General features: G+C 64.1%; 58 protein-coding genes, 1 tRNA gene and 1 pseudogene (2 of these 60 only partly in view). 22 read left to right on the forward strand and 38 right to left on the reverse strand.

Annotation, left to right across the window (positions count from 1 at the left end; genetic code table 11):
• From RFN30_RS10560 to xylF, 4 genes are all read right to left on the reverse strand, one after another.
• Nucleotides 1-7: the beginning of a CHASE domain-containing protein gene (locus tag RFN30_RS10560; RefSeq protein WP_320262015.1), read on the reverse strand. It extends 1637 nt beyond the left edge of the window; the window shows 7 of its 1644 coding nt (coding positions 1-7); it begins with the start codon at nucleotides 5-7; its stop codon lies beyond the left edge, outside the window.
• A gap of 130 nt (nucleotides 8-137) precedes the next feature.
• Nucleotides 138-938 carry an ATP-binding cassette domain-containing protein gene (locus RFN30_RS10565; protein ID WP_320262016.1) on the reverse strand — a complete coding sequence of 267 codons (801 nt, stop codon included), beginning with the start codon at nucleotides 936-938 and terminating at the stop codon, nucleotides 138-140.
• A 13-nt stretch (nucleotides 939-951) separates the two neighbouring features.
• Nucleotides 952-2316 (reverse strand): sugar ABC transporter permease, encoded by a 1365-nt coding sequence (locus RFN30_RS10570; protein WP_320262017.1) that lies wholly within the window; start codon nucleotides 2314-2316, stop codon nucleotides 952-954.
• 245 nt (nucleotides 2317-2561) lie between these two features.
• Complete coding sequence (gene xylF / locus RFN30_RS10575) at nucleotides 2562-3602, reverse strand: D-xylose ABC transporter substrate-binding protein (protein ID WP_320262018.1); 1041 nt, start codon at nucleotides 3600-3602, stop codon at nucleotides 2562-2564.
• A 356-nt stretch (nucleotides 3603-3958) separates the two neighbouring features.
• On the opposite strand from xylF, the gene RFN30_RS10580 reads away from it, so the two are divergent.
• On the forward strand, nucleotides 3959-5203 hold the full coding sequence (locus RFN30_RS10580; protein WP_320262019.1) for an ROK family transcriptional regulator: 1245 nt from the start codon (nucleotides 3959-3961) through the stop codon (nucleotides 5201-5203).
• 283 nt (nucleotides 5204-5486) lie between these two features.
• Here the strand turns inward: RFN30_RS10580 and phoB are convergent, their stop codons facing one another.
• The 8 genes from phoB to RFN30_RS10620 all read right to left on the reverse strand — a co-directional run bounded on the left by phoB (nucleotide 5487) and on the right by RFN30_RS10620 (nucleotide 16147).
• On the reverse strand, nucleotides 5487-6176 hold the full coding sequence (gene phoB / locus RFN30_RS10585) for a phosphate regulon transcriptional regulator PhoB (RefSeq protein WP_010911896.1): 690 nt from the start codon (nucleotides 6174-6176) through the stop codon (nucleotides 5487-5489).
• Between the two features lie 19 nt (nucleotides 6177-6195).
• Nucleotides 6196-6900: a phosphate signaling complex protein PhoU gene (gene phoU, locus RFN30_RS10590; RefSeq protein ID WP_059188051.1), complete on the reverse strand. Its 705-nt coding sequence runs from the start codon at nucleotides 6898-6900 to the stop codon at nucleotides 6196-6198.
• Between the two features lie 20 nt (nucleotides 6901-6920).
• A complete protein-coding gene (gene pstB / locus RFN30_RS10595) occupies nucleotides 6921-7724 on the reverse strand; it encodes a phosphate ABC transporter ATP-binding protein PstB (RefSeq protein ID WP_320262020.1) in 804 nt (267 codons plus the stop codon).
• A complete protein-coding gene (pstA, locus tag RFN30_RS10600) occupies nucleotides 7721-8572 on the reverse strand; it encodes a phosphate ABC transporter permease PstA (RefSeq protein ID WP_320262021.1) in 852 nt (283 codons plus the stop codon). The genes pstB and pstA overlap by 4 nt, the downstream gene beginning before the upstream one ends.
• A 3-nt stretch (nucleotides 8573-8575) precedes the next feature.
• Entirely contained in the window at nucleotides 8576-9562 is a 987-nt protein-coding gene (pstC, locus tag RFN30_RS10605) for a phosphate ABC transporter permease subunit PstC (protein ID WP_320262022.1), read from the reverse strand.
• Nucleotides 9563-9628: 66 nt separating this feature from the next.
• Nucleotides 9629-10687 carry a phosphate ABC transporter substrate-binding protein PstS gene (gene pstS, locus RFN30_RS10610; RefSeq protein ID WP_320262023.1) on the reverse strand — a complete coding sequence of 353 codons (1059 nt, stop codon included), beginning with the start codon at nucleotides 10685-10687 and terminating at the stop codon, nucleotides 9629-9631.
• Between the two features lie 515 nt (nucleotides 10688-11202).
• The gene (locus RFN30_RS10615) at nucleotides 11203-14574 is read right to left on the reverse strand and encodes a response regulator (protein WP_320262024.1); all 3372 of its coding nucleotides are present in this window, start codon (nucleotides 14572-14574) and stop codon (nucleotides 11203-11205) included.
• Between the two features lie 754 nt (nucleotides 14575-15328).
• Entirely contained in the window at nucleotides 15329-16147 is an 819-nt protein-coding gene (locus RFN30_RS10620; RefSeq protein ID WP_320262025.1) for a DUF2865 domain-containing protein, read from the reverse strand.
• 403 nt (nucleotides 16148-16550) lie between these two features.
• On the opposite strand from RFN30_RS10620, the gene RFN30_RS10625 reads away from it, so the two are divergent.
• A complete protein-coding gene (locus RFN30_RS10625) occupies nucleotides 16551-16772 on the forward strand; it encodes a hypothetical protein (protein WP_320262026.1) in 222 nt (73 codons plus the stop codon).
• Nucleotides 16773-16847: 75 nt separating this feature from the next.
• On the opposite strand, the gene tolA is transcribed toward RFN30_RS10625, so the two are convergent.
• The 7 genes from tolA to RFN30_RS10660 form a co-directional block, all read right to left on the reverse strand.
• The gene (tolA, locus tag RFN30_RS10630; RefSeq protein ID WP_430694641.1) at nucleotides 16848-17228 is read right to left on the reverse strand and encodes a cell envelope integrity protein TolA; all 381 of its coding nucleotides are present in this window, start codon (nucleotides 17226-17228) and stop codon (nucleotides 16848-16850) included.
• A 280-nt stretch (nucleotides 17229-17508) separates the two neighbouring features.
• Entirely contained in the window at nucleotides 17509-18435 is a 927-nt protein-coding gene (locus RFN30_RS10635) for a glutathione S-transferase family protein (protein ID WP_320262027.1), read from the reverse strand.
• 22 nt (nucleotides 18436-18457) lie between these two features.
• The gene (locus RFN30_RS10640; RefSeq protein WP_320262028.1) at nucleotides 18458-19039 is read right to left on the reverse strand and encodes a VOC family protein; all 582 of its coding nucleotides are present in this window, start codon (nucleotides 19037-19039) and stop codon (nucleotides 18458-18460) included.
• A gap of 349 nt (nucleotides 19040-19388) precedes the next feature.
• A complete protein-coding gene (locus RFN30_RS10645) occupies nucleotides 19389-19553 on the reverse strand; it encodes a hypothetical protein (protein ID WP_320262029.1) in 165 nt (54 codons plus the stop codon).
• Between the two features lie 124 nt (nucleotides 19554-19677).
• Nucleotides 19678-19752: transfer RNA gene (locus tag RFN30_RS10650), tRNA-Glu, on the reverse strand.
• Nucleotides 19753-19838: 86 nt separating this feature from the next.
• Nucleotides 19839-20252 carry a VOC family protein gene (locus RFN30_RS10655; RefSeq protein WP_320262030.1) on the reverse strand — a complete coding sequence of 138 codons (414 nt, stop codon included), beginning with the start codon at nucleotides 20250-20252 and terminating at the stop codon, nucleotides 19839-19841.
• A gap of 11 nt (nucleotides 20253-20263) precedes the next feature.
• Entirely contained in the window at nucleotides 20264-20647 is a 384-nt protein-coding gene (locus tag RFN30_RS10660) for a fimbrial protein (protein WP_320262031.1), read from the reverse strand.
• 26 nt (nucleotides 20648-20673) lie between these two features.
• Between RFN30_RS10660 and RFN30_RS10665 the strand changes: the two genes are divergently transcribed.
• Both RFN30_RS10665 and rpoH read left to right on the forward strand, forming a co-directional pair.
• Entirely contained in the window at nucleotides 20674-21729 is a 1056-nt protein-coding gene (locus tag RFN30_RS10665; RefSeq protein WP_320262032.1) for an RluA family pseudouridine synthase, read from the forward strand.
• 210 nt (nucleotides 21730-21939) lie between these two features.
• Complete coding sequence (gene rpoH, locus RFN30_RS10670) at nucleotides 21940-22851, forward strand: RNA polymerase sigma factor RpoH (RefSeq protein ID WP_126087214.1); 912 nt, start codon at nucleotides 21940-21942, stop codon at nucleotides 22849-22851.
• Between the two features lie 321 nt (nucleotides 22852-23172).
• On the opposite strand, the gene RFN30_RS10675 is transcribed toward rpoH, so the two are convergent.
• From RFN30_RS10675 to RFN30_RS10685, 3 genes are all read right to left on the reverse strand, one after another.
• The gene (locus RFN30_RS10675; protein WP_320262033.1) at nucleotides 23173-23832 is read right to left on the reverse strand and encodes a peroxiredoxin; all 660 of its coding nucleotides are present in this window, start codon (nucleotides 23830-23832) and stop codon (nucleotides 23173-23175) included.
• 201 nt (nucleotides 23833-24033) lie between these two features.
• Nucleotides 24034-24399: a cell division protein ZapA gene (locus RFN30_RS10680; protein WP_192251932.1), complete on the reverse strand. Its 366-nt coding sequence runs from the start codon at nucleotides 24397-24399 to the stop codon at nucleotides 24034-24036.
• Nucleotides 24400-24403: 4 nt separating this feature from the next.
• Nucleotides 24404-24676, reverse strand: coding sequence for a DUF4164 domain-containing protein (locus RFN30_RS10685; RefSeq protein ID WP_126087211.1), 273 nt, complete (start codon nucleotides 24674-24676; stop codon nucleotides 24404-24406).
• A gap of 275 nt (nucleotides 24677-24951) precedes the next feature.
• Between RFN30_RS10685 and tkt the strand changes: the two genes are divergently transcribed.
• From tkt to RFN30_RS10720, 7 genes are all read left to right on the forward strand, one after another.
• A complete protein-coding gene (tkt, locus tag RFN30_RS10690; RefSeq protein WP_320262034.1) occupies nucleotides 24952-26943 on the forward strand; it encodes a transketolase in 1992 nt (663 codons plus the stop codon).
• A 209-nt stretch (nucleotides 26944-27152) separates the two neighbouring features.
• Complete coding sequence (gene gap, locus RFN30_RS10695) at nucleotides 27153-28163, forward strand: type I glyceraldehyde-3-phosphate dehydrogenase (RefSeq protein ID WP_320262035.1); 1011 nt, start codon at nucleotides 27153-27155, stop codon at nucleotides 28161-28163.
• Nucleotides 28164-28420: 257 nt separating this feature from the next.
• Nucleotides 28421-30310: a potassium/proton antiporter gene (locus tag RFN30_RS10700; RefSeq protein WP_320262036.1), complete on the forward strand. Its 1890-nt coding sequence runs from the start codon at nucleotides 28421-28423 to the stop codon at nucleotides 30308-30310.
• Between the two features lie 104 nt (nucleotides 30311-30414).
• Nucleotides 30415-31611 (forward strand): phosphoglycerate kinase, encoded by a 1197-nt coding sequence (locus tag RFN30_RS10705; RefSeq protein ID WP_320262037.1) that lies wholly within the window; start codon nucleotides 30415-30417, stop codon nucleotides 31609-31611.
• A gap of 125 nt (nucleotides 31612-31736) precedes the next feature.
• Nucleotides 31737-32762: a class I fructose-bisphosphate aldolase gene (locus RFN30_RS10710; protein ID WP_320262038.1), complete on the forward strand. Its 1026-nt coding sequence runs from the start codon at nucleotides 31737-31739 to the stop codon at nucleotides 32760-32762.
• A gap of 258 nt (nucleotides 32763-33020) precedes the next feature.
• Entirely contained in the window at nucleotides 33021-33761 is a 741-nt protein-coding gene (locus tag RFN30_RS10715; RefSeq protein ID WP_320262039.1) for a DUF899 domain-containing protein, read from the forward strand.
• Between the two features lie 62 nt (nucleotides 33762-33823).
• Nucleotides 33824-34555 (forward strand): SGNH/GDSL hydrolase family protein, encoded by a 732-nt coding sequence (locus RFN30_RS10720; RefSeq protein ID WP_320262040.1) that lies wholly within the window; start codon nucleotides 33824-33826, stop codon nucleotides 34553-34555.
• A gap of 36 nt (nucleotides 34556-34591) precedes the next feature.
• Here the strand turns inward: RFN30_RS10720 and RFN30_RS10725 are convergent, their stop codons facing one another.
• Nucleotides 34592-34753, reverse strand: a complete 162-nt coding sequence (locus RFN30_RS10725) for a hypothetical protein (protein ID WP_320262041.1) — start codon at nucleotides 34751-34753, stop codon at nucleotides 34592-34594.
• A 202-nt stretch (nucleotides 34754-34955) separates the two neighbouring features.
• On the opposite strand from RFN30_RS10725, the gene RFN30_RS10730 reads away from it, so the two are divergent.
• Together RFN30_RS10730 and RFN30_RS10735 are read left to right on the forward strand one after the other, a co-directional pair.
• Entirely contained in the window at nucleotides 34956-35120 is a 165-nt protein-coding gene (locus RFN30_RS10730; protein WP_128089014.1) for a hypothetical protein, read from the forward strand.
• Between the two features lie 222 nt (nucleotides 35121-35342).
• Nucleotides 35343-36062 (forward strand): helix-turn-helix transcriptional regulator, encoded by a 720-nt coding sequence (locus RFN30_RS10735; protein WP_059189944.1) that lies wholly within the window; start codon nucleotides 35343-35345, stop codon nucleotides 36060-36062.
• Nucleotides 36063-36131: 69 nt separating this feature from the next.
• On the opposite strand, the gene RFN30_RS10740 is transcribed toward RFN30_RS10735, so the two are convergent.
• From RFN30_RS10740 to RFN30_RS10750, 3 genes are all read right to left on the reverse strand, one after another.
• Nucleotides 36132-36827 carry a DUF1013 domain-containing protein gene (locus RFN30_RS10740; RefSeq protein WP_320262042.1) on the reverse strand — a complete coding sequence of 232 codons (696 nt, stop codon included), beginning with the start codon at nucleotides 36825-36827 and terminating at the stop codon, nucleotides 36132-36134.
• Nucleotides 36828-37183: 356 nt separating this feature from the next.
• Nucleotides 37184-37324: a DUF1127 domain-containing protein gene (locus tag RFN30_RS10745; protein WP_082044546.1), complete on the reverse strand. Its 141-nt coding sequence runs from the start codon at nucleotides 37322-37324 to the stop codon at nucleotides 37184-37186.
• 203 nt (nucleotides 37325-37527) lie between these two features.
• A complete protein-coding gene (locus RFN30_RS10750) occupies nucleotides 37528-38538 on the reverse strand; it encodes an NAD(P)H-quinone oxidoreductase (protein WP_320262043.1) in 1011 nt (336 codons plus the stop codon).
• A gap of 113 nt (nucleotides 38539-38651) precedes the next feature.
• Here RFN30_RS10750 and RFN30_RS10755 point away from each other — a divergent pair, with 113 nt between their 5' ends.
• The 3 genes from RFN30_RS10755 (at nucleotide 38652) to RFN30_RS10765 (ending at nucleotide 40503) form a co-directional block, all read left to right on the forward strand.
• The gene (locus RFN30_RS10755) at nucleotides 38652-38846 is read left to right on the forward strand and encodes a DUF1192 domain-containing protein (RefSeq protein WP_320262044.1); all 195 of its coding nucleotides are present in this window, start codon (nucleotides 38652-38654) and stop codon (nucleotides 38844-38846) included.
• Nucleotides 38847-38948: 102 nt separating this feature from the next.
• Entirely contained in the window at nucleotides 38949-40196 is a 1248-nt protein-coding gene (locus tag RFN30_RS10760; protein WP_320262045.1) for an MFS transporter, read from the forward strand.
• A 31-nt stretch (nucleotides 40197-40227) separates the two neighbouring features.
• Nucleotides 40228-40503: an ArsR/SmtB family transcription factor gene (locus tag RFN30_RS10765; RefSeq protein ID WP_320262046.1), complete on the forward strand. Its 276-nt coding sequence runs from the start codon at nucleotides 40228-40230 to the stop codon at nucleotides 40501-40503.
• Nucleotides 40504-40554: 51 nt separating this feature from the next.
• On the opposite strand, the gene RFN30_RS10770 is transcribed toward RFN30_RS10765, so the two are convergent.
• From RFN30_RS10770 to RFN30_RS10785, 4 genes are all read right to left on the reverse strand, one after another.
• Nucleotides 40555-41019, reverse strand: a complete 465-nt coding sequence (locus RFN30_RS10770; RefSeq protein ID WP_320262047.1) for an SRPBCC family protein — start codon at nucleotides 41017-41019, stop codon at nucleotides 40555-40557.
• Between the two features lie 72 nt (nucleotides 41020-41091).
• Entirely contained in the window at nucleotides 41092-41427 is a 336-nt protein-coding gene (locus RFN30_RS10775; RefSeq protein ID WP_320262048.1) for an ArsR/SmtB family transcription factor, read from the reverse strand.
• A 6-nt stretch (nucleotides 41428-41433) separates the two neighbouring features.
• On the reverse strand, nucleotides 41434-42090 hold the full coding sequence (locus RFN30_RS10780) for a glutathione S-transferase family protein (protein WP_320262049.1): 657 nt from the start codon (nucleotides 42088-42090) through the stop codon (nucleotides 41434-41436).
• Between the two features lie 87 nt (nucleotides 42091-42177).
• Nucleotides 42178-43002 (reverse strand): alpha/beta fold hydrolase, encoded by an 825-nt coding sequence (locus RFN30_RS10785; protein WP_320262050.1) that lies wholly within the window; start codon nucleotides 43000-43002, stop codon nucleotides 42178-42180.
• Nucleotides 43003-43099: 97 nt separating this feature from the next.
• On the opposite strand from RFN30_RS10785, the gene RFN30_RS10790 reads away from it, so the two are divergent.
• Nucleotides 43100-43618, forward strand: coding sequence for a winged helix-turn-helix transcriptional regulator (locus RFN30_RS10790; protein ID WP_320262051.1), 519 nt, complete (start codon nucleotides 43100-43102; stop codon nucleotides 43616-43618).
• Nucleotides 43619-43775: 157 nt separating this feature from the next.
• Here the strand turns inward: RFN30_RS10790 and RFN30_RS10795 are convergent, their stop codons facing one another.
• The 4 genes from RFN30_RS10795 to RFN30_RS10810 form a co-directional block, all read right to left on the reverse strand.
• A complete protein-coding gene (locus tag RFN30_RS10795; protein ID WP_217573078.1) occupies nucleotides 43776-44177 on the reverse strand; it encodes a hypothetical protein in 402 nt (133 codons plus the stop codon).
• A 164-nt stretch (nucleotides 44178-44341) separates the two neighbouring features.
• Nucleotides 44342-45295, reverse strand: a complete 954-nt coding sequence (locus RFN30_RS10800; protein WP_320262052.1) for an agmatinase — start codon at nucleotides 45293-45295, stop codon at nucleotides 44342-44344.
• A 247-nt stretch (nucleotides 45296-45542) separates the two neighbouring features.
• Entirely contained in the window at nucleotides 45543-45725 is a 183-nt protein-coding gene (gene rpmF / locus RFN30_RS10805; protein ID WP_006203806.1) for a 50S ribosomal protein L32, read from the reverse strand.
• A 154-nt stretch (nucleotides 45726-45879) separates the two neighbouring features.
• The gene (locus RFN30_RS10810) at nucleotides 45880-46587 is read right to left on the reverse strand and encodes a transglycosylase domain-containing protein (RefSeq protein WP_320262086.1); all 708 of its coding nucleotides are present in this window, start codon (nucleotides 46585-46587) and stop codon (nucleotides 45880-45882) included.
• A gap of 129 nt (nucleotides 46588-46716) precedes the next feature.
• On the opposite strand from RFN30_RS10810, the gene RFN30_RS10815 reads away from it, so the two are divergent.
• Nucleotides 46717-47634, forward strand: a complete 918-nt coding sequence (locus RFN30_RS10815) for a polyprenyl synthetase family protein (RefSeq protein ID WP_320262053.1) — start codon at nucleotides 46717-46719, stop codon at nucleotides 47632-47634.
• 54 nt (nucleotides 47635-47688) lie between these two features.
• On the opposite strand, the gene RFN30_RS10820 is transcribed toward RFN30_RS10815, so the two are convergent.
• A complete protein-coding gene (locus RFN30_RS10820; protein WP_320262054.1) occupies nucleotides 47689-48582 on the reverse strand; it encodes a LysR family transcriptional regulator in 894 nt (297 codons plus the stop codon).
• Nucleotides 48583-48687: 105 nt separating this feature from the next.
• Here RFN30_RS10820 and RFN30_RS10825 point away from each other — a divergent pair, with 105 nt between their 5' ends.
• The 4 genes and pseudogenes from RFN30_RS10825 to RFN30_RS10840 all read left to right on the forward strand — a co-directional run.
• Nucleotides 48688-49422: an SDR family oxidoreductase gene (locus tag RFN30_RS10825; protein ID WP_320262055.1), complete on the forward strand. Its 735-nt coding sequence runs from the start codon at nucleotides 48688-48690 to the stop codon at nucleotides 49420-49422.
• Between the two features lie 66 nt (nucleotides 49423-49488).
• A complete protein-coding gene (locus RFN30_RS10830; RefSeq protein WP_430698881.1) occupies nucleotides 49489-50382 on the forward strand; it encodes an SDR family oxidoreductase in 894 nt (297 codons plus the stop codon).
• 25 nt (nucleotides 50383-50407) lie between these two features.
• Complete coding sequence (locus RFN30_RS10835; protein WP_320262056.1) at nucleotides 50408-50626, forward strand: tautomerase family protein; 219 nt, start codon at nucleotides 50408-50410, stop codon at nucleotides 50624-50626.
• Between the two features lie 57 nt (nucleotides 50627-50683).
• Nucleotides 50684-51394 (forward strand): annotated as a pseudogene (locus tag RFN30_RS10840) (polyprenyl synthetase family protein); the annotation flags it as partial.
• Nucleotides 51395-51559: 165 nt separating this feature from the next.
• Here RFN30_RS10840 and RFN30_RS10845 read toward each other — a convergent pair.
• The 3 genes in view from RFN30_RS10845 to RFN30_RS10855 are tightly spaced (at most 55 nt apart) and all read right to left on the reverse strand, a layout consistent with a single transcriptional unit that may run on beyond the window.
• A complete protein-coding gene (locus RFN30_RS10845) occupies nucleotides 51560-52720 on the reverse strand; it encodes an ABC transporter permease (protein ID WP_320262057.1) in 1161 nt (386 codons plus the stop codon).
• Between the two features lie 55 nt (nucleotides 52721-52775).
• The gene (locus tag RFN30_RS10850) at nucleotides 52776-53519 is read right to left on the reverse strand and encodes an ABC transporter ATP-binding protein (protein WP_320262058.1); all 744 of its coding nucleotides are present in this window, start codon (nucleotides 53517-53519) and stop codon (nucleotides 52776-52778) included.
• Between the two features lie 11 nt (nucleotides 53520-53530).
• Nucleotides 53531-54511, reverse strand: the 3' portion of a protein-coding gene (locus tag RFN30_RS10855) for an efflux RND transporter periplasmic adaptor subunit (protein ID WP_320262059.1). 489 nt of this gene lie beyond the right edge of the window; 981 of the gene's 1470 nt are visible here — the last part of the coding sequence; its start codon lies off the right edge, out of view; the stop codon is at nucleotides 53531-53533.

Consider the following 54511-nt stretch of genomic DNA (forward strand, 5'->3'; position numbering starts at 1 on the left):
TTTTCAACGCAGGATGCTGCCCATGGATGGTCAGCTCCCTTTATGCGCAAGTCTCCGCGTCAACACAATGGCGAGGCCAATCCATCACTGTGGCTGGCACATCAACCAATCGTAAATTAGCCAGCTAACTTATGACCTTACGCCGCTATTTTCAGCGCTCCGGGACCCGGAATGGCACCCGGCGGACACTTGCCCAAAATGATCATGCCGAGCACCTCGTCCTGGGTAACGTCGCCCGTGCGCGCCGTGCCGACGACCTGGCCGTTCTTCATCACGCAGACCCGGTCGGCCAGCTCGAATACGTCATGGATGTCGTGGCTGATCAGGAAGATGCCGATGCCGTCAGCCTTGAGCTGCCGCACCAGTTCGCCGACCTGCGCCGTCTCCTGCGGCCCGAGCGCGGCCGTCGGCTCGTCCATGATCAGGATGCGGGCGTTGAACAGGATCGCGCGGGCGATCGCCACCGATTGGCGCTGGCCGCCGGAGAGCTTGATCACCGGCTCCTTGAAGCGCTGGAAGCGCGGATTGAGCCGGCCCATCACATTGCGCGCCTCGGCCTCCATGGCGACGTCGTCGAGCGTGCCCCAGGCGGTCATCAGCTCGCGGCCGAGGAAAAGATTGGCGGCGGCGTCGACATTGTCGGCAAGCGCCAGCGTCTGATAGATCGTCTCGATACCGTATTTCTTGGCATCGCGCGGGTTGGAGATCGAAGCCTCCTCGCCATTGACGAAGATGTGCCCGGCATCGCGCTTATAAGCGCCGGACAGGATCTTGATCAGCGTCGACTTGCCCGCGCCGTTGTGGCCGAGCAGCGCCACCACTTCGCCGGGGAAGAGATCGATGGAGGCGTCGTCGACGGCGCGGATGCCGCCGAACGCGATCGAGATGTTGCGCATGTCGATCAGCGGGACGCCGGCGGAAGCGTTCTTGTCTGCCATGATGCTACCTCCCTCAGACCCGCTTGCGGTAGATGGTGTCGAGCCAGACCGCGACGACCAGCACGGCGCCGACGACGATGCTTTGCAGCGGCGAATCGACGCCGAGCAGCACCATGCCGGACTGCAGCGACTGCATCAGCAGCGCGCCAAGCATGGCGCCGAGCACGGTTCCCGAACCGCCGGCAAGCGAGGTGCCGCCGATCACCGCCGCGGCGATGACCAGGAGCTCGTCCAGCGTGCCGAGCGCATTGGTCGATGAATTCTGCCTGGCCGACGAGATGGCGGCTGCGATCGTCGCCAGCACGCCCATGATCATGAACACCTTCATGGTGATCCAGCGCGTGTTGATGCCGGCAAGGTTCGCCGCCTCCGGATTGCCGCCGATGGCGAACACATAGCGGCCGAAGCGGGTGCGCTTGGTGATGAAGGTCATGATGAGGCCGACCGCGACCGCCATCAGTACCGGAATGGCGATGCCGTGGGCGATGAACAACCCGCCCTCGGGAACGGTGATTTTGTTGGCGGCGGCGTAACGGTTCACGATGCCGACCGGCCAGGGATAGGAATTGGCCAGCCACACCGCGCCCATGATGACCGCGCAGGTGACCGCGCCGAGCAGCGTCTCGGCCCAGATCGGTCGCAGCGGAAAACGGAAGCGCTTGCGCTGCACCCGGCCGTGGAACAGCGCAAACACCACGGCAAGGCAGGCGACGATACCGACGACCCAGCTCCACATGGCGCCGATCGAGCCTGCCGGCCCGCCGCCCATGAGCTGGAAAGTGGCGTCGAGCGGCGCCACCGTCTGGCCGCTGGTGACCCACCAGGCGGCGCCGCGCCACACCAGAAGCCCGCCCAGCGTCACGATGAAGGCCGGCACCTCGAGATAGGCAATGACGAAGCCCTGGAAGGCACCGATCAGCAACCCGAGCGCCAGGCCGATCAACAGCGCCAGCACCCAGATCCACGGATTGCCGAGCTCGAGCCCGACCATGCGCACCAGGAAATGCACCTGGGCGAAGCCCATGACCATGCCGATCAGCCCCTCGGCCGAGCCGACGGAGAGGTCGATGTTACGCATCACGATGACCAGCACCATGCCGGACGCCATGATGGCCACGGCCGAGGTCTGCACCGACAGGTTCCACAGGTTGCGCGGCGTCAGGAACGTGCGGCTGTCGAAATCGAGCGGATTGACGCCGAGCCGCAGGCTCGAGATGACGTGCAGGCCGATCCAGATGATCAGCAGCGCGCCGACCATGCCGAGCATGCGCGTGTCGAGTTCGGTCGCCTTGAGGAACCGGCCGACGGCGCTGAGTTCGGAAGCACGCGCACGATCCGCGGCCGGATTGGCCGGCGTATCAGAGGTCGTATCGGTCATGATCTCCTCCCACCGGCTTGCCGTCTGGCGCGGATGCCGGACCACGATGCTAGGGCAATTCCAGGAAGCGCGTAACGGTCTTCCGCGGGGAATTGCGTGGAAACAAACGGTCGGGGCAGTTCGGCGATCTTGCCAGGCGGTGAACTGCTCCAGCGGTTTCCCGCTTCATCTGAGCGGGAAGCGCTTTTTGAGAAACGCCGCGGCCTTGGGCCGCGGCGTCAGGATTTGAACAGACGTCGGCCGGATCAGTTGCAGACCGCGACGCTGCCGGCGGCAACGCCGGCGCAGACCTCGTCCTTCTTGATCCAGCCGGCGTCGATGACGACGTTGAGATTGTCCTTGGTGATCGCGACCGGGGTCAGGAACAGCGACTTGACGGTGTTGCCGCCGGGCGTCGTGAAGTCCTTGGCGCCGGCGATGTCGGCCATCTTCTTGCCGTCGGCGAGCTGCGAGGCGATCTCGGCGGCGTTCTTGCCGAGCTCGCGCGCGTCCTTCCACACCGACACCGTCTGCGTGCCGAGCGCGATGCGGTTGAGCGCCGCGTGGTCGCCGTCCTGGCCGGAGACCGGAACGGTGCCGGCCAGGCCTTGCGCCGTCAGCGCCGCGACGACGCCGCCGGCGGTGCCGTCATTGGCCGCCACGACAGCGTCGACCTTGTTGTCGTTGGCGGTCAGGAACTGCTCCATGTTCTTCTGCGCGTTGGCAGGCAGCCAGCCGTCCGTATAGGCCTCGCCGACATTCTTGACCTTGCCGCTGTCGATGGCTTCCTTCAGCACTTCCATCGAGCCCGAGAACAGGAAATCGGCGTTCGGATCGGCGCCCGAGCCCTTGATGAAGACATAGTTGCCTTCGGGCTTGACCTTGAACACCTCGCGGGCCTGCATGCGGCCGACTTCCTTGTTGTCGAAGGTCAGGTAGAACACGTCCTTGTTCTCGATCAGGCGGTCGTAGCCGACCACCGGAATGCCTTCGTCGAGCGCCTTCTGCACCGCCGGGCCGATCGCCGAGGCGTCCTGCGCTAGGATGATCAGGGAGTTGGCGCCTTGCGAGATCAAGCTCTCGACGTCGGTCAGCTGCTTGCCCGGATTGGACTGCGCGTCGGCGGAGATGTATTTGTCGCCGGCAGCTTCGATGGCTTTCTTCATCGCCGCTTCGTCGGTCTTCCAGCGCTCTTCCTGGAAATTCGACCACGAAACGCCGATCACCTTGTCCTTCGCCTCTGCGACCGACGCCAGCGTCAACGACATAGCGACACCCGCCAGCATGGCGGCTGCGAATCTCTTCATGATTTCCTCCCTGCGCCGTTGCGGCGCGACCCAGACTGGCCCGAAGGCCGGCACAGAGGCTTTTTTTCGAGCCTCGAAAAAATACTGATCGAACGCCGAAGCGCTGTCAACTGCGATTCTGATGGTTTTGAGGTGTCTCGAACTTTTTTTCGAGTCCCGCAATAAATAATGACAGTCCCGGCCGCTTCTGCCACTATCCCGCAACAGCCTGGAGGAAGCGAAGAACCGCTTTCCGCTGAGTGGAATGAAACAAATCCAGGGCGGTTCGGTGGCTGTGTCCGCAACCGAACCGATCTGGCGCGTCGCCGACGGCCCATGCATTATCAAGAGGCCGCGCTGACCGGGAGGGAGAGAAGATGTCGGTCGGAATCCGCCACGACGACCTGCGCCGGCGCAATCGCGCCATGGTGCTCTCGGCCGTGCGCCGGGCCGGCCAGCCGTCGCGCACGGAGATCGCCGCGACCACCGGGCTCAGCCACTCGACCATTTCGGCGATCTCCTCGGACCTGATCCAGGAAGGCATCCTGGCCGAGAGCAAGCCGAGCGAGACCGCATCGCTGAAGCGCGGCCGACCGCAGGTCGGCCTCGCCCTCAACCCGGAGGCGGCGGCGGTGGTGACGGTGGTGCTGTCGCTCAATTTCCTCTCCGTCGCCGTCATCGACTATGCCGGCCAGGTCATCGCCGAGGAACAGCGGCGTCTCGATACGCTGACCATGCCGCGCGACGAGCTGATCGGCGAGTGCACAGCGATCGTCCGGCGCCGGCTGGAGGATCCGGACCTCGATGTCCGCAGCGTCGCCCGCATCGCCATGGGCATCCAGGGCATCACAGATTCCCATGCTCGCGCCATGCTGTGGTCGCCGATCACGCCGCTGACCGACATTCCCTTCGCCGACATACTGGAAAGAGAATTCGGCATTCCGGCCACCATGGAGAACGACTGCAACATGATGGCCGTAGCGCTGCAATGGCGCGACCCCGATCGCTATCGCGACAATTTCATCGCCATCCTGCTCTCGCACGGCATCGGCATGGGGCTGGTGCTGAAGGGCGAGCTGTTCACCGGCACGCATTCTTCCGGCGGCGAGTTCGGCCACATGATCCACCGTCCGGGCGGCGCACTCTGCCGCTGCGGGCGCCGCGGCTGCGTCGAGGCCTATGCCGGCAACTACGCTATCTGGCGCAGCGCCATGAAGATGAGCGAGGACGCCGAGCCGGTCGATGTCGGCGACGCCGACATGCGCGCGCTTGCCGCCAAGGCACGCGAGAAGGATGGCCCGGAGCGCGAGGCCTATCGCCGGGCGGGCGAGGCGCTGGGCTTCGGCCTCGGCAGCCTGTTCGCGCTGATCGACCCTGCGCCGGTCGCCATGGTCGGCGTCAGCGCCGCCGCCTTCGACCTGATCGAGCCATCGCTGCGCGAGGCGATCGCCCAGACCGCCGGCGGCCAGCACTCGCAGTCGATCTCCTTCGACACCGAGCCGAACGAATTGCCGCTGATCCGAGAAGGCTGCGCCATGCGCGCGCTGACCTTCGTCGATCAGGAGATCTTCGCGCCGGGCGTACAGGCGCGGGCGGGCGCTGCTGGAAAGAACGTAGCCTGATCTGGCGTTCGCTATCGTTTGGAGTGGCCCAAACTCCCATCGCTTCGTCATCCTAGGGCGAAGCAAGGAGCGAAGCGACGCGGCGAAGACCCTAGGATCCATGCCGTTACATACGAGCGTTGCGGCGGTGCAGAACGACCTCTGTCTTGCGCCGCCTTTACTCTTCGCGCGAGGTCACGGCATGGATCCCAGGGTCTCCGCGACGGAGCTTCGCTCCTGCTTCGCCCTGGGATGATGACGTTGAGGATGCCTCGGCCAATCCCGACGGTTGCGATGCGAGGACCTAGTCTTCCCTGATCGCGTACCCTGCCCCGCGGATGGTGCGGATCACATCGGGCATGCGGCCGTTGTTGACCGCCTTGCGCAGGCGCCCGACATGCACGTCCACGGTGCGCTCGTCGATATAGATCGTCTCGCCCCAGACATTGTCGAGCAGTTGGCTGCGCGAGAACACCCGGCCGGGATGCCGCATCATGAATTCGAGCAGCCGGAATTCGGTCGGCCCGAGCCTGATCTCGCTCTTCTTGCGGTAAACGCGGTGCGATTCGCGGTCGAGCACGATGTCGCCGACCTTGAGCACGCTGGACAGCACCTCCGGCTTGGCGCGGCGCAGCAGCGCCTTGACCCGGGCCATGAATTCCGGCGTCGAGAACGGCTTGACCAGGTAATCGTCGGCGCCCGTCGAGAGGCCGCGCACCCTGTCGCTTTCCTCGCCGCGCGCCGTTAGCATGATGATCGGCAGCCGTTCGGTCTCGGGCCGCATCCTCAGCCGGCGGCAAAGCTCGATGCCGGAAACCGCCGGCACCATCCAGTCGAGCACCAGAAGGTCGGGCACGTTCTCTTGCAGGCGGATTTCAGCCTCGTCGCCGCGGGTCACCACTTCTACCTGGTAGCCCTCGGATTCGAGATTGTAGCGGAGCAGCACCCCCAGCGGCTCCTCGTCCTCCACCACCATGATGCGTGGGGCGATCATATAGCAGGTACCTTCGCTGTCAGGCCGCCGGCGCCGACATCGCCGTCTCGTCCTGTTTCGGACGGTTCGCGGGCAATTGCGTGCCGGTCAGCACATAATAGGCGTTCTCGGCGATATTGGTCACGTGGTCGCCGATGCGCTCCAGATTCTTGGCGCAGAACAGGAGATGGGTGCAGGCCGTGATGTTGCGCGGATCCTCCATCATGTAGGTCAGGAGCTCGCGGAAGACGGAGGTGTATTTGACGTCGATGCGCTCGTCGTCGTTCCGGAGCTTGGCGAGCGCCGTGGCGTCGCCCGCCGTGTATTCCTCGATCACGCCCTGGACCTGGATCAGCACCAGTTGCGCCATGGAGTCGATGGAGTGCGACAGGTCGCGTGGCGCGGCGCTGACGCCGACGGAACCGACGCGCTTGGCGATGTTCTTGGCGAGGTCGCCGATGCGCTCGAGGTCGCCGGCCATGCGGATGGCGCCGACCACGCTGCGCAGGTCGTCGGCCATCGGCTGGCGTTTGGCGATCAGCGTGATGGCGCGATCGTCGAGCTCGCGCTGCCGCGCGTCCATGATGGCGTCGTCGGAAACCACGCGCTGCGCCAGCGCGTTGTCGGAGTTCAGCAGGGCCTTGGTCGATGCGCCGACCATCGAGCCGGCGAGATCGCCCATGTCACGGATGAGCTGGCTGATCTGCCTCAGATCCTCGTCGAAGGAAGCGACCGTATGCGCCATGGTTATGTCCTCGTATGAACTCAGCCGAAGCGGCCGGTGATGTAGTCCTGCGTGCGCTTCTCGCGGGGCGAGGTGAAGATCTTCTCGGTCCGGTCGAACTCGACCAGCTCGCCGAGATACATGAACGCCGTCTGCCGCGACACGCGCGCCGCCTGCTGCATGTTGTGGGTGACGATCACGATCGTGTAGTCGGCCTGCAATTCGTCGATCAGCTCCTCGATCTTGGCGGTCGACAGCGGATCGAGTGCCGATGCCGGCTCGTCGAGCAGGATGACCTCCGGCTTCACCGCCACCGTGCGGGCGATGCAGAGCCGCTGCTGCTGGCCGCCCGAAAGGCTCTGGCCGCTGGCGTTGAGCTTGTCCTTGACCTCGCTCCAAAGTGCGGCGCGCTTCAGTGCCGACTCGACCCGGTTGTCCATTTCGGCCTTGCTGATCTTCTCATACAGCCTGACGCCGAAGGCGATGTTCTCGTAGATCGACATCGGGAACGGCGTCGGCTTCTGGAACACCATGCCGATCTTCGTCCTGAGCAGGTTGAGGTCCTGCGAACGGTCGAGGATGTTCTTGCCGTCGAGCAGTACCTGACCCTCGGCGCTCTGCTTCGGGTAGAGCTCGTAGATGCGGTTCAGCACGCGCAGCAGCGTCGATTTCCCGCAGCCCGACGGTCCGATGAAAGCGGTGACGCTGCGCTCCGGCAGCGACAGGTTGATGTCCTTCAGCGCCTTCGACTGGCCATAGTAGAAGTTGAGGTTCTTGACCTCGATCTTGGCCTTCTCGACGGCCGTCTCGGCTACGTTAAGGTCGGTGGACAACATAGGTTTCATCTGTCCTCTCTGCGTCCGGTAAGGCTGCGGGCGAAAATGCTCAGCCCGAGAACCGTAAAGGTGATTATGAGTGCGCCCGTCCAGGCCAGTTGCTGCCATTCCTCGTAGGGACTTAGGGCGAACTGGAAGATGGTCACCGGCAGGCTGGCCATCGGCGCGTTGAGATTGCTCGACCAGAACTGATTGTTGAGCGCGGTGAAGAGCAGCGGCGCCGTTTCGCCCGAAATGCGGGCGATCGCCAGCAATATGCCGGTGACGATGCCGGAGAGTGCGGCGCGATAGGCGACGGAGCGGATCACCACCCAGCGCGGCGCGCCGATCGCGGTGCCGGCTTCGCGCAGTGCATTGGGCACTAGGTTCAGCATGTCCTCGGTGGTGCGCACCACGACCGGGATCACCAGGATCGACAGCGCGACCGCGCCGGCAATCGCCGAGAAATGCCCCATCGGCCGCACCAACAGCTCATAGACGAACAGGCCGACGATGATCGAGGGCGCCGACAACAGGATGTCGTTGATGAAGCGCACCACCGTGGTGAGACGCGAGAAGCGCCCGTACTCGGCCATATAGGTTCCGGCGAGCACGCCTATCGGCGTGCCGACGACGATGCCGATGATGGTCATCACGATGCTGCCGTAGATGGCGTTGAGCAGGCCGCCGGCGTCGCCGGGCGGCGGCGTCATCTCGGTAAAGACCGCCAGCGAAACGCCGGACAGGCCCTTGTAGATCAGCGCGCCGAGGATCAGCGCCAGCCAGGCAAGGCCGATGCCCGCCGCGATGACGCACAGCGCCATCATCACGGCATTCTTGCGCTTGCGGCGCTGGTGGAGCGACATAGCTACCGACATCGGTCATGCTCCCGTGCGGCTATCGATGCGCAACAGCATGTAGCGCGCGATGGCGAGGATGATGAAGGTGATGATGAACAGGATCAGGCCGAGCGCCACCAGCGAGGACGTATAGAGCTCGCCGTCGGCCTCGGTGAATTCGTTGGCGATGGTCGCCGAGATCGTCGTGCCCGGCGCAAACAGCGAGGCGCTGATGCGGTGCGCGTTGCCGATGACGAAGGTGACGGCCATAGTCTCGCCGAGCGCGCGGCCGAGACCGAGCATGACGCCGCCCATGATGCCGACGCGGGTGTAGGGGATGGTCACGCGCCGCGTCACTTCCCAGGTCGTGCAGCCGATGCCGTAGGCCGATTCCTTCAGCACCGCTGGCACCGTATCGAACACGTCCTTGGTGATCGAGGTGATGAACGGCAGCACCATGATGGCAAGGATGAGCGACGACGTCAGCAGGCCGATGCCGTAGGGCGGACCGGCAAACAGGCTGGAAAGGCCGGGTATGCCGTGGAAAAGGTTGATGATGAAGGGCTGCACCGTCGTCTGCAGGAAGGGCGCGAAGACGAACAGGCCCCAGATGCCGTAGATGATCGAAGGAATGCCGGCGAGCAGCTCGACCGCGATGCCGATCGGGCGTCGGAGCGGGCGCGGGCAGAGCTCGGTGAGGAAGACGGCGATGCCGATGCCGATCGGCACGGCAATGAGAATGGCGATGGCCGACGTGACGATGGTGCCGTAGATGGGCGCCAGGGCGCCGAAATTCTCGGTGACCGGGTTCCAGGATTCGGTGGTCAGGAAGGAGAAGCCGAACTTCGACAGCGCTTCCCATGAGCCGGCGATCAGCGAGATCGCCACACCGCCGAGCAGGACCAGCACGAGGATGGCGGAAGCGCGTGTGGCCGCCCGGAAGACCGTGTCGGTGAAGGCGAAGCGGCGCACCGTCGCTTCTCTGGTCCGCACGGCGGACGAAGTCACGGCTTCGGAAACGGCACTCATCGAGCCCTCTCGCATTTCGAAAGAAAGACAGGAGGGCGCCGCAGCGCCCTCCTCATTCCGGAAGAATTACATGCCGGAGTAGATCGGCTTGCCGTCCTTGTCGAGAATGTCCTTGCCCCACATTTCCTCGACGCTCTTCACGACCTTGTCGGGCATCGGAACGTAGTCGAGCTCAGCGGCCATCTTGTCGCCCTTTGCATAGGACCAGGCGAAGAACTTGAGCGCCTCGGCCGTGGCCGCAGCGTCGTCTGGCTTGTTGTAGACGAGAATCCACGTGGCGGAAGTCATCGGCCAGGACGCGGCACCTGCCTGGTTGGCCAGGATGACGCCGTAGCCCGGCTGCGAGCTCCAGTCGGCATTGGCCGCGGCAGCCGAGAACGCCTTGGCGGTCGGCTCGACCTTCTTGCCGTCCTTGTTCACCATGTCGGCATAGGTGAGCTTGTTCTGCTTGGCATAGGCGTATTCGACATAGCCGATCGCGCCGCCGGTCTGCGAGACGTTGTTGGCGACGCCTTCATTGCCCTTGGCGCCGATGCCCACCGGCCACTCGAGCGCCTTGTCGACGCCGACCTTCGACTTCCAGTCGGCGTTGACGTCGGCCAGATAGTAGCTGAAGTTGAACGTGGTGCCGGAGCCGTCCGAGCGATGGACGACCGCGATCGCCTGGTCGGGCAGCTTGACCTTGGGGTTGAGCTTCTTGATCGCCTCATCGTTCCAGTTGGTGATCTTGCCGAGGAAGATGTCGGCCAGCGTCGGGCCGTCGAGCACCAATTCGCCCGGCTTGATGCCTTCGAGGTTGACGACCGGAACGATGCCGCCCATCACCATCGGGAACTGCGCGAGGCCGCTTGACTTGAGATCGTCGCCCGTGAGCGGCGCATCGGAAGCGCCGAAGGTCACGGTCTTGGCCTTGATCTGCTTGATGCCGCCGCCGGAACCGATCGACTGATAGTTGAGGCCGATGCCGGTCTCCTTTTTGTAGGCGTCGGCCCATTTGGCGTAGATCGGATAGGGGAATGTGGCGCCGGCACCCGAGATATCCGCAGCCCAAGCGGCGGACAGGGTGAGCGTGGACGCCGTAGCCATTGCAATCGCAACGGCCGCTGAGCGGATGAAATGTCTCATGTGGCCTGCTCCTGTTCGGAATATGGTCTCTTGGCACCGCCTTTTGCCGGCGCCCAGTGTGGGCAATAGCCCTCGATTATTACAGTCGCATGACAGTTTCGTGTCAGCCCGGTAACGCCCGAACAGGGATGTCTGGAGGGGCCTGCGGCGGCCTTCGCGGACCAGCCTGAGTTTGCCGCGGGAATCAGTAACTTGTCTGACTTTTGAATCAAAAATTATCCCGGCGGCCGTGGTCACGGCCGCCGGGAAATAAAATCCGGACGAGAGCGCGTTGCCCGAAGCCAGAGCGGATCATGGCCTCGCCATCGCCGAAAACAGGTCCGTTGGGGTAGAGTCGACGCTGTTCCTTGCCGGCGGTCGCTGCTCCCGCCCGTAACCGAGGGGCGGAATCGACAGCAACCATTGTCCCGACTTGGCCTTCGCTTTGGTATGGTGCGATCACACCATACGCCCGCGTCAGGTCCTGCAGGCGATGCCCTTAGCCGATGCCATGAACGGCCGCGCGGAAAAGCTTGTTAGCCGGCGCTGCGCCGGACTTCCGCACCCGACCCAAGCCACCTTTCTAGCTTCTCGAGCAGTGCCTTCGGGCTGATCGGCTTCGGCAGGTAGTCGTCCATGCCGGCTTCCAGGCAGCGCTCGCGGTCGCCTTTCAGCGCATGCGCGGTGACACCGACGATCGGCACATGTGAGCCCATCTCCGCTTCGAGCTGCCGGATGGCGGCGGTCGCCTCCAGGCCGCTCATCTCGGGCATCGACACATCCATCAGGATCATGCGCGGATTGAGCTTGCCGAAGGCGTCCAGCGCCTTGCGGCCGTTACCGACGATTTCGAACTGATAGCCGGTCTCGCCCAGGATTTGCGTGAACACCAGCTGGTTCACCTCGTTGTCCTCGGCAACGAGGATGTCGAGCCCGCGCTCCGCGCCCGGCGGGCGCGGGCGGGCACGCGCCGGCGGCGGCTGCAAGAGGACGCGATCCGACGCCGTCGCCTGCGCCACGGACGCTCGCGATGCGCCGGGCCCGGTCTCGACGCTGCCGGCCAAAGGCGGATGAATGGCCCCAGTGCTGTGGCGGTGGCGCTGGATCGTGGCGACCAGCGTCTCCAGGAGGATGGAGGAGCGCGCCGGCTTGATCAGCTGCGCATCGATGCAGAGATCGCGGTAGGCGGCGCTGGCGAGCGACTGGTCGACCGAGGTCAGCATGATGATCGGCGTGTGCGCGAGGCCGGCGGTATTGCGTACGATGCGCGCCATTTCGGCGCCGGTCATGCCCGGCATCTGGTAGTCGAGCACGACGCAGTCGACGGGCACGCCGTAGGCGGCGGCGGCGATCAGCACCTTCAGTCCCTCGGCGCCGCTTTCGGCCGCGCAGGAATCGAAGGTCCACGAGGCCATCTGCTCGCTGAGGATCGAGCGGTTGACGGCATTGTCGTCGACGATCAGCACGCGCGCGCCGGTCACATCGACCGGCATGATCCGCTGCCCGCCCCGCTCCGCCCGCGGCAGCGTGACGGTGAACCAGAAGGTCGAGCCCTTGCCCTCGGCGCTGTCGACGCCGATCTCGCCGCCCATCAGCTCGACCAGTCGCGAGGTGATGGCAAGGCCGAGCCCGGTGCCCTCGTGCCGCCTTGTCGAGGAGGTGTCGACCTGGCTGAACTTCTCGAACACCAGCTTCAGCTTGTCCTCGGGAATGCCGATGCCCGTATCGGTGATCGAGATGGTGAGCCTGGTGCCGGCCGGGACCCGTTCGCCGGTGACGTCGACCAGCACATGGCCCTCGTCGGTGAATTTCACCGCATTGCCGAGCAGGTTGGTGACGATCTGCCTGAGGCGGCCGACATCGCCGACGAACTGCCCGTCGAGCCCGGGCTGGACGCGGACGATGAGCTCGAGGTCCTTCTCCTTGGCGCGCGTCGACACCAGGGTCGCCACATCCTCGATCGCCTCGGCGAGATTGAAGGGCGCCGGGTCGAGCACCAGCTGGCCGGCGTCGATCTTGGAGAAGTCGAGGATGTCGTTGATGATGGTGAGCAGCGCGTTGCCGGATTTGACGATGATGTCGGTGAACGTCTTCTGCTTCGGATCGAGGTCGGATTTGGCGAGCAGCTCGGCCATGCCGAGCACGCCGTTCATCGGCGTGCGGATCTCGTGGCTCATATTGGCGAGGAACTCCGACTTGGCGCGGTCGGCGAGCACGGCGCGCCGGCGCGCCTCGCTGAGTTCGGCTTCGCGCTGCTTCAGCTCCGTTATGTCCGTTGTCGATCCGATCAGATAGAGCGAGCCGTCGGACGCGATCATCGCGCCCTTGCGCGCGAACTGGTGACGCACGCTGCCGTCGGGCATCGTCACCTTTTCCTCGATCTCCTGCGTCTCGCCGGTGCGCAGCACTGCGAGATCGCCTGCCACGAAAGCCTCGCCGTCAGCGCCGAAGATCTCGACATCGGTCTTGCCGATCGCCTCTTCCTTGCTGAAGCCGGTGAGGTCGCACCAGCCCTTGTTGACGTAGAATTGCCTCAGGTCCGAACGCTTGGCGTAGATCGACACCGGCACGTTGTCGATCAGGCTGCGGAACACCTCGTTCTCGCTCATGCTTTCCTTGAGCGCCCGCTCGCGCGCCTTGACGTCGGTGATATCGGTGCTGGAGCCGACCAGATGCACCGACCCGTCGATGGCCACCAGCCGGCTCTTGCGCGTCATCAGCTGCCGCACCGTGCCGTCACGATGGGTGACGGGTTCCTCGACCTCGCGCCCCTTGCCGGTTGCAATGACCTCGGTGTCGTCATGACTGTAGCTTTCGGCGTCCTCGGTCCCGAACAGCTCGCAGTCGGTCCTGCCGAGGACATCCTCCTTGGCGATGCCGGTCAGCGCGCACCAGGCCTTGTTGACGAATTCGATGCTGAGATCCTCGGCCTTGATGAAGGCCGCCACCGGCAGCTCGTCCATGACATGCCGGTAGAGGTCGATCTGGCGCAGCGAGTCGCGCAGCGCCTTTTCGCGGGCCTTGATGTCGGAAATGTCGACGCGCACGCCGATGAAGGTGCCGTCGTCGGTCCTCATATCGTAGACCTGATACCAGCGACCGTCGGGATTGAGCCGCTCATAGGACGAATTGGGCAGGTGATAACGCTTCAGAATGGCGTCGAGCCAGCGTTCCTTGTCGATGCTGTAGAGCTTGTCGATCTCGGCGTCGCCGCTCGACCGGAAATAGCCGACGGAATGACCGAGCGCGAGCGCCTCGCGGAACGTGCGGCCCGGCTGCCAGGCAGGTTTCAGCGCCGGCAACGTGTCCTGCAGCTTGCGGTTGGCGAAGACGAATTTATCGTCGCGGTCATAGATGATGACGCCCGCCGGCAGCGATTCAAGCACGGTTGCGAGGTTCTTGCGCGCCTCGTCGGCTTCCGTCTCGCGATGCTTCATGTCGGTGATGTCGACATAGGAGACGAGCCGCTTGCCGCCGGCAAGCGGTGCCAGCGAGGCGATCAGCGTGCGGCCGTCATTGCGCGGCAACTGCCTGGAGCCGGCAAGGCCTGCCCGGATTTCAGCCTCGCGCTCGGCGATGTGGCGTTGCCAGGCCGCCTCGTCGGCGCCATAGGGATCGGCATCGCGGCTCGCCTCCATCAGCTCGCGGAAGCCGCAGCCGGCCGTGGCGCGGCGCGGATCGATCTTCCAGAAGTCGTAGAAGGCGCGGTTGATGATCTCAGCCTTGAGATCGGCGTCGAGGACGATGACGCCGATCGGCATCGAATCGACCATCAGGCGAAGATTGGCGAGCGCTTCCGAAATCCCTGCCGGGTGCTGCGGTCCGGCGAATATCCCGTGGCCGCCCATAACCGTGCTTTGGGAATCGCGCGCGTCGCCCGTCCCGAAAGTGCCGTCCGTATCCGCCATCCCTACCCCCAGGCCGAACCCTCGCCGGTTCGTCGGCGGAATGTGCCTGACAAGCATTAACGATCCGCTAACCTTAATGATTCGCAACCGGACACGCCCAATGCCGTTGACGCATGCCGGCTAAAAGAGTGCGCCGGTTTTGGGAAAACGGCATGCGCAGGAACAAACCCAAAGCGCGGCGCCTGAACCCGATCGGCGCGACGCGGGTTTGGTCAGACGCTGGTCCCACGCCGCTGCGGTAATCCGTCCGTTGGCGGACCCGCCGCTGCCGGGCTATAAAATCGTTGGGGGTATTGCTGATGCTTGGTCGAATGCTGACTTTTGTTCTCTGCCCGGCGCTGCTCGCGGCGAGCGGTTGCGCGCGCAGCGACGACGGAACCGTCATCATTCCAAGCCGGATGGACGTCAGGCGCATTTGGGACAAGGCCCCGCCGGGAACAACCGCCTCGAGGCAGATTGCATCGGACGTATTTCCTCAGCCGCCAAGCGCGCCTGCTGGTCCCTCCGGCCGAAGACATTTCAGGCCGGCTTCGACGACCCCCTCCTATCAGCCGGGTTTGCCCGATGCGTCCTCTCAGCCGGAGAAGGCGCTGGCCTGCAGGAATGTCAGCGAACCCGGCAAGCGCTATCGCGTCGTCTGCGACTAGCGCTGTTCCAGGAAGGTGCACAGAGGGTTTCCGCCCGAAATTGCGCAAGCCGAGAAGCCCCGGTTTGTGTAAACGGACCGCGCCGCCGCCGCCGAACTCGGCGATGATCAGTCGGCCGGGAAGAAGACTGGGCCGACCATCCGGATCTGCCGCGAGCTTGCCGGTCTGGTGGGCGTCTGCTGTGCCGCATCGTCGGCGGCTGCAGTTACATGGACCTCGGCCCCATCGGCTCCAGGCGCCGGAATATCCGAAACGGTTGTGAGATCCGGCTTTGCCGTCGGCAACGGGATGATGGCGTTTTGCATGTTGCCGGGCGTCACGGTGCGGGCCCTGAGCTCGGCCACGCGCTGATAGTAGCGCTTGAGATCGCAAGCCTTGAAGCTGGCATCGTCGCGATACCGGAAAGCGGTTGGAAGCTCGGTGTATGGCATGCGCGTCTCGACCGCGACCATCTGGTCGGTCTCGAGGTTCGGATCGCTGAGCGTATAGAGGTCGACGCCTGGATCGTCGCAGATATAGCGGCACTGATCGACTGTGTCCTTGAGGTCATTGCCGCGCGCGAATTGCGAGTTCGGCGCCGGGAAGAAGTAGCCGTCCGAAAGGCGCACACAAAACAGCATCGCATTGCTGCCGAACGTCGTGGCAGAGGGCTGTGACTTGGGCTCCCCTGGCTGCCGCCCGGTCGCGGACTGGCAGCCCAGCGCGATATATCGCGCCTGCAGGTCGTCGCGACCCTGATTGCCGACGCCGGCGATCCGGCGCGGCACCTCGGCCTTGCTCCTGGCAAGGTCGGCGCAGGCGTTGAAGAAGCCGCCCGTCGCACTGCTGGCGGTGCAGTGGCGCTGCCTCTCGATGCCCTGGATCGCGGCGAGCTGACGCCGCAGTTGGGCAAGTTGAGGGCTGGCCGCGCCGCGCCCGGCAAGCATCTGGTTTCTTAGCGCGCCGCAAGGGTCGGCGTAGGAAACCTTTGGAAATACCAGCAGCGCAGCAACAACCGCGAGAGAAGCCGTGAGAACCCGCAAGCATGTCATTTGACCGTCGCCTTGCTCTAACCCCATTGAAGCTCAGAACAAATACAAGCTTTATCTAAATGAGGCTATTGTAATATTCGTAAGGTAAAATGCTTCACTAACTTTACAATCTGATCGTAATGCTCAACCTTGTAAAATGAATATTACACTTTCATTTCAAGATTGAGGCAGTAGCCGAAATCCATCGGCACCGGTCGACGCCTGGCAACCTACGTTCCCGCGCCCCTTGATCGCGGGAAGCCGATGAAACCTTTGGCCGGCATCCGACGTTATCCGCGCAGCACGAGGGAGACTGAAGATGTCCATTCACTTCACCGTCTCTGGCCTGACCAGGAACCTGATCCATTCGCTTGGACTGGATCACGAGCGGGCGCCGAGGCATCTGACGCCGGAGCAAAATCTGCTGCTGGAATGCTATTTGGCCGGACAGATCCCGGAATCGGCCTGGAACGACTACGTCTTTGAGATGCCGGAGTTGGCAAAGCACGCAAACGCCCGGCGCCGGCGCAATGCGACGTAATGGGGTTCCTTACAAAAACAAAACGGTTTTCGGTTTGGAGACTGCCCAAAGGTAATTTTGAGCAGTCCGGCAGTTCTATTGCTGAACGGCTTTGGCGTTGTCTTTTGGCGAATTGAACTGAAGCGTAAAGACCTTTCCCGGAATTCCTTGCGCGAGCGTCGGCGAAAAGCTGAGCGGCAGGCAGTTGCGCAGGGCGGCGGTGGCAGCGTCGACATAGGCCTGGCGCGCCTTGTCATCGCCGCTGACCTTGATGGCCGTTGGCTTCGGCGGACCGATCAGCGTGCCGTCGCGCTTGAAGCTGAAACTCAAGGTGACTGAGGAATTTCCGGAATCGGCGGGCGGCGTCCAGCACGCCTGCAGGGCGACGCCGACCTCGTTCATGGTGTTGAGCGATGCGGCATTCGCCGGAACCGGCAGCGCCAGCAGCGCGCCGACAATCACCGAATAGCTTGACATGCCTTTCATCGCCAGTCCTCCTCGCTTTCGCCCGATCGCTTGGCGGCATGGTACGATCAACGAGAAGGATGACAATAGGATTTCACCCCGGCTGACCCCGGCAAAATCACCAAAATCATGTTGTCGTGATGCCGGCACGGCCGTCGCCGGAAAAGCAAAAGGCCGGCGCTGGCCGACCTTTCCTTCGCCTCGGCAATCGCGCCAGTACATCCGTGGTCGCGGCGAGGACCGGATCACTAGACAGCGCTTTGGTTAACGAACCCTTAGTCCCGCGACTTGCTTAAGCCGCGGCCTGCGCCTTCACATGGGCGATGTAGCCGCGCACGTCGCCGGCCGGCTCCGCATAGGCCTTGCCGAGCTTCTTCTCGATCGCGGCCATATAGTCCTTCGCCCATTTGGGCAGCTCATAGTCGATGACCGCCAGGAACTCGAGCGTCGCCGCCAGCCGGATGTCGGCGATTGACGGGTTGTTGCCGCCGATGAATGGCTTGCCGTCCCTGAAGAAGCTGTGAAACACCTCGAGAGGCTCGGCGATCGCGGCGGCGGCCGCCTTCTGCGCCTCCGATTTCTTGTCGGCATGAGCGTCGCTGTGGCCGACCTCGCCGGCATATTGCGGAAAGCCGAGCGCCGGATAGGTGGCTCTGGCCACATAGGGATAGAGCGTCCCGATCAGGTAGAACATGGCGCTGTCGACCATCGCCCGCTTGGCCGGCGCCTTCGGATAGAATTTATCCAGCCCATGCTTGTTGGCGAGGTACTGCATGATGGCGCAGCTCTCCCAAAGCACGCCCCTGGGAAGGCTTTTGTCCTCTATCATCGGCGTCAGATGGGCCGGGTTGCGCGCCAGGAATTCCGGCGTGCGTGTCAGACCCCAGGCGTCGGTCTCGGCATGGTCGAATCCTGCCGCTCGTGCGAACACCCGCACCGTCATGTTGTTGACGCTGGGCCGCAGCATGCTGAGCTTCAGCCCGGGCTTCTTGGCGGACTTCGCCTTTGCTTTGGGCGCGGCTCTTGCCGCCGCTTTGGGCGCGGCTTTAGCCGCCGCTTTAGGCGCGGCTTTAGCCGCCGCTTTAGGCGCGGCCTTTGCCGTCGCCTTCGCGGCAGGTTTGGCTGTCTTGGCCGACACCTTGGCGGCGGTTGTTGCCTTTGCCTTCGCGGCCGGCTTGGCCGCGGCCTTCTTCGTTCCCTTCATTGCAGCCTTTGCCATCTTGGTCCTCCCTCTGACCTGTTCAGTATGGATTCTTCGCCGCCCGATCCTCGGACAATGTCTCGCGCGATCGCTCGACCAGCGCCTGGATGGCATCGGCAAGATGCACTTCAGCGATATTGTAGTCGCCGCGCCCCACGCGGATCTTGTGCGCCTCCATCAGCACGTCGGCATGGCTGAACCCCGCCGGCGGCTCGAAGCGGTAGGAGGCAAGCTCGATCAGCAGGCCGAGCGGATCCTCGAAATAGATCGAATCCATGAAACCGCGATCCTTGACGCCGCTGTGCTTGATGCCACGCTCGTCGAGCCGGGCGACCGCCTGCAGGAAGGTCACGCGCGACACCGCGAACGCGATGTGGTGGACGCAGCCGATGTCGGTCGGCGTCCGCCGCTTGACCGGGCTGCGGCTCTCGTCGGTGAAGACCGTGATCAGTCGCCCATCGCCCGGGTCGAAATAGAGGTGGCTTTCGCTCGCCTTGTCGAGATTGGGCTGCTCGAAGATGAAGGGCATGCCGAGCACGCCTTCCCAGAAATCGATGGAGGTCTGGCGATCGGCGCCGACCAGCGTGATGTGATGGACGCCTTGCGATTGTAGTTTCTGCATCTGGCTCCTCCCCAGCCACGCCGCGCATTTGCCGCCGGACGGGATTCAGATGCACAGTCGCGCCAAGATCAGCGCTCGGCATGTGGCCGCCGCCCGGCCTCGCACTCCGCATTCCGCATCCTGCGGGATTGCGGTCGAGGCTTTGATGAACGGATGCTAATTCAATCCGAGGCGTTGCGCCAGAAGCGCCGTTCGAGGGCGCACGACGCAGAGCGGCGCTGGGATTGCCGACGCCTTCGCGGAGCTCGCCGAAACGATATGCCGCCGGCAGCTCTAGCCTGAGGGCCGCTCCAGGACCGCCTTTTCAGACGACAGCTTCCCCCACGGAACCCTCTCGCGGTCCGACCGTTTACGGGTCATGGCCCTGGCCGACGACATTCAAATGGCGGAACGGCACGTTCTGCAAGCCGAGCAGCACATCAAGCGCCAGCGCGCGCGCATCGCTGCGCTGAAGCGCCGTCGGTTGCCGCGAGGCAAGGCGGCCAATTTTCTGCAGCTGCTCGAAAATGCCCAATCGATGCACCTCCAGCACCTGTCGCGGTTGTTGGAGCAAGCATCCCGTGAAAGGCCCGAAGCCGGCGTATAGACTTGGACGCCTGGTTTCAGCGCCGGCAGCTAAGGAAGCAATATTTGAGAGATGGTACGCCCAAGGGGAATCGAACCCCTGTTACCGCCGTGAGAGGGCGGTGTCCTGACCGCTAGACGATGGGCGCGCTCAAGAACCGGCTACATAGGATGACGGCCGCGAAAAAGCAACTGGGGTTTCGGACTGTTCGCAGACTTTGCCGAATGCCCTCGGTCAGCCCTGCCGTTTCGGCTCGATCAGGTCCCAGAGATTGCCGTAAAGATCGGCAAACACCGCCACCGTGCCATAGGGCTCAAAGCGTGGTGCCTCGCGGAACTCGACGCCCTTGGCAAGCATCGCCTGATGGTCGCGCGCGAAGTCGTCCGTTTCGAGGAACAGAAACACCCGGCCGCCGGTCTGGTCGCCGATGCGGCTCGCCTGCGCCGCGCCGGAGGCTTCCGCCAGGAGCAGCCGCGCGCCTTGTCCATTCGCTGGCGTGACGGTCACCCAGCGCTTGCCGCCGCCGAGGTCGACATCGTCGGTCAGCGCAAAGCCCAGCCGCTCGACATACCAGGCGATCGCCTCGTCATAGTTCCTGACGACGAGCGCCACGGTCGCAACACTGCGGTTTTCGGCAAAGCCGCTCATTTGTTGCGGGCTCATTTGTTACGGATTGGGAACTGGCCGATCATGCGGCGCTCGGCAAGGTCATAGACGAAGATGGAACGGCTGCCGTCGGCAAGCTCGGCGTCGATCGACAGCCGGTTGCCGGACAGCGACTGGCTGACCACCCTGGCGCCGACCGGAAGCACGATGTCGCCGCTGAGCGGCGCCCCGGCCGGAGCCTGGACAACGCCGGCAGATGTCGTCCCGGCGCCGGGCGCGTTGCGGGCTTTGTAGACAAGCGCCCCGATCACCACCATAAGGGCGAGGAACAACAGGCCGAGATTGACGATCATGAAGCGGATAAGCTTCCTGCGCACCTTTTCGGCCGCGGGGTCGAGCGGCTTCTCCTCATCGTCTTCGGCGATAGGCCGGGTCATGGCTAAACAATCCGCAACGGGTTTCGATGAGCGCTCATAACGAAGCGGCTCCGAATTTGATAGGGGATGAATTGGCCGATAACGAAGCGGTCGTTCTGGAAGCCGGCGCCGATGCCGCCGGCCAGCGCCTCGACCAATGGCTGGCCGCGAAGCTCGGCCCGGAGATTTCGCGCAGCCGCGTGCAGGCCCTGATCCGGCAGGGCGCGGTCTCGATCGGCGGCAAGCCGGTCGAGGAGGCCAAGCGCAAGATGGCGGCCGGCGAACGCGTCTCGGTCGTCATGCCCGAACCGGAGCCGGCCGAGCCGCAGGGCGAGGCGATCCCGCTCGATATCCTCTACGAAGACGACGAGCTGATCGTCATCAACAAGCCTGCGGGTCTGGTCGTCCATCCCGGCGCCGGCAACTGGACCGGCACGTTGGTCAACGCGCTCATCCATCATTGCGGCGACAGCCTGTCCGGCATCGGTGGCGTCCGGCGGCCTGGCATCGTGCACCGTCTGGACAAGGAAACAAGCGGCGTCATGGTGGTGGCCAAGACCGACCGCGCCCACAAGGCGCTGTCGGAAGCCTTCGCCGATCATGGCCTGACCGGCGACCTGGAGCGCGCCTATCTGGCGCTGGTCTGGGGCATCCCGCAGCGGCCGACCGGCACCGTCGACGCCGCGCTCGGCCGCGCCGCCGACCGCGTCCGCCGCGCGGTGGTTCCCGAACACCGCGACGATGCCCGCCACGCCGTCACCCATTTCCGCGTGGTCGAGCGTTTCGGCGAAGGACAAAAGGAATTCACCACCGCCAGCCTGGTCGAATGCCGGCTCGAGACCGGCCGTACGCACCAGATCAGGGTCCACATGGCGCATATCGGCCATCCCGTGATCGGCGACCCCGACTATGGCCAGGCCTTCCGCACCAAGGCTAACCGGCTGCCGGAACCGCTGAAAAGCGAGGTCAATGCATTTTCCCGGCAGGCCCTGCATGCCTGGCTCCTTGAATTCCGGCACCCGACCACCCATCTAACGATGAGGTTCGAGGCGCCGATGCCAAGGGACATGGAGGAACTCGTCGGCGGCTTCCGCAAGCTCTGAGCCGCCTTCAAGACGCTTCAAACCAGCCATCAAAAAACCTGACTGGCGTTGTTCACTTCAGCGTGACACACTGTTTCGTGTTGAACAAATGCCTGTCCTTTCTGGTTTTGTTCCTATATACAGCAGTTGCCGCAGATGAGCCGATTGGCATTCGCGTCACATGCCCGCCGCGTTACGGGGGCATCACTCCAAGAGAGAGGGGGCGCTATCATGGCCCAGTCACTACCCAGTATCGTTTCCGGTGAAGGCGGTCTCGCCCGTTACCTGGAAGAAATCCGTCGCTTTCCGATGCTTCAGCCGCAGGAAGAGTACATGCTCGCCAAGCGTTATGCCGAGCATCAGGACACTTCCGCCGCGCACAAGCTCGTCACCAGCCATTTGCGGCTCGTCGCCAAGATCGCCATGGGCTATCGCGGCTACGGCCTGCCGATCGGCGAGGTGATCTCGGAAGGCAATGTCGGCCTCATGCAGGCCGTCAAGAAATTCGAACCGGAGCGCGGCTTCCGGCTCGCCACATATGCCATGTGGTGGATCAAGGCCTCGATCCAGGAATACATCCTGCGCTCGTGGAGCCTGGTCAAAATGGGCACCACCGCCAACCAGAAGCGCCTGTTCTTCAACCTGCGCAAGGTGAAGGGCAGAATCCAGGCGCTCGACGACGGCGACCTGAAGCCCGACCAGATCGCCGAGATCGCCACGCGCCTCAACGTTTCCGAGGCGGAAGTGGTGTCGATGAACCGCCGCCTGTCGGGCGACGCTTCGCTCAACGCCCCGATCCGGGCGAGCGAGGGTGAGTCCGGCGAATGGCAGGACTGGCTGGTCGACGACCACGAAAGCCAGGAAGAGATGCTGATCGAGCAGGACGAGCTGGAAAGCCGGCGCGCCATGCTGTCGGGCGCTCTGTCGGTGCTCAACGATCGTGAGCGGCGCATCTTCGAGGCGCGCCGTCTGGCGGAAGAGCCGCTGACGCTGGAAGAGCTGTCGGCCGAGTTCGACATCAGCCGCGAGCGTGTGCGCCAGATCGAAGTGCGCGCCTTCGAGAAGGTGCAGGACGCCGTCAAGGCCGCGGCCAAGCGCCAGAATCAGGCGCTGCGCACCATCGAAGCGCAGCCGGCGGCTTAAGGCTCAGGGCACTACGCGAAAACAAAACGGCGGCGCCAGCATCTGGCGCCGCCGTTTTTGTTTTGAACGCCCGCGATTGGCGAAGGCCGCGATGCCGGCCCTTTCTCCCCGTCCCTACACGCCCGGTTCACCGTAGCTGCAGCACAGCTGCTGCGAAGGATGGGCAGGGCAATGAGGGGCAGCGCCGTGGCTGCGAGATTGTCGTTCAGCGCGGACAATCGCACCCAAGAGAGGTGGCGCGCGGCGATCGTCGAACACCGCGCCGCCCCTCATCCGCCCTTCGGGCACCTTCTCCCCGTAAAACGGGGAGAAGGAAAAGGCTCAGGCCGAGGGCTGCTTGGTCTTCCTCAGATACGGCAGCACCGTTTCATAGGCGCCGAAGCGCTTGATCGCGTCCTCGTTGGAGACGGCGGCGGTGATGATCACATCCTCGCCCTGCTTCCAGTTCGCCGGCGTCGCCACCTGGTGCTTGGCCGTCAGCTGGATGGAATCGATGACGCGCAGGATCTCGTCGAAGTTGCGGCCCGTGGTCATCGGATAGGTCAGCACCAGCTTGATCTTCTTGTCCGGGCCGATGACATAGACCGAACGCACGGTGGCGTTGTCGGCCGGCGTGCGGCCCTCCGAGCTCTCGCCGGCGCCCGCCGGCAGCATCTCGTAGAGCTTGGCGACCTTGAGGTCCTTGTCGCCGATCAGCGGGTAGTTCACCGTCTGGCCGGTAGCGGTCTTGATGTCGGCCTGCCACTTGTCGTGGCTCGACACCGGATCGACGGAAATGCCGATAATCTTGACGTTGCGCTTTTTGAATTCGCCTTCCAGCCCGGCCATCGTGCCGAGCTCGGTCGTGCAGACGGGCGTGAAGTTCTTCGGATGGCTGAAAAGCACCGCCCAGCCGTCACCGATCCATTGATGGAAATTCACTGTCCCTTGAGTGGTCTCGGCCGTGAAGTCCGGCGCGGTATCGTTGATACGAAGGCTCATGACGTGCTCCCTACCCTGTGACATATCGCCGGCATGGGCCAACCCCATCCGGCGTGGCTCAGCCTTCTATACCGCCGGACGATCCGGTTCAAAAGGCTTGTGTCTGCAAGCGTGATCGAGAGAGCGGAAATTTTTGTCTTTTCCTGGAAAAGACAGCGCGAATTTTCCGCGACGGATGCCGGGGAGGCTGGATGAGGCGGCTTAAGCCTTCTTCATCGCCAGCGTCGCCGCCAAGTCTTCCATGCGCTGCGCGAGCGCAGCAAGCGCGGTGGTCAGCACGCTGTCGCTCTTATCGGCTTTGGTCAGCGCCTCGTCGCGCGTCTTGCGCAGCGTCTGCACCTCGCTTTCCATGCCCTTGACGCGCTTGTTCAGCTCCGAGAGCTCATCCATCACCATGATGCCGGCCATCACGGTCAGCCGCTGGTCGCCGATCTCGCCGAAGGAATCCTTCAAATGCATGACATAGCGGTCGAAGCGCTCGGCGAGGTCGATCAGATGTTCTTCCTGGCCCTCGTCGCAAGCCATCCGGTACTGCTTGCCGTCGATGGAAACCGTCACCTGTGCCATTGGCTTACCTGTCGAGAACCGCGCGGATGGTTTCCATGGCGGTCACCAGCCGGCGCGACACTTCCTTGTTGGCATCTTCCAGCCGTTCGGCGCGGGCCTCGGAATTGTCGAGCTCCTGCGCCAGCCGCGAGCGGTCGGCGTTCATGCGCTGCACCTCGGCCTCGGCTTCGGAATAATCGCGCTCATGCTCGAGCCGCGCCGCGACGGCGCTTTCCAGCCCCTCCATGGCTTTGCCGAGCCTGGCGATGACTTCCTTGAGGGTCGTTTCCCCGGTCATGGCCTTCGTCCTATGCCCTGCCCGTCACCGAATCGCTCGCGTTCAGAACGCGTTATTGCGGAAACATTAGGCGCCGGGTGAAGCGCGCGTCAATAAAGCTCTCGCGACTGTCCCCCGCTAACGCTAATGTAGCGGATGCGGCCCTATCACAAGCCCGGCAAAATCCGACCGGTTTGTTGACTAAAAGGCCGCGCCTGCTATGTGTCGCGGCATCCTTTCCAAGGGCTCCCCCCAAGGGCTCTCCCAAGGCTCCAACCCCTATTTCCGGAGGAAGCATGACCTCGCGTGAACAACATGACCGGATGGCCAATGCGATCCGTTTCCTTTCCATGGACGCCGTCGAGAAGGCGAATTCGGGCCACCCCGGGCTGCCCATGGGCTGCGCCGACGTCGCCACGGTGCTGTTCACCCGCTTCCTGAAATTCGACGCCAAGGCGCCGCACTGGGCCGACCGCGACCGTTTCATCCTGTCGGCCGGCCACGGCTCGATGCTGCTCTACTCGCTATTGTACCTCACCGGCTATGAGGACATGACGATCGACCAGCTCAAGAACTTCCGCCAGCTCGGATCGAGGACCGCGGGCCATCCCGAATACGGCCATGCCGCCGGCATCGAGACGACCACCGGCCCGCTCGGCCAGGGCCTCGCCAATTCGGTCGGCTTCGCGCTCGGCGAGCGCATCATGAACGCCGCCTTCGGTAACGACCTCGTCAACCACTACACCTACGTGCTGGCCGGCGACGGTTGCCTGATGGAAGGTGTTTCCCAGGAAGCCATCGCGCTGGCCGGCCACCTCAAGCTCAACAAGCTGATCGTCTTCTGGGACAACAACAACATCTCGATCGACGGCCCGGTCTCGCTCGCAGACAACACCGATCAGGTCGCCCGCTTCCAGGCCAGCGGCTGGAACGCCAGCCACATCGACGGCACCGATCCGGACGCGATCGCCTACGCCATCGAAGCCGCCCGCCATTCCGACAAGCCGACGATGATCGCCTGCAAGACGACGATCGGCTTCGGCGCCCCGACCAAGGCCGGCACCAACAAGGCGCATGGCTCGCCGCTCGGCGCCGAGGAAATCGCCGGCGCCCGCAAATTCTTCAACTGGGAGTCGCCGCCCTTCGAGATTCCGGCCGACATCCTCGACGCCTGGCGCGCCGTCGGCACCGCCGGCGCCAAGGCGCGCGACAACTGGGAAGGCCGCCTTGCCCAGGCCGACGCCAAGCTGACCAGCGAATTCCAGCGTCGCCTCGCCGGCAAGCTGCCCGGGAATTTCGACGCCGTCATAGCCGACTACAAGAAGAAGCTGTCGGCCGACAAGCCGAAGGTCGCCACCCGCAAGTCGTCGGAAATGGCGCTGGAAGTGATCAACGGCGCGGTTCCCGAAACCATCGGCGGCTCGGCCGACCTCACCGGCTCCAACAACACCAAGACCAGCCAGACCAAGAACATCACGCCGGACGATTACGGCCAGCGCTACGTTCATTACGGCATCCGCGAGCACGGCATGGCGGCGGCGATCAACGGGCTGACCCTGCATGGCGGGCTGATAGCCTATGGCGGCACTTTCTTGTGCTTCTCCGACTATGCCCGCCCCTCGATGCGGCTTGCCTCGCTGATGGGCATCCGCTCGATCTTCGTCATGACGCATGACTCGATCGGCCTCGGCGAGGACGGCCCGACCCACCAGCCGGTCGAGCATCTGGCCGCACTGCGCGCCATTCCGAACCACAACGTGTTCCGCCCGGCCGACGCCGTCGAGACCGCGGAATGCTGGCAGCTGGCGCTGAAATCGGAAAAGACGCCCTCGACGCTGGCGTTGACCCGTCAGAACCTGCCGACTGTGCGCACCGAATTCAGCGAGGAGAACCGCAGCGCCTCCGGCGCCTACGAGCTCGCCGCGGCAAGCGGCGAACCGGCGGTGACGATCTTCGCCACGGGATCGGAGGTGGAGGTTGCCCTCGGCACGCGCGAGCTGCTCGAGAAGCACGGCCATCCGACCCGCGTCGTTTCGGTGCCCTGCTTCGAGCTGTTCGACCGGCAGAGCGAGGACTACCGCAAGAAGACCATCGGCAACGCCAAGGTGAAGGTCGCCATCGAGGCCGGCATCCGCCAGGGCTGGGATCACCTCATCGGCACCGACGGCATCTTCGTCGGCATGACCGGCTTCGGCGCTTCCGGCTCGATCGAGCAGCTCTATCCGCATTTCGGCATCACCGCCGAGGCCGCGGCCAAGGCCGTGGAAGCGCGCCTGCACGGCAATTGAGACCGTATATGTCGCGCAAAAGCGCACAGCGGTTTTGTGCGACATGTATGAAGCAAGACGGTAGCGGTTCGGCGAGGTCACTCAGGTGGTTTTGCCGGACTGGACCAACCTAATCGATTTAAATTTGGGCTTCTGCGGCTGGATTCTTTGCCCGCCCGCCGTTATGAAGCTGCGGACCCACCCGCCTTCCAGCCCCTAGGGAGAGAAACATGACCGTCAGAGTTGCCATCAACGGATTTGGCCGCATCGGCCGCAACATCCTGCGCGCGATCCATGAATCCGGCCGCAAGGATATCGACGTCGTTGCCGTCAACGACCTCGGCCCGGTCGAGACCAACGCGCACCTGCTCCGCTATGACAGCGTGCACGGCCGCTTCCCGCATGAGGTGACGGTCGACGGCGACCAGATCTCCGTCGGCAAGGAGAAGTTCAAGGTCACCGCCATCAAGGATCCGACCCAGTTGCCCTGGAAGGAGCTCGGCATCGACATCGCGCTCGAATGTACCGGCATCTTCACCGCCCGCGACAAGGCCGCCGCGCATCTGGCCGCCGGCGCCAAGCGCGTCATCGTCTCGGCCCCGTCCGACGGCGCCGATCTCACCGTCGTCTACGGCATCAATCACGACAAGCTGACCAAGGACCACGTCGTCATCTCCAACGCGTCCTGCACCACCAACTGCCTGGCGCCGCTTGCCGCCGTGCTGCACGAGACCGTCGGCATCGAGAAGGGCATGATGACGACGATCCACTCCTACACCGGTGACCAGCCGACGCTGGACACCATGCACAAGGACCTCTACCGCGCCCGCGCGGCTGCCCTGTCGCAGATCCCGACCTCGACCGGTGCCGCCAAGGCGATCGGCCTCGTGCTGCCCGACCTCAAGGGCAAGCTCGACGGCATCTCGATCCGCGTGCCGACCCCGAACGTCTCGGTCGTCGACTTCAAGTTCATCGCCAAGCGCTCGACCACCGCGCAGGAGATCAACGAAGCGCTGGTCGCCGCCTCCAAGGGCAAGCTGAAGGACATCCTTTCGGTCACCCATCATCCGAACGTTTCGATCGACTTCAACCACGATCCGCATTCCTCGATCGCGGCGCTCGACCAGACCAAGGTCATGGACGGCAACTTCGTATCGGTGCTCTCCTGGTACGACAACGAGTGGGGCTTCTCGAATCGTATGGGCGACACTGCCGTCGCCTTCGGCAAGACCATCGCCTGATCGCAGGCTTCGATTTGCAGATTGAGACGCCCGGCTTCGGCCGGGCGTTTTTTATTGGCCGACTGGCCAAAAACCACGCTGCCGCCTTGCACTGGTCATGTCTTCGCCCCACTCTGCCGTAAAGCGGGAGGATTACAGCGCCGCGCGTCCATTCGGACGCGCAAAGGACGCTGTAACACTTTGATTTTTCGCATGATCCTTTCCGAAAATCGAACCGATTTTCGGGGACATGCGTGGGATTTGAGGGGCAATTCCGGATGGAGCATGCGATCTATCTTGTGACGCTGGTCGGCACCGCGCTTGTCGTTGCCGCCGCGTTTTCGAGCCTGATCGCCTTCCGCTTCGGCGCTCCCTTGCTGCTCCTCTTCCTCTGCATCGGGCTAGCCACCGGTGTCGACGGCCTCGGCATCGAGTTCGACAATGCGCGCCTGGCTTATTTTGCCGGCTCACTGGCTTTGGCCATCATCCTGTTCGATTCCGGCTTCGGCACGCCGCTCAACGCCTTGCGTCAGGCCGCCGGACCGGCGCTGTCGCTGGCCACCATCGGCGTCATCCTCACCACCGGCATTTTCGGCGCCGCCGCCTTCTATCTCCTCAACCTCAGCTGGCTGGAATCCTCGCTGCTCGGCGCAGCCGTCGCCTCGACCGACGCGGCCGCGGTGTTCTTCCTGCTCCGCGCCGGCGAGATCCATTTGCGCGAGCGCGTGCGTTCGACGCTAGAGGTCGAATCCGGCACCAACGACCCGATCGCCATTTTCCTCACCATCACTTTGGTCGAGATCATCGCCGCGCATGCCAATCCGGAAGCCAATGTGCTCGCCACCAATCTCCTGCTCGGCTTCCTCATCAACATGGGGCTCGGCGCCGTCATCGGCGTGCTCGGCGGCCTTGCCATCGTGCGCCTCGTCGAGCGGCTGAACCTCGACCACGGCCTGCTGCCGATCTTCGTGCTGACGCTATCGCTGATGGTGTTCGCCGCAGCCGGCGCCGTCGGCGGCTCCGGCTTCCTCGCCGTCTATCTCGCCGGCCTCGTCGCCGGCAATTCCGACATCCGCGCCGTCACCATCCTGAAACGCTTCCAGGACGGCATGTCGTGGCTGGCGCAGATCATCATGTTCCTGATCCTCGGCCTGTTCGCCACGCCCTCGCAATTCCCGGCGATCCTGGTGCCGGCAATACTGCTCGGCCTGTTCCTGATCTTCGTGGCGCGGCCGATCGCCGTCTGGCTCTGCCTGATCCCGTTCCGCCTGCCGCGTCCCGAGGTAGCTTTCGTCTCCTGGGTCGGCCTGCGCGGCGCCGTGTCGATCCTGCTTGCCATCACGCCTCTGCTCGGCGGGCTCGAACACGGGCGGCTGATCTTCAACGTCGCCTTCATCATCGTGCTTGTGTCGCTGGTGGTGCAGGGCTGGACCGTCGGTCCGCTGGCGCGTCGCCTCGGTCTCATCGTGCCGGCGCGGCTCGGGCCGCTCGACAAGGTCGAGCTCGAGCTGCCGGGCTCGGCGCATCACGAGCTCCTCGCCTACCGCGTCGCGCCCGGCAGCCCAGTGGCGCGCGGCGAGCGCATTCCACGCTGGGCGAGGCCCTCGCTGGTGCTGCGTGACGGCCGCTCCATGCGCTTCCAGGACATGGGCAGGCTGACCGCCGGCGATCAGGTCTACATCTTCGTGCCGGACCGCTATCCGCGCCTGCTCGACAAGCTCTTCGCCAGCCGCGCCGTGGTCGACCCCGAGGACGCCGATTTCTTCGGCGCCTTCGCCGTCGATCCGGCCCGCTCCGCTGCCGAGCTGGAAGCCGCCTACGCGCCCGGCCTTATCGAGGCCGAACAGAAGCTCACCGTCGCAGCACTCGTCACCGAGCGGCTCGGCGGCCACGCCGAATATGCCGACCGCGTGATGATCGGCCCGATCGAGCTGATCGTGCGCGATGTCGACGAGAAAGGCAGGATCACAGGGCTTGGCCTGTCCTTCGAACCGACCGCGCCGGTGGCGCGCGTGCCGGTTTTCCTCAGCGCCGGCGAGATCGCCGACCGCGTCGCCGCCTTCGTCCGCAACTGGCGCAAGCCAGCGGAGCCACCTACCACCACAGGTGAAGCGCGGGACGCCCCCGCACCGGAGCCTGAGGCGCAAAAAGCCACGACCGAAAGCTGATGTCACACGGCGACATCATTTTTGCGCGCGTGCCCTAACGCAGCCCTTGCATCGTCCCCGGTGCCGGGTAAGGTCGCCGCGTTTTTCGCTAAGAAGGAACGACCATGGCCGGCTTCAAGACACTCGACGATATCGGCGCCGTCAGCGGCAAGCGCGTCCTGGTGCGCGTCGACCTCAACGTGCCCGTCGCCGACGGCAAGGTGACCGACGCCACGCGCATCGAGCGCATCGCGCCGACCATTTCCGAGCTCTCCGGCAAGGGCGCCAAGGTGATCCTGCTCGCGCATTTCGGCCGTCCCAAGGACGGTCCGTCGGCCGAATTCTCGCTGGAGCCGATCGCCCGCGCCACTGCGGAAGTGCTCGGCCGCCCGGTCGGCTTTGCTTCCGACTGCATCGGCGACAAGGCAGCCGACGCGGTTGCCGCCATGAAGGATGGCGACGTCCTGCTTTTGGAGAACACCCGCTTCCACAAGGCCGAGGAGAAGAACGAGCCGGCCTTCACCGAAAAGCTCGCCGCCAATGGCGACATCTATGTCAACGACGCCTTTTCCGCCGCGCACCGCGCGCATGCGTCGACCGAAGGCGTGGCGCATCGGTTGCCCGCTTTTGCCGGCCGCACCATGCAGGCCGAGCTCGACGCCCTGGAAAAGGGTCTGGGCAACCCCGTTCGCCCGGTGGTGGCCATCGTCGGCGGCGCCAAGGTCTCGACCAAGATCGATCTCCTGATGAACCTGGTGAAGAAGGTCGACGCGCTGGTCATCGGCGGCGGCATGGCCAACACCTTCCTCGCCGCGCGCGGCACCGATGTCGGCAAGTCGCTCTGCGAACATGACCTGGCCTCCACCGCCAAGCAGATCATGATCGAGGCGGCGGAGGCCGGCTGCGCCATTATCCTGCCCGCCGACGGCGTCGTGGCGATGGAATTCAAGGCGGGCGCCGCGAGCGAAACCGTCGCCATCGAGGCCGTGCCGGCCGATGGCATGATCCTCGATGTCGGCGCAAAGACCGTGAAGAGCGTCACCGACTGGATCGACCGTGCCGCGACGCTTGTCTGGAACGGCCCGCTCGGCGCCTTCGAGATCGAGCCCTTCGACCACGCCACGGTGGCGGCGGCGAAACACGCGGCGGCCCGCACCAAGGAGGGCAAGCTGGTGTCGGTCGCCGGCGGCGGCGACACGGTGGCTGCCCTCAACCATGCCGGCGTCGCCGACGACTTCACCTATGTCTCGACCGCTGGCGGCGCCTTCCTGGAATGGATGGAAGGCAAGCCGCTGCCGGGCGTCGAGGTGCTCAAGCGCTGAGTCGATCGACAATACGCGAGCGGGTCCAGGTCTCGGAAAGTTTCAATCGATTCGAGCTTTCCGGTGTCATTCCTTTGGCGGTAGTGTTCTGCTAGGCGCGGAATACAACCGTCAAGGAGAGCACCATGAGCGAACGTCTCGAAGACATAGCCGCCGCGATCGTGGCCGATGGCAAGGGCCTTTTGGCCGCCGATGAGAGCTCCGGTACCATCAAGAAGCGTTTCGACGTCATCGGCGTCGAATCGACCGCCGACAGCCGGCGCGACTATCGCGAGATGATGTTCCGCGCCAAGGAGGCGATGACCAAGTACATCTCCGGCGTCATCCTCTATGACGAGACCATCCGCCAGAAGGCGGCCGACGGCACGCCGCTGGTCGACATCATCAAGGCTTCCGGCGCCATTCCCGGCATCAAGGTCGATCTCGGCGCCAAGCCTCTCGCCGGTTTTCCCGGCGACACCATCACCGAAGGCCTCGACGGCCTGCGCGAGCGGCTTGCGGACTATTACAAGCTCGGCGCCCGTTTCGCCAAATGGCGCGCGGTGATCGACATCGACACCGCCAAGGGCGTGCCGTCGGCCACCTCGATCGGCTCCAATGCGCATGCGCTGGCACGTTACGCCGCGCTTTGCCAGGAGGCCGGCATCGTGCCGATCGTCGAGCCGGAAGTGCTGATGGACGGCGCCCACTCGATCGACACCTGCTATGAAGTGAGCAAGGCGACCTTGCTGAAGCTCTACGGCGAGCTCTACGCGGCACGCGTCGTGCTGGAAGGCACCATCCTGAAGCCGAACATGGTCATCTCCGGCAAGAAATCGGGCAAGAAGGACAACCCGGAAGCGGTCGCCGAGAAGACGATCAAGCTGTTCCGCGAAACCGTGCCGGTGGCGGTACCTGGGATTGCCTTCCTCTCCGGTGGCCAGGACGACGAGGAAGCGACAGCCAACCTCAATGCCATCAACGCCATCGGCCCGCATCCGTGGAAGCTCTCCTTCTCCTACGGCCGCGCCCTGCAGGCGGCTGCGCAGAAGGCCTGGAGCGGCAAGGCGTCGAACGTCGCCGCCGGCCAGGCTGCCTTCATCCACCGCGCCCACATGAACCACCTGGCGGCGCTCGGCAAATGGCAGCCGGCGCTGGAAAAAGCCGCCTGATAGCTGGCTTCCTCAAAACCACCGAAAACCCGGGCCCTTTTCCCGGGTTTTTGTTTTTTGCCGGCCGCATCCCTACCTGATGCATCGCGACAGCACCGGCAGATGCATGTCGCCCAAAAGTGTGATCGGTTTTGGGAAAACGACATGCATAAAACAAGGACTTAAAGCGCGTCGCCTGAATCGATTTCAGCGCGACGCGCTTTATGTCGGATCGCGCCGATGTCGAACGTCCTTGGCAGGAGAGGACAGGAGATAGTCATGCATCGCAATGCCGTTGTTTCGCGGGAGGACTGGTTCGAGGCGCACAGAAGGCACCTCGAGCGCGAGAAGGAGCTGACGCGGTTTCGTGACTGCGTCGCCGCTGAGCGGCGGCAACTGCCCTGGCTCAAGCTGCGCAAGGATTACATCTTCGAAAGCGAGCAGGGACCGAAGCGCCTTGCCGAACTGTTCGCCGGCAAAAGCCAGCTCATCGTCTACCATTTCATGATGACGCCGGGCTCCGACCATCGCTGCGAAGGCTGCTCCTTCCTGGCCGACCACATCGATGCCGCCAACCAGCATTTGAAGCATCATGACGTGTCGCTGGTCGTCATCTCGCGGGCGCCGCTTGCCGAACTCCTGCCCTACAAGCAGCGCATGGGCTGGAAATTCGACTGGATGTCGTCCTACGCGTCGGACTTCAACTTCGACCTCCAGGTCTCCTTCACCGAAAGGCAGATCGCGGCCGGCGACACCGTCTACAATTTCGAGAAACGCCCGCTGCGATCGAAGGACCTGCCCGGCACCAGCGTCTTCTATCGCGACGAGAACGGCGACATCTTCCTCACCTTCATGTCGCGTGCCCGCGGCGGCGACGCGCTGATCGGCGCCTATCACTATCTCGACATGACGCCGAAGGGCCGCAACGAGACCGGGCCTTATCACGGCCTGATGGACTGGGTGCGCCTGCACGACGAATACCAGGCCAAGGGCAAGGACCGGCCGGACTGCTGCGAGTGACCGGCCTCGTTCACCTCGGCCGAAACATGCGCTAAGGCTTCCCGCTATCCAACGGATTTGTCATGCAGCGCCTGCTCGCCCTCCTCACCTGGCTCGCTTTCCCGGTCTATGTCTGGCAGGGCCTTGGCGTGCGCCGCCGCACCACGCGCATGCTGCCGGCACAAGGCCCGGTCCTGCATGAGATTGCCGGCAAGACGCCGGCCGTTGCGTTGCTGGTTCTGGGAGACTCTTCCGCCGCCTCCGTCGGCATCGAGAAGTCCGAACACGGGCTCGCCGCGCAGTTGGCCGGCCTGATTGCGGAGCGCACTGGCCGTACCGTGCGCTGGCGCGCCGCCGGCTTCAACTCGGCAACATCCGGTCAAATCCGCGACTATGTCCTGCCCAATCTGTCGGCAGACCCGTGGACGCATATCGTGCTTGCCATCGGCACCAACGACACCAAGAATTTTCATTCGGTGCCGCGCTTCAAGAAGGAGTTCGGCGGCCTGCTCTATGCGCTGCGCGCCAAATGGCCGGAAGCGCGCGTTGTCTGGTCGCCGGTGCTAGAATTCACCCGCGCGCCGGCGATGCCGCCACTGCTCGGCAATATCCTCGAAATCCGCGCCACCGAGATGAACCGGATGGGCGTGCGCCTCTGCAACGAGCGTGGCGCCGTTCCCGCCGCGCGCCTGCCGATCACCAATCCCGAGGCCGGTTTTGCTTCAGACGGCTTCCATGCCTCCGAAGCGGGCTATCACGCCTGGGCGGAGCACATGGTGGATTTTGTGCTGGGTAATCCGGTTGAGGCACGTTGAGATTCAGGCCAAGGCGAGCCGGAGTATCGACGTGCCTCAGGCCCAATGGCCGAGGACGGCAGCCGCCGAGATCGCGGCCATGGCAAGCAGCGCCAGCTTCCAGAAATCGCTGCGGCGCTTCAGCCCCGGCCAGCCGAGCGGCTTGATGATCTGGATCAGCATGATGCCGATGATGACAAGGGCGAGAAGTTTCGTCATGCCGCCTTTGACCAGCATCGCCGGCGGCTGTCAAAGCGGTTCTTGGCGCTTCGGACGGCCGCATCGCTCCTGACAAACAACCGGTTGCCCAGGGCCGCGCCAATCTTTCTGGCACCGGCTCCGGCTGCCTGCCAGGCTCCTGACAGACTGGTGTCAGCAGGGGTGTGAGATACTCCTCTCATCAAAAAAGAGGAGCCTGGTCATGAACGGTTTTACCATCCTGCGCAGCATGCAGAACTACGTCGGCAAGATCCGCACCGTGCGGAACGAGATCCGCACGCAGCGTTTCCTGAACACTTTGCCGGCGGACATCCGCAAGGACATCGGCTGGCCGGACCTTTATAACGGCCGCGTGCGTGAGAACTGAAATTTTTCGGCGCACAACTTGGATAGCGCCCGTGCCGCGCCCAGATGTAATGTCGGTTGAAACGCTGGGTTCCAGGAAAGGCGCCGTTGCCGCATGGTGGAATGGCTGCAGCCTCCTGACAGTATGTTGTCAGGAGGCCTGCGTTATTAAAGCAGCCTCGAACCTGCGGGAACCGGTTTTGGGACCGCGGCATGCATAGAACCGAAACCAAGGGGTCAAGCGATGCGCCGCGCCGACAGGCTTTTTCAGATCGTCCAGCATCTGCGTGGCGGCCGATTGGTCACGGCGCAGAAACTCGGCACGTGGCTCGAGGTTTCCGAGCGGACCATCTATCGCGACATAGCCGACTTGCAGTCGACCGGCGTGCCGATCGACGGCGAGGCGGGTGTCGGCTACATGATGAGGGAGGGTTTCGACCTTCCGCCGCTGATGTTCACGCGTGACGAGATCGTGGCGCTGGTTGCCGGTGCCCGCATGGTGCGCGCCTTCGGCGGCGCCGCCATGGCAAGGGCCGCCGACGAGGCGCTGGTCAAGATCGGCGCCGTGCTGCCCGACACCGAAAAGGACCGCATCGCCCGCACCGAGATCCACACGCCGATGTGGGTGGTGAGCGATGCCGCGCGCGAAGCGATCGACCTCATCGAGCGCGCCATCGAGAAGCGCCAGGTGCTGACCATCGACTATTCGGACGAGGCCGGCCGCGGCACGGCGCGCGACATCCGGCCTTTGGGCCTGTGGTTCTGGGGCAAGGTGTGGACCCTGGTCGCATGGTGCGAGATGCGCGACGATTTCCGCGCCTTCCGCATCGACCGCATCGCCTCGGTGGTGATTGCCGGCCGGATCTACAAGCCGGAGCGCGGCAAGCAGCTCGCCGACTTCTATCGCGCCGTGGAGCGCAGCGAAGACTATGGCATGGCGCCCGACCGCGCGGCCCGGACGTAAGTCCTCCCAAGCGACTGTCCGATAAAAAAGCCCGCTCGAGGCGGGCTTTTTTATCGAATGTCGAACTGCTTATTCTTCGTCCTCGGGCTTGTCCTTCGACTTCAACGCCGAAAGCTTGGCGAAGACGGCGTTGGCGTCGAGTTCCTGATCCTCGTCTTTCGGCTTCTCCGGCGCCGGCGTCAGCCTCTCGGTCAGCGCCGCCGGCAGCAGCGTGTCACCGGCGACCGGCTGCGCCTGTTCGCGGCCGCGCGAGGCGCGGTTGACTTCCAGGTCGAGGTCGATCTGCGAGGTCAGGCCCAGAGTCACCGGATCCATCGGCTGCAGATTGGCCGAGTTCCAGTGCTTGCGCTCGCGGATCTGCTCGATCGTCGACTTGGTGGTGCCCACGAGACGGGCAATCTGGGCATCCTTGAGCTCGGGATGGTTGCGCACCAGCCAGAGAATGGCGTTCGGCCGGTCCTGCCGCTTCGACAGCGGCGTGTAGCGCGGACCCTTGCGCTTCGATTCCGGCACCCGCACCTTGGGATCGGACAGTTTCAGCCGATGGTTCGGGTCCTTCTCGCCGCGCGCGATCTCGTCGCGGGTGAGCTGGCCGGTCATGATCGGGTCCATGCCCTTGATGCCCTGCGCCGACTCGCCGTCCGCGATCGCCTTGACCTCCAGCGGATGCAGGCCGCAGAACTGCGCGATCTGCTCGAAGGAGAGCGCGGTGTTGTCGACCAGCCAGACGGCGGTCGCCTTGGGCATCAGCAACGTATTGGCCATATCAAAAATCCTTCTCGTTCGCCCGCGTTCCCGCGCGGGCGGTGGTTTTAGAGCCACCAAAATGGGAAATTCGCGGCCTGTATAAACGCTCCGTCACGATTTCGCAATGTTTTTGGGAAGGAGCGGCCCAATGCATGTCGCCCAAAAGTGTGCAGCGGTTTTGGGAGAACGACATGCATAAAACAAAAAACCTACCGCGCGTCGTTCGAATTCGCTTCGAGCGACGCGCTGTAGGCTCCAAAAGACAAAACCCGCTGGACGTGGTCCAGCGGGTTCGGAACCGGAGACGAGCAAGCGTCTGCGACGGCTCTGGCTTCCAGGCGAGAGCCCGGCCTTACGGCCCGGGTCGCTTGAAATCAAAGAGCCTGGCGGGCGATCTTCTCGATGTCGGCGCGGTTGATGCCGAGGTCGTTCAGCTGACGGGCGTTGAGGCGGTTCAGCTCACGCACGGTCTCGTTGTACAGGCGCCAGTTGCGGAAAGCGCGGATCGGGTTCATGTCAGTCCTCCATTCGTGGGGTCAATTGTTCGATGCCGCGTAAATAGGCACCCTTGCCCACGAATTGAACGGACGCTTTTGCATGGCGGCAATGCATTTGTGCAATGCAACATTAAGCATTGTTGAACCTGTCGCAAACGAGGGCGCGCAGGGGGTCTGTCGAGATTCAGATCGGGCCGGCCTCACCTGACTGTCGGCGCATCCTAGCCGACATCGAGCACGATCTTGCCGATATGCTCGCCCTCTTCCATCCGCTCATGCGCCCGCCAGGCTTCGGTCAGCGGAAAGATCATGTCCATGACCGGAGCGACCTTGCGGGTGCCGAGCAATGGCCAGACCTGAGCTTCAAGCGCGGCGGCGATGCCCGCCTTGAATTCAACGGTGCGCGGCCTGAGCGTCGAGCCGGTATGGACAAGGCGCTTGACCATGAGCGTTGCGAAATTGGCGCTTGCGACAGCACCGGCCTGAACGGCGATCTGGACGATGCGCCCTTCGATCGCCGCGGCATCGTAGTTGCGCGCCACATAGTCGCCGCCGACCATGTCGAGGATGACGTCGGCGCCCTTGCCGCCGGTCGCGTCCTTGACCTCGGCGACGAAGTCCTGCTCGCGGTAATTGATCGCCCGGTCGGCGCCAAGCTTCAGGCAGGCGTCACATTTCTCCTTGCTGCCGGCGGTGGTGATGACATAGGCGCCGAACGCCGAAGCCAGTTGTATGGCCGTGGTGCCGATGCCGGACGAGCCGCCATGGACGAGCAGCGTCTCGCCTTTCTTCAGACCGCCGCGCTCGAACACATTGTGCCAGACGGTGAAATAGTTCTCCGGCACGGCGGCGGCCTCGGAATAGGTGAAGCCGGCCGGGATCGGCAGCACGCTGCCGGCATGGACCTTGACATATTCGGCGTAGCCGCCGCCCGGCGTCAGCGCGCAGACCCGGTCGCCGATGCGCCAGCGCGATATCTCGTCGCCGAGCGCGGCGACCTCGCCGGCCGCCTCGAGGCCCGGTAGGTCCGAAGCGCCAGGGGGCGGCGGATAGGCGCCCTTGCGCTGCTGCACGTCCGGCCGGTTGACGCCGGCTGCGTGGACGCGAATGAGGATCTCGCCGGGACCGGGCGCGGGCACGTCGCGCGTCTCCGGCTTCAGCACCCTCGGGCCACCGGGCTGTGAAATCGCGACGGCCGTCATTTTTGCCGGAATCTTTTGTCCGCCTGCCATGGTGTCCTGCCTCCTTGTTCCGGTCCGCCGTTGCCGGCCGTTTGCATCGGCGCCCTTGCCCTATGTATGCTGATTGCCAAATCAGGCAAATGGTCAAAAAGGGAGAAGCGACGATGGCGATCTTCGACGACGAACCCAGGAAGAAGCCGCGCTCGCACGAGATCGGCCAGGATCTAGCGCTGCTTTCGGTCGACGAGTTGTCCGAGCGCATTGCCCTGTTGCGCGAGGAGATCGCCAGGCTGGAAGCCGAGCGGGCCGCCAAGGGCGCCACCAAGACCGCCGCCGAGGCGCTGTTTCGTCGGGGATAGTCCTGGCGGCGCGTCCGTTCGCCCCGGAAAAGCCTGAATGCGACCGCCAGACCTTCCCCCTGAAACAGAGCTGCGCTCTGAAATTCCCAGCCGGATCAGCCCATGTTCGCAACCTATCGACCGATCCTCTCGCTGCTGCGCGGCACCGCATTCCTGCTGGCGGCGTCGGGCCTGCATGGCCTGCTTTTGCCGCTGCGCGGTCAGGTTGAAGGGTTCTCGACCGCCTCGCTCGGCCTGATGGGCACGGCCTGGGCCGGCGGCTTCGTCACCGGCTGCTTCTTCGCGCCGCGGCTGGTACGCCGCGCCGGCCATGTCAGGGCGTTCGGCGCCTTCGCCGCCTCCGGCGCGATCATCGCGCTGCTCACCGGCCTCATCATCAGCGAATATTTCTGGATCCTGCTGCGCGCCTTCACCGGCTTCACCATGGCCGGCGCCTTCATGGTCATCGAAAGCTGGCTGAACGAGAAAGCCACCAACGAGAACCGCGGCACCGTCTTCGGCCTCTATATGATGGTCACCTATGCCTCGATTATGGGCGGCCAGATGATCGTCGCCGGCGGCGACGTGAAATCGGCCTCGCTGTTCATGATCACCGGCATCCTGTTCTGCCTGTCGCTCATTCCGACCGCCGTGTCGACGCAGTCGAGCCCGAAGCCGCTGCAGGACGTCAAGCTCGACGTCAAAGGCCTCTATGCGAATTCGCCGGTGTCGGCGGTGGCCTGCCTTCTGATTGGCATCGCCAATGGCGCCTGGGGCACGCTCGGCGCCGTCTATGGCGCCCGCATCGGCATCTCCACCGCCGAGATCGCGCTGATGATGAGCCTGGTGGTCATCGCCGGCGCGGCCATGCAGCTCCCCGCGGGGCGGCTTTCCGACACGACGGACCGCCGCTTCGTGCTGGCGGGCGCCGCCTTCGGCGCGGCGCTTGTCGCGGTGCTGATCTTCCTGATCGAGCCGCATTCGGGCGTCTTCGTCATCGTACTGACCGCCGCCTACGGCGCCTTCGCCTACACGCTCTATTCGATCGCCGTCGCCCATGCCAACGACCACGCGCGGGCAGAGGATTTCGTCAAGGTTTCCGGCGGCCTGCTTCTGCTCTACGGCTTCGGCACGATGATCGGGCCGCTGCTTGCCGCCGCCCTGATGGGCTGGCTGCGCCCCGAAGCGCTCTTCCTTGCCACAGCGCTCGCCCATCTGAGCCTCGCCGGCTACACGCTGCTGCGTATCCGCGCCCGCGCGCCGGTTCCGATCGAAAACCGCGATGCCTTCAAGACGCAGCCGGCCGACCGCGCCGTCACGCCGGAAGCCTCGCGGCTCGACCCGCGAACAAAGGTTGAAACCGATAGTTGAGATTTGGAAAACTTTGCCTCACAAATAAGGCATGATGTTTTCCGACGCTTTCGTGGCGATAGCCGATCCCAACCGGCGCTATCTCTTGGAAGAGCTCCGGCGCGGTCCGAAGACGGTCAACGAATTGGCGGCCGGGTTGCCCGTTTCACGCCCGGCCGTCTCCCAGCATCTGAAGGTCCTGCTCGATGCCGGCCTGGTCAAAGCCAAGGCGGAAGGCACCAAGCGCGTCTATGCCGTCAGCACCGCCGGCTTCCTCAGGCTCAACATCTGGCTCGACCAGTTCTGGGAAATGTCGCCGGGAGAATGATCAGGAGCGTTGATGGCGCCAGGTGACGATAGACGCCGCCGACTGAAGCCCTCAACTCGCTGTCGCCAGCGCCGCTCCGAGCGCGTCGAGCAGTTCGCCCGTTCCGTGCTCGCGCGTGTCGGGCGTATCGTGGCCGTCGAAGAAGGCTCCTTGCTCGGTCATGACAAGTCGCGTGCCCTTGCCTTCCGCGATAAGCTCGATCGTCGCGAGCGACACCGAGACGCGGGTTTCGCCGAACAGCAGCTCATAGCTGTAGACGATGCGCTGGTTCGGCACGATGTCCTGGTAGACCGCGTTGAAGAAATGCATCTGCCCGTCGCTCGGGCAGCCGGCATTCACCTCCCTGCCGCCGACGCGAAAGTCCATTTCATGCCGGCTCGGCATCGGATTGTCGGGGTCGAAAAACCAGCGCTTCTTGGCCGCCGGATCGCTGAGCGCGAAATAGACCTTTTCGGGCGCCGCAGGATAGACGCGTTCGATGACGAAGGTGGAATGGACGACGGATCGTTCGGTCATGACGGCTTTCCTCAGAGCAATTCCAGGAAAAGTGTGTAGCGGTTTTCCTTCCGGAATCGCGAAAACAAACACTTAACTTTCGTCTTTGGTTTCAGCGAGAAAATCGCCGAGCCGGTCGAGCCGGCGCTCCCAGGCGAGCCGCCGCTCGTTGATCCAGTGCTCGGCAGCCCTGAGCGCCTTCGGCTCGATCCGGCAGGTGCGCACCCGGCCGAGCTTCTCGCTGCTCACAAGGCCGCTCGCCTCGAGAACGTTGAGATGCTGGACGACGGCCGACAGCGACATCGCCAGCGGTTCGGCCAGTTGGCTGACCGAGGCCGGCCCGCGCGACAGCCGTTCCACCATCTGGCGCCGCGCCGGATCGGCGAGCGCCTGGAACATCAGGTCGAGCTGGGCGGGATCGTGCAGCATCTCGCTCTAACCGTTGTTATAGGGGAAGAGCTTGAAATAGGGCTGCGCTTCCTCGATCACGCGGGCGAAGCTCGGCCGTTCGAGCAAACGGTCGTGATAGCGCTTCACGGCCGGAAACTTGTCGCCGAACGGCTCGACCTTGTTGGCGTAGAACAGCGCCGGCGAGGCCGCGCCATCGGCCATGCTGAAGGTCTCGCCGACCGCCCAGGTTTTTCCCTGCATCTCCTTTTCGATGATGGCGTAGGAATTGCGCAGCTGTTCGCGCGCCTGCTCGACCCCGAACGGATCGGTCTTGTCTTTTGGCCGCAGCCGGTCGCCGACGATCTTCTGCATCGGCTGCTGCACGTAGAAGTCGTAGAAGCGGTCGGCCTGGCGGACCTTGATGGCCAGATCGATGTCCGCGGGAATGAGCTCGACCGGCCCGGGATAATAAGCGGCGAGATATTCGATGACGATGGTCGATTCCAGCACGGTGCGGTCGCGCGCATCGTCGCGCAGAGCCGGCATCTTGCCCGTCGGCGAAACCTTCAGGAAGGCCGCGCGCGATTGCGCATCGCCGAGATCGACGATCACCGGCGTGAACGGCGTGTCGTTCTCGTAGAACGCGATCAGCGGCTTCCAGCAGAAGGATGCGAGCGGATGGAAATGTAGCGTCAATGACATGCTTCGCTTTCTTGTTGTCGAATGGTGAAGTGACCACTTAACTATTTTCCCGGACCGCTTGAGTCAAGCCTGGCGCCTTCCGCTCGGCTAAGGATGCGTCGCGATGGCTTCGACGATTTGCGGCCAGTTGTTGCGGTGCAGCTCGTGGCCGCCGCCGTCGATCCGCACCAGCCCGGCGCCGGGAACGGCGTCGGCAAGCGCCTCGCCATGCTCGATCGGGAAGAGCGGATCCGCGGTGCCATGGATAACGAGCAGCGGCACGGTCAAATCCTTTATCCGCCGCTCCGGCCCGCCACCCTTGAGCAGGAAATGGTTGGTCGCGAAGGCGAGGCCGCCGGAACGGTCGTAGTCCTCCTCGATCATCGCGCGCGTCCGTTCGCTGTCGAACGGGTGCAGGGTGCTGGCAATCGCGCGGGCGTCCTTGACCATGAAGTCGAGCACCTGTCCCCGGTTCGACCAGTCGACATCGGCGCCTTTCGCGGAATGCTCTCGGTAGGCCTGGCTCGCGCCGGGCAATCCGGACGTGTCGACGCCGAGCGGCGAGCTGGAGATCACGGTGAGCGCGCTGACGCGCTCCGGATATTTCAGCGCCACGATCTGCGCGATCATGCCGCCCATGGACATGCCGACGACCTGCGCCTTGCGGGTATTGTGGTCATCGAGCACGCGAATGGCATCGTCGACCATGTCCTCGAACACATAGGGCGGCTCGCCCGGCGTGTATTTGGTCGAGAGACCAGTATCGCGATTGTCGTAGCGGATGACGAAGCGGCCGCGCCGGGCAAGCTGCCGGCAGAAGGCTTCCGGCCACCACAGCATCGAGGCCATGGCGCCCATGATCAGAAGGATCGCCGGGTCGCACGGATCGCCGAAACTCTCCGAAACGATTTCAGGACGTGGCAAGGCGGTCATCCTTCTTCCCTCCATCTCTCAATCTGATTGCATTTTGCAATCAGTTGCACGATAATCAAACCGATATCATAATGCAACTGGTTTTTTGGAGACTGTCATGAGCATCGACCGCCGCTCCGGCTGCCCGATCAATCTGTCGCTCGAGGTCTTCGGCGACCGCTGGAGCCTGATCATCCTGCGCGACATGATCTTCGGCGGCAGGCGCCATTTCCGCGAATTGCTCAACGGATCGCTGGAAGGCATCGCCTCCAACATACTGGCCGACCGGCTGAAGCGGCTGATGGAGCTCGGCCTGCTGACCAAGGCCGACGATCCCAGCCACAAGCAGAAGGCGATCTACAGCCTGACCGAGATGGCGATCACCCTGGTGCCTATCATGGCGCATCTCGGCGCCTGGGGACGGGTGTGGCTGCCGGTCAGCGAGGAGCTGTCGATCCGCGCCGAGCTCCTCGAAAAGGGCGGTCCGCCGCTGTGGGAGCAGTTCATGGACGAGTTGCGCCACGAACATCTCGGGGCACCCCCAAAAGCGCCGCCGGGCACGCCGACCGTGCGTCAGCAGCTGCAGGCAGCCTATCAGGCGGTCGTCGCGCGGCAGGCTGAAACGAGCACCGCGTGAACCCCGCTTGGAGCCGCAGCGCCCTGGATGTCGAGATTCAGGTGAGGCACACCCCTAGAGCAATTCCAGGAAAAGTGTGTAACGGTTTTCCGTTCGGAATTGCGCAAAAACAAAGACATAGAGCGGGTTCGCCGCTTCCATGAAACGGTGAAACGCTCTAGTTCAGGTTGATGTCCCGGCTGGCCGACCGCATCGACACCGAGAAGCCGGCGAGCACGTCGAACAGCGCGATGACCATCAGCGTGAAGAACACCGAGTGCGCCGCGCCCTTCACCAGCAGGAACTCGACCAGGAAGGCGATGAAGACCAGCGTCGACAACAGATGATCCAGGATCGAGGCATTGGTCGTGCGCACCGATTTCGAGATCTCGATAAACAGGAAGATCAGCCCGATCAGCACCATCAGGTCGCCGAGCGTCATCGAGAAGACGCCGCCCGACATCATGCGGAACGAGAACATCTCGGTCATCCATGGATCGTCGCCGCCGCCGAACAGCCCGAGCAGTCCGAGATTGTAGAGGACGAAGGGCACGATCAGCAGCGGGATAGCACCGAACATCTGGGCGACTCCAATGAGGCACTCTTTTGTAAAATCCGCGGCAGGCACGCCGTCAAGGTTTTTCGGCGTCGGCGCCGAACACGCTCTAAGACCTAGTGAAATAACGATGTCAGCCGGTTGCTCGGCCGACATCGTGCCCGGCTGTTGTGCCGTCCGCGAATGGCCTAGCGCTTGAAGTAACCGGCGCGCACGGCGGCGCCGATGACGTTAAGGATGATGTTACCGGCCGTGATCGCAGTTATCTCGTTGACGTCGCGCGACGGTGCGATCTCGACGATGTCCATGCCGACCAGTTTGCCCTTGGCGATCAGCCCCTTGATCAATTCGATCGTCTGCCGATAGCTGACGCCGCCAGGTGACGGACCTTCAACCGCGGGCATCACTGCGGGATCCAGGCCGTCGGCGTCGATGGTGAGATAATAGCGGCCGCGGTCCGGAATGCGCTTCAGCAGCGCCGCGGTGCCGATATCCTGCCATTCGTTGGCGGTGATGATGTTGGAACCATAGGCGCGTGCCGCTTCCACCTCCTCGACGCGGGCGCTGCCTTGGCCGCGAATGCCGAGCTGGAAGATCTTGTCGATATGCGCCATCTCCGAGGCGCGGCGAATGGGGCTTGAATAGCCCTCCCTGACGCCGTTGACGTTGTCGCGCCAGTCCAGATGGGCGTCGACCTGCACCAGCGTGATCGGGCCCTCGCCGTCCAGCGCGCGGAAGATCGGGATAGGAATGCCATGATCGCCGCCGATGGTGATCGGCATCGCGCCGGTCGCGCGGATCTTGCGGATCGCAGCCTCGGCCAGCCCGTAGTGGCCTCCATGGTCGGCCACGCTTCCGGGAACGTCGCCGACGTCTACTACCTTAATGTCCTGGCCATCGAACAAGGTGCCGCCGATGTCGAAATCGTAACGGTCGAGCCCGAGGCTGATGCGTTGCGAGGCCCGCCGCACCGCGGTCGGCGCGTTGGTCTGGTCATTGATCAGCTCGTCGATCGTGTAGGGATCGCCATAGGGCATGCCGATGATCGCGACATCGGCCTTCAGCGCGTCGAGGTCCTCGACCAGCGGAAAGTTCATGAACGTCCGGAAGACATCGCGCGGCGCGGTCGTGAGCTTGGGCATGTGGTTCCTCCGCCTCGATGCCGTTGGGTCCTGACGCAGTGCCTGCACCGTCACCCAGGCGTGGATGGCATGGCGTCGACACGTTGCGGAGATACAGCACCTCGGCCGCGGCAGATATTGCCACCAGCGCCGAGTTCTTTGGCATAGGGAAACGCGCTGCCCCGGCCAGTTGGGGCGTCTACGGCACAAACGCAAAAAGACCGGCCAGAGGCCGGTCCTTTGAAACGTCACAAACCGTGGAAGCTTCTCAGCTTTCCTTCGGCTCCAGCACCTGGCGGCCGCGATACATGCCTGTCTTCAGGTCGATGTGATGCGGGCGGCGCATTTCGCCGGAATTCTTGTCCTCGACATAGGTCGGGGCCTTGAGGGCGTCGGCCGAGCGGCGCATGCCGCGCTTCGACGGAGAGGTTTTTCTTTTTGGAACGGCCATGGATATGCTCCACTACATGGTCAAAATGCCCCGGCAACCCTCGTGAAAGGGCCGCATCGAGGCCATAATCTGAGAAAGTCGGGTGCCTATACACGCCTCGCGCCGTTTTGGCCAGCGCCGCTCGCGAAATTTTTTGAGCCGGCGCCGCTTCAGCCTAATCCAGACAACCCACATACGCTCCGGACCTGCCCGCGCGGCGCTCGATCAGATTGGCGAGCCGCCGCAACCCCGGTCCCGGCTTTGCCGGATTGCGCGCGATCGGGTTGGGCAGGCTGACGGCAAGCAGCGCGGCCTGCCGGCGCGACAATTGCTTGGCCGAGACGCCGAAATGATGCCGCGCGGCGGCCTCGATGCCGTAGATGCCGGGTCCCCATTCCGCGATGTTGAGATAGATCTCCATGATGCGCCGCTTCGACATCACCGCGTCGAAATAGACGGCCAAAGGCAGTTCGACCACCTTGCGCACGCTGCCCAGCGGCCGCGACCACAGGAAAAGGTTCTTCACCGTCTGCATGGTGATGGTGGAGGCACCGCGCGTCGCCTCGCCGGCAAGCGCATCGTCGACCACGCCGCGCAATTCGCCGAGGTCGACGCCGCGATGGAAACAGAACTGCCCGTCCTCCGACATGATCACCGAATGCGCCAGCACCGGCGCCACGTCGTCGATCGACACCCAGCGCCGGTCGTAGCCGGAAAAGGTAACGAGGTCCTTCAGCATCAGCGTCGAGACGGGGTGCACGAAGGGCGGCAGATAGAGGAAGGTAAGCACGACCGGGATCGTCGCCAGCACGATCGCAGCGACCAGGCAGCGCCGGCCAAGGCGCTTCAGACCGGCGCGGTTCAGGCGCCGCGGCCGCGCCATGTCCAGCCCTTCGCTTTCATGTTCGACGATCGGTTCCGTCAAGCCGCCCCACCCGTGCCACCCGCTACCCCGGCATAATGGCGCGAGGCTTCTTGCGCAATGTCTGAGTGTCGGCTACCGGTCCCGGCCATGATGAAAGACGACCAGACGGCCTTCGAAACCGCGCTTTTCGCGCGCGCCGCCGCAAGCGAGGTCCTGCTGCGGCAGATCCTCGATGCACCGCTGCTTTCCGGCGAAATCGCCCGGCCGGAGCGCCTGATGGCGGCGATGCGCCATGGCGTGCTCAACGGAGGCAAGCGGCTTCGCCCTTTTCTGGTCATGGAAAGCGCGGCGCTGTTCTCGGCGGATAACGAGGCGGCGCTGCGCGTCGCTGCGGCGCTCGAATGCGTGCATTGCTATTCGCTGATCCATGACGATCTGCCGGCGATGGATAACGACGATCTGCGTCGCGGCCAGCCGACCGTGCACAAGGCCTTCGACGAGGCGACCGCCATCCTTGCCGGCGACGCGCTGCTGACTTTGGCCTTCGACATCGTCGCCGACGAGGCGACGGCGCTGCCGGCCGAGCGCCGGGCAGCACTTGTGCTGGCGCTCGCCCGCGCCGCGGGCTGCGGCGGCATGGTCGGCGGCCAGACGCTCGACTTGGAGGCCGAGCGCAAGCGGCCGGACGAGGCCGGCATCATCCGCCTGCAGGTGATGAAGACCGGCGCGCTGATCCGCTTCGCCTGCGAGGCCGGCGCCATAGTTGCCGGCGCGCCCGCCGCCGACCGCGAAAGGCTGGCGGAATTCGGCTCGGCGATCGGCCTTGCCTTCCAGCTTGCCGACGACCTGCTCGACCTCACCGCAGATACAGAACAGATGGGCAAGGCGACGAAGAAGGACGCCGCCGCCGGCAAGGCGACGCTCGCCGCGCTCAACGGCGCCGACTGGGCGCGCGAGCAGCTCCACGGCCTTATCGACCAGGCGCATGCGCTGCTGGAGCCCTATGGCGACCAGGCGGACATGCTGAAGGCGGCGGCGACATTCGTGGCGACGCGCAATAGCTGATGCGTGGTGCAGGCAGGCGACGGTAACGCCAGCCAGCTCGGCACCGATCCGACCTCACAACCTTGCCTCGGCGAAAATGCGGGACGCCCACTCCAAGAAGGCGCGTAGCCGCGGAGCGAGCTGCCGGTTCTGCGGATAGAGCGCCGACAGCGGTGTCGGCGTCGGCGGAAAATCCTGCAACACCTCGACCAGCGTCCCGTCCGCCAGATCCTTTTCGAGCCGATAGCGTGGCGCTTGCAGAAGCCCGAAGCCCAGGCGCGCCAACGCGGCCGCGGTGTCCGAATTGTTGACCCTCACCCGGCCCGGCAGCGCAATCCGATGCACCCTTGCGCCGATCGTAAACTCTAGCGGCAGGACTTCGCCGGTGCGCGAGGAGACGAAACCGATGGCCTGGTGGCCGTCCAGCGCATCAGGCGACGCCGGCACGCCGTGCCTCTCCAGATAGCCAGGGCTGGCGCAGGTGATTTCGCCAATCATCGCCAACCGCCGCATAATCATGCCGCTGTCCTGTGGTTCGCCGGCGCGAATGACGCAATCGACGCCTTCGCGCACTAGGTCGACCAGCCGGTCGCCCTGGCCGATATGGAGATCGATCTGGGGATAGCGTTCGAGGAACGCAGGCAACTCCGGCAGCAGGAATCTCTGCGTGAGCAGCGGGTGCGCGTCGATGCGCAACAGGCCGCGCGGTTCGGCGCTGCGGAATCCGGCCTCGGCATCCTCCACGTCACCCAGAATCGAAAGGCAGCGTTCGTAGTAGGCCTGCCCATCGAGCGTCGTGGCAACGTGGCGCGTGGTCCTGTCCAACAGCCTCGCCCCCAGATGATCTTCCAGCTGCTTGATCGCTTCGGTTGCCGTCGAACGTGGCAGGCTGAGATCGGCCGCCGCCGCAGTGAAATTGCGCCGCTCCACCACGCGAACGAACAGCCGCATCCTGTCGAGTCGATCCATGTTAGATTGTTCGCCCTATCCGAATACTGCTGTCAATAGCGGGCCGATTATCCGGCAGAGGCTACAGTCTATATCCGTCCTACAACAAACGAACGGAGATCGATTATGCAGAAGACAAGAGCCGCGATCGTGACAGGCGCGTCGAGAGGCATTGGCGCGGCGATCGCCAAGCGACTCGCCCAAGAAGGCATTGCCGTCATCGTAAACTATGCGCGCGGAAAGGACGCCGCCGATGAAGTCGTTTCGGCCATCGAGGCTGTCGGCGGTACCGCTCTCGCGGTGCAGGCCGATATTGGTGAACCGACCGGTATGACCGCTTTGTTCGATGCGGCCGAAAAGGCATTCGGCGGCACCGACATCCTCATCAACAACGCCGGCATGATGAGGCTGTCGCCAATCGCGGAGACCGGAGATGGTGAGTTCGAGCGCCAGCTCGCCGTCAATCTCGGCGGCACATTCCGGGGCATGCGCGAAGGTGCCCGACGCCTGAACGATGGCGGACGTATCATCAACTTTTCCTCAAGCGTGGTGGGCTTCTACCAGTCGAACTATGGCGTCTATGCCGCAACCAAGGCCGGCGTCGAAGCCATGACGCACATCCTGGCCAAGGAACTTGGCCCGCGCCGTATCACTGTCAATGCCGTCGCCCCCGGCCCGGTCGGTACCGAACTCTTCACCGACGGCAAGAGCGCCGCGCAGATCGAGGCAATCACCAAACTCATTCCACTCGGCAGACTTGGCCAGCCGGACGACGTCGCCGGGCTCGTCGCCTTCCTTGCCGGTTCCGATAGCCAATGGGTCAACGGCCAGGTGATCCGCGCCAATGGCGGCGCGATCTAAGGGCAATCAGCAAGACTTCGCAGCGGTTTCGCGTCCGGAACTGCGTAAAAAAGAAGGTACACGATCATGCAGCAGACAATTCTCATCACCGGCGCGTCCAGCGGCTTCGGCGCAATGACAGCGGAGGCGCTCGCCAGAGCCGGTCACCGGGTCTACGCCTCGATGCGGGATCCGCAAGCGCGCGGAGGCGCGGCGGCCGCCGCAATCGAAAGGCTGGTGCGTGAGGAAAAGCTCGCGCTCAGCGCCATCCAACTCGACGTGCTCTCTGAACCGTCGATCGATGTGGCCGTCAAAACCATCCTCGCCGAAGCCGGCCGGATCGACGTCGTCGTCCATAATGCAGGACATATGGTTTTCGGACCGACCGAAGCCTTCACGCCCGAGCAATTGGCTGCGCTCTATGACGTCAATGTGCTGGGCACCCAGCGCGTCAACCGTGCGGTTCTGCCGCATATGCGTTCGCTCGGCCGGGCCTTGATGATATGGGTCGGATCGAGCAGCACGCGCGGCGGCACGCCGCCCTTCCTCGCGCCCTACTTCGCCGCCAAGGCGGGCATGGACGCGCTGGCGCAGAGCTACGCGCTGGAGCTTGCCCGCTTCGGCATCGAGACGAGCATCGTGGTGCCGGGCGCGTTCACGAAAGGCACCGAGCATTTCGCCCATTCCGGCAAGCCCGCCGACACCGAACGCGCCGCCGCCTATTGGTCGGGACCCTATGCCGGCGTGGACGAGCAGGCGCTGAAGGGCCTTGCCGGGCTGGAACCGGCCGATGCCGATCCCTCGAAAGTCGCCCAGGCCATCGTCGATCTCGTCATGATGCCGCATGGCCGCCGGCCGTTCCGCGTCCATGTCGATCCGTCGGACGACGGCGCGACCATCGTCAATGGCGTCGCCGACCGCGTCCGGGCGCAGCTTCTGGAGCGCATCGGCCTCGCCGACCTTCTCCATCCATCGCCGTGAAATCCAACCCGAAAGGAACCTGGAAATGCCGTTTGCCAACTTCAAGACACCCGAGGCCGCCCTCACGAAAGCCCAAAAGGAAGACCTCATTCACAAGACCACGCAGATGTTCGTCGAGTATTTCGGCGAAGGTGTGCGTCCCCACACCATGGTGCTGATCGAAGAAGTTCCTGATGGAGGCTACGGCCGCGCCGATGAAGTCTTCATTGTTCCCGACGCCTACCGGGCCAAGGATGTTGCTTGATTTGGACCGGGCGAGCCGCTTGCCGAGCGGCTCGTTTCAAGTTGATCCATCGGCGGGCTCTTTTCCGCCGATGGCGAGGCGGCGATGCGCGTCGCGGCGGCACTCGAATGCGTGCACTGCTATTCGTTGATCCATGACGATCTGCCGGCGATGGATAACGACGATCTGCGCCGCGGCCAGCCGACCGTGCACAAGGCCTTCGACGAGGCGACCGCCATCCTTGCTGGCGACGCGCTGCTGACTTTGGCCTTCGACATCGTCGCCGACGAAGCGACGGCGCTGCCGCCCGAGCGCCGGGCAGCACTTGTGCTGGCGCTCGCCCGCGCCGCGGGATGCGGCATGGTTGGTAGCCAGACGCTCGACTTGGAGGCCGAGCGCAAGCGGCCGGACGAGGCCGGCATCATCCGCCTGCAGGCGATGAAGACCGGCGCGCTGATCCGCTTCGCCTGCGAGGCCGGCGCGATCGTTGCCGGCGCGCCCGCCGCCGACCGCGAAAGGCTGGCGGAATTCGGCTCGGCGATCGGCCTTGCATTCCAGCTTGCCGACGACCTGCTCGACCTCACCGCGGATGCCGAGCAGATGGGCAAGGCGACGAAGAAGGACGCCGCCGCCGGCAAGGCGACGCTCGCCGCGCTGCACGGCGCCGACTGGGCGCGCGAGCAGCTCCACGGCCTTATCGACCAGGCACATGCGCTGCTGGAGCCCTACGGCGAGCAGGCAGCGTTGCTGAAGGCGGCGGCGACATTCGTTGCGACGCGCAACAGCTGACGCCTGTCGCCGAAAAAGGCGCAGCGGTTTTGGGCAAACGACATGCATGAAGCGCATCGCTTGGCTTCGTTCCAGTGCGATGCGCGTTGAAGGGTGGGCGGCCAGCGTCTGGTTGCCGCCGCCGAAGCTTCGATGCTCTGACCACAGGCGGCGGGGCCGCGAAAGTCACTCTGTGCGCAAGGCGTCAATCGGCTGAAGCCGTGCCGCCTTGCGGGCCGGATAATAGCCGAAGAAAACACCCACGCAGGCAGCGAAACTGACAGCCAGCAGCACCGCGCTGATGTCGATGACCACCGGCCATCGGGCGAAGGCGCCCACGCCGGCCGCGACGGCGATACCCACAAGCGCGCCGAGCATTCCGCCCAGGGAGGCGAGCGTCATTGCCTCGACGACAAACTGGACAAGAATGTCGCATCGACGCGCACCGACTGCCAGACGCAGCCCTATCTCGCGGGTGCGCTCCGTCACCGTTACCAGCATGATGTTCATGATGCCGATGCCGCCCACCACGAGCGAGACCGAGGCGACGGCGGAGAGCAGCAGCGACACGACTCGCGTAGTCGAACCCTCGATATCGGCGGCTTCCGCAAGGTTGCTGATCATGAAGCTGTCTTCCTGACCCGCACGCAACCGGTGGCGTTGCCACAGGAGATCGCGGATGGCTGCCATCGTGTCTTCGGCCGATGACCAGTCGGCGAACTTGACGGTGATGTTGTGCACGAGGGCGGGATTGGCCCGGCTGGTGCCGACAAACTGGCGCCGTGCCGTCCTCAGCGGCACCAGCGCCACATCATCTTGGTCCTCACCCCAAACGCTTTGGCCCTTGCGCTCGAGCAGGCCTATGACCGTGAACGGCACGCCACGGATGCGGATCGCAGAGCCGACAGGATCGTTCCCGCCAAACAGCTTTTCGCGCATCGTCATGCCGAGGAGCACCACGTTGGCCGCACGTCGGTTGTCCTCCGGAGTCATCTCCCGGCCCGCGATCATGCGCCATTCCCGCGCCGTAAAATAGCCGGGCGTCACGCCGCGAAGCACGCCTTGCCAGTTCAGCGACCCGACGGTGAACTGCTCGCGGGCATGCAGCACTGGCGCCGCCACGACCACGCCGGGGATCTCCGCTTGGATCGCCAGCGCATCGTCTTCGCTCAGCTGCGGCGCGGCGCCGCTGCCCAGCCGGACGCTGCCCATGCGCACACTGCCTGGTGTCACCACGATGAGGTTCGCGCCGAGGCTTCGGACCTGGGCAGTGATCCGGTCGCGAGCGCCGATCCCGACCGCGATCATCACGACGACGGCGGCGACACCGATAACGATGCCCAGCATGGTAAGGGCGCTACGCAAATGATGGGCGCGAAGCGACCGCAGGGCCGTTCTGGTGCTACCGGGCATTGCTGCGAACCAGCGACAAATGGCAATTGGCGTCCGAATTCAATCCGCTTCGCGTCCCGACATCTTCAGGCACGACGCGGCCATCGCGGAAGGTCACGATGCGATCGGCACTCTCGGCGACCTCTGCCTCGTGCGTAACCACAATGACCGTCAGGCCTTCACCATTTAGACCGCGGAAGATCGACATGATCTCCTGCCCAGTCTGGCTGTCGAGCGCACCAGTCGGCTCATCGGCGAGGATAACCGAGGGCTCGGTGACCAGAGCCCTGGCGATGGCCACACGCTGCTGCTGACCGCCCGACAGTTCAGCCGGCTTGTGACTTGCCCGGCTTCCCAGACCGAATTGTTCGAGCATAGCCAGCGCGCGCCGGCGGCGCTTGCCCGGCCACATCCGGCGATAGAGGAGCGGCAGCTCGACATTTTCCAAGGCGCTGGCACGTGGCAGCAGGTTGAACGACTGGAACACGAAGCCGATGCTGCGGTTGCGGATCGCGGCGAGCGCATCGTGATGAAGGCGGCCGACATCGATCCCGTCCAGCCGATATCTGCCTTCGGTCGGTCGGTCGAGGCAGCCCAAAATGTTCATGAAGGTAGATTTGCCCGAGCCCGAGGGTCCCCTCACCGCAAGGAAATCACCCTGCTGGATTGTCAGGCTCACGCCGTCCAGAGCCCTGATCCATGAGCCGCCGATGCGGTAGCTACGGCGTACTTCCTCAAGTTCGATCAGCGCCACGGCCGGCTCTCTCACTGAAAGCGAAAGCGGATCAGCACGGAAGACGCCTCGTCCTGCGGACCAGGGGCGGCGACTCCAACGATCACCGACTGCGTCTCGGTGAGATCGCCAGCCACAACCTCTGTCGATCTGCCGTCAGTGATCCCGAGACGCAGCGGAACCGGTCTCGGCTCACTATGCGGCCCCAATACGAACACCTGGCCGGCCGATCCAGGCCCCATACCGCCGTCCGCTGCGGGCTCGGATGAAGGAGCTGCTGCGAAGCGACGCTCGTTCGGCCCGGTATCCTTTGGGCGGAAACGCAGGGCGGCATTGGGCACTTTGAGAACATGTTCCCGTCTAGCCACCACCACTTCGAGATTGGCGGTCATCCCCGGCAGCAGAAGCTCTTCCGGGTTTTCGGCAGCGACCACAACGACATAGGCGACGACATTCTGCACGATTTGCGGCGCCTTGCGTATCTGCTTCACTGAGCCGGCGAAAACGCGATCGGGATAGGCATCAACAGTGAAAGTGACCGGCTGTCCTACGGCAAAACGACTGATATCAGCTTCGACCACCGTTGCTTCGACCTGCATCTGCGTCAGGTCTTTGGCTATGGTGAACAGGATCGGCGTCTGCAAGCCAGCCGCCAGTGTCTGGCCGCCGCTAACCGCCCGATTGACCACCGTACCGGTGACCGGCGCCCGAATATACGTCCGGTCAAGGTCGATCCGGGCCTGGCGAAGCACGGCTTCCCTCTGCTTGACCTGAGCCAGCATGTTGGCAAGCTCCGCATCAGCCATGCTGACGCTTGATTGGGCGGCGCGGACGGCGGCCAACTGCGACAACTCTTCCGCGCCGGTGGATGTGACCTGTGCTTCAGCCGATTTGTGCGCGTTCTGACTGCGCTCCCATTCACCTGCCGGAATGACATTGCGCTGTGCCAACGGTCGCTTGCGCTCCATGTCCTGGAGCGCCTCGGCAAGCCCTATCTGCGCACGCCTGTTCTG

Origin of the sequence: Mesorhizobium dulcispinae, assembly GCF_033977345.1 — a bacterium.
Classification (GTDB): Bacteria; Pseudomonadota; Alphaproteobacteria; order Rhizobiales; family Rhizobiaceae; genus Mesorhizobium; species Mesorhizobium dulcispinae.

Excerpts from the sequence above, each read along its gene's own strand:
- RFN30_RS10565 (WP_320262016.1), bottom strand. The coding sequence starts at position 938 with ATGGCAGACAAGAACGCTTCCGCCGGCGTCCCGCTGATCGACATGCGC.
- RFN30_RS10570 (WP_320262017.1), bottom strand. The coding sequence starts at position 2,316 with ATGACCGATACGACCTCTGATACGCCGGCCAATCCGGCCGCGGATCGT.
- xylF (WP_320262018.1), bottom strand. The coding sequence starts at position 3,602 with ATGAAGAGATTCGCAGCCGCCATGCTGGCGGGTGTCGCTATGTCGTTG.
- RFN30_RS10580 (WP_320262019.1), top strand. The coding sequence starts at position 3,959 with ATGTCGGTCGGAATCCGCCACGACGACCTGCGCCGGCGCAATCGCGCC.
- phoB (WP_010911896.1), bottom strand. The coding sequence starts at position 6,176 with ATGATCGCCCCACGCATCATGGTGGTGGAGGACGAGGAGCCGCTGGGG.
- phoU (WP_059188051.1), bottom strand. The coding sequence starts at position 6,900 with ATGGCGCATACGGTCGCTTCCTTCGACGAGGATCTGAGGCAGATCAGC.
- pstB (WP_320262020.1), bottom strand. The coding sequence starts at position 7,724 with ATGAAACCTATGTTGTCCACCGACCTTAACGTAGCCGAGACGGCCGTC.
- pstA (WP_320262021.1), bottom strand. The coding sequence starts at position 8,572 with ATGTCGGTAGCTATGTCGCTCCACCAGCGCCGCAAGCGCAAGAATGCC.
- pstC (WP_320262022.1), bottom strand. The coding sequence starts at position 9,562 with ATGAGTGCCGTTTCCGAAGCCGTGACTTCGTCCGCCGTGCGGACCAGA.
- pstS (WP_320262023.1), bottom strand. The coding sequence starts at position 10,687 with ATGAGACATTTCATCCGCTCAGCGGCCGTTGCGATTGCAATGGCTACG.
- RFN30_RS10615 (WP_320262024.1), bottom strand. The coding sequence starts at position 14,574 with ATGGCGGATACGGACGGCACTTTCGGGACGGGCGACGCGCGCGATTCC.
- RFN30_RS10620 (WP_320262025.1), bottom strand. The coding sequence starts at position 16,147 with ATGCTTGCCGGGCGCGGCGCGGCCAGCCCTCAACTTGCCCAACTGCGG.
- RFN30_RS10625 (WP_320262026.1), top strand. The coding sequence starts at position 16,551 with ATGTCCATTCACTTCACCGTCTCTGGCCTGACCAGGAACCTGATCCAT.
- tolA (WP_430694641.1), bottom strand. The coding sequence starts at position 17,228 with ATGTCAAGCTATTCGGTGATTGTCGGCGCGCTGCTGGCGCTGCCGGTT.
- RFN30_RS10635 (WP_320262027.1), bottom strand. The coding sequence starts at position 18,435 with ATGGCAAAGGCTGCAATGAAGGGAACGAAGAAGGCCGCGGCCAAGCCG.
- RFN30_RS10640 (WP_320262028.1), bottom strand. The coding sequence starts at position 19,039 with ATGCAGAAACTACAATCGCAAGGCGTCCATCACATCACGCTGGTCGGC.
- RFN30_RS10655 (WP_320262030.1), bottom strand. The coding sequence starts at position 20,252 with ATGAGCGGCTTTGCCGAAAACCGCAGTGTTGCGACCGTGGCGCTCGTC.
- RFN30_RS10660 (WP_320262031.1), bottom strand. The coding sequence starts at position 20,647 with ATGACCCGGCCTATCGCCGAAGACGATGAGGAGAAGCCGCTCGACCCC.
- RFN30_RS10665 (WP_320262032.1), top strand. The coding sequence starts at position 20,674 with ATGAGCGCTCATAACGAAGCGGCTCCGAATTTGATAGGGGATGAATTG.
- rpoH (WP_126087214.1), top strand. The coding sequence starts at position 21,940 with ATGGCCCAGTCACTACCCAGTATCGTTTCCGGTGAAGGCGGTCTCGCC.
- RFN30_RS10675 (WP_320262033.1), bottom strand. The coding sequence starts at position 23,832 with ATGAGCCTTCGTATCAACGATACCGCGCCGGACTTCACGGCCGAGACC.
- RFN30_RS10680 (WP_192251932.1), bottom strand. The coding sequence starts at position 24,399 with ATGGCACAGGTGACGGTTTCCATCGACGGCAAGCAGTACCGGATGGCT.
- RFN30_RS10685 (WP_126087211.1), bottom strand. The coding sequence starts at position 24,676 with ATGACCGGGGAAACGACCCTCAAGGAAGTCATCGCCAGGCTCGGCAAA.
- tkt (WP_320262034.1), top strand. The coding sequence starts at position 24,952 with ATGACCTCGCGTGAACAACATGACCGGATGGCCAATGCGATCCGTTTC.
- gap (WP_320262035.1), top strand. The coding sequence starts at position 27,153 with ATGACCGTCAGAGTTGCCATCAACGGATTTGGCCGCATCGGCCGCAAC.
- RFN30_RS10700 (WP_320262036.1), top strand. The coding sequence starts at position 28,421 with ATGGAGCATGCGATCTATCTTGTGACGCTGGTCGGCACCGCGCTTGTC.
- RFN30_RS10705 (WP_320262037.1), top strand. The coding sequence starts at position 30,415 with ATGGCCGGCTTCAAGACACTCGACGATATCGGCGCCGTCAGCGGCAAG.
- RFN30_RS10710 (WP_320262038.1), top strand. The coding sequence starts at position 31,737 with ATGAGCGAACGTCTCGAAGACATAGCCGCCGCGATCGTGGCCGATGGC.
- RFN30_RS10715 (WP_320262039.1), top strand. The coding sequence starts at position 33,021 with ATGCATCGCAATGCCGTTGTTTCGCGGGAGGACTGGTTCGAGGCGCAC.
- RFN30_RS10720 (WP_320262040.1), top strand. The coding sequence starts at position 33,824 with ATGCAGCGCCTGCTCGCCCTCCTCACCTGGCTCGCTTTCCCGGTCTAT.
- RFN30_RS10725 (WP_320262041.1), bottom strand. The coding sequence starts at position 34,753 with ATGACGAAACTTCTCGCCCTTGTCATCATCGGCATCATGCTGATCCAG.
- RFN30_RS10730 (WP_128089014.1), top strand. The coding sequence starts at position 34,956 with ATGAACGGTTTTACCATCCTGCGCAGCATGCAGAACTACGTCGGCAAG.
- RFN30_RS10735 (WP_059189944.1), top strand. The coding sequence starts at position 35,343 with ATGCGCCGCGCCGACAGGCTTTTTCAGATCGTCCAGCATCTGCGTGGC.
- RFN30_RS10740 (WP_320262042.1), bottom strand. The coding sequence starts at position 36,827 with ATGGCCAATACGTTGCTGATGCCCAAGGCGACCGCCGTCTGGCTGGTC.
- RFN30_RS10745 (WP_082044546.1), bottom strand. The coding sequence starts at position 37,324 with ATGAACCCGATCCGCGCTTTCCGCAACTGGCGCCTGTACAACGAGACC.
- RFN30_RS10750 (WP_320262043.1), bottom strand. The coding sequence starts at position 38,538 with ATGGCAGGCGGACAAAAGATTCCGGCAAAAATGACGGCCGTCGCGATT.
- RFN30_RS10755 (WP_320262044.1), top strand. The coding sequence starts at position 38,652 with ATGGCGATCTTCGACGACGAACCCAGGAAGAAGCCGCGCTCGCACGAG.
- RFN30_RS10760 (WP_320262045.1), top strand. The coding sequence starts at position 38,949 with ATGTTCGCAACCTATCGACCGATCCTCTCGCTGCTGCGCGGCACCGCA.
- RFN30_RS10765 (WP_320262046.1), top strand. The coding sequence starts at position 40,228 with ATGATGTTTTCCGACGCTTTCGTGGCGATAGCCGATCCCAACCGGCGC.
- RFN30_RS10770 (WP_320262047.1), bottom strand. The coding sequence starts at position 41,019 with ATGACCGAACGATCCGTCGTCCATTCCACCTTCGTCATCGAACGCGTC.
- RFN30_RS10775 (WP_320262048.1), bottom strand. The coding sequence starts at position 41,427 with ATGCTGCACGATCCCGCCCAGCTCGACCTGATGTTCCAGGCGCTCGCC.
- RFN30_RS10780 (WP_320262049.1), bottom strand. The coding sequence starts at position 42,090 with ATGTCATTGACGCTACATTTCCATCCGCTCGCATCCTTCTGCTGGAAG.
- RFN30_RS10785 (WP_320262050.1), bottom strand. The coding sequence starts at position 43,002 with ATGACCGCCTTGCCACGTCCTGAAATCGTTTCGGAGAGTTTCGGCGAT.
- RFN30_RS10790 (WP_320262051.1), top strand. The coding sequence starts at position 43,100 with ATGAGCATCGACCGCCGCTCCGGCTGCCCGATCAATCTGTCGCTCGAG.
- RFN30_RS10795 (WP_217573078.1), bottom strand. The coding sequence starts at position 44,177 with ATGTTCGGTGCTATCCCGCTGCTGATCGTGCCCTTCGTCCTCTACAAT.
- RFN30_RS10800 (WP_320262052.1), bottom strand. The coding sequence starts at position 45,295 with ATGCCCAAGCTCACGACCGCGCCGCGCGATGTCTTCCGGACGTTCATG.
- rpmF (WP_006203806.1), bottom strand. The coding sequence starts at position 45,725 with ATGGCCGTTCCAAAAAGAAAAACCTCTCCGTCGAAGCGCGGCATGCGC.
- RFN30_RS10810 (WP_320262086.1), bottom strand. The coding sequence starts at position 46,587 with ATGGCGCGGCCGCGGCGCCTGAACCGCGCCGGTCTGAAGCGCCTTGGC.
- RFN30_RS10815 (WP_320262053.1), top strand. The coding sequence starts at position 46,717 with ATGATGAAAGACGACCAGACGGCCTTCGAAACCGCGCTTTTCGCGCGC.
- RFN30_RS10820 (WP_320262054.1), bottom strand. The coding sequence starts at position 48,582 with ATGGATCGACTCGACAGGATGCGGCTGTTCGTTCGCGTGGTGGAGCGG.
- RFN30_RS10825 (WP_320262055.1), top strand. The coding sequence starts at position 48,688 with ATGCAGAAGACAAGAGCCGCGATCGTGACAGGCGCGTCGAGAGGCATT.
- RFN30_RS10830 (WP_430698881.1), top strand. The coding sequence starts at position 49,489 with ATGCAGCAGACAATTCTCATCACCGGCGCGTCCAGCGGCTTCGGCGCA.
- RFN30_RS10835 (WP_320262056.1), top strand. The coding sequence starts at position 50,408 with ATGCCGTTTGCCAACTTCAAGACACCCGAGGCCGCCCTCACGAAAGCC.
- RFN30_RS10845 (WP_320262057.1), bottom strand. The coding sequence starts at position 52,720 with ATGCTGGGCATCGTTATCGGTGTCGCCGCCGTCGTCGTGATGATCGCG.